We start from the raw sequence: 47,666 nt of genomic DNA, 5'->3' as shown, positions 1-47,666 counted from the left end.
CTGCCGGGCGCTGGTGTCGTACAGGCGAATGGTCACCACTCCAGGGTAGTGGGCGTGGCGTGGTGCCCGGTGCCGCATGGCTCAGAACATCCCGACGACCTTCTCCGGGGTGATCCTGACGATCACACGGTCGGCGTCGTCGGCGGAGGCGGGATTGAACTCCGCGTATTTCTTGCCGGTGTACTTCAGCGACAGTTCGTCGATCAGTTCCTCGGCGCCCTGCACGGCGAACTCCGCGGTGCCGCGGATCTCGGCGTAGACGTACGGCATCTCGGGATCCTGGACGACGACGCTCACCCGGGGGTCGCGGTCGAGGTTCTTCTTCTTGCGGCGGTCGACAGTCGTGGAGAACAGGACCTGGTCGCCGTCCCGCTTCACCCACACCGGGGACAGCTGGGGCCGGCCGTCGGGCTGGATCGTGCCGACCACGATGAAGACGGGACCGTCGAGCACGGACTTGAGCCGGTCGGGCAGGGTGGCGGGCATGGTGGCTCCTTAAGTCGGCGGTGACTCTCCGGGTACCCTCGCACGCTCTCCGCTCACCCGCACCACGAGCGACGGCCGCCGCCCGCCTCAGCCCGTACGGACCACCAGCGCCGTCGCGATCGCCATCAGCCCCTCGTCGCGGCCGGGGAAGCCGAGGCCGTCCGTCGTCGCGCCCGAGACGGAGACGGGCGCGCCGGCCGCCTCGGAGAGGACCTTCTGGGCCTCGTCGCGGCGCTTGCCGATCTTCGGACGGGGGCCGACGACCTGTACGGCGACGTTGCCGACCGTGAAACCCGCCGCGCGGACGATGCGGGCGGCCTCCGCGAGCAGGGTCACCCCGGGGGCGCCGGACCACTCGGGGCGCCCGGTGCCGAAGTGCTGCCCCAGGTCACCGAGGCCGGCGGCGGAGAAGAGCGCGTTGCAGGCGGCGTGCGCGACGACGTCCGCGTCGGAGTGGCCGGCCAGCCCCGGCCCCTCGCCCTCCCACTTCAGGCCCGCGCACCACAGCTCACGGCCCTCCTCGAAGGCGTGGATGTCGGTGCCGATGCCGACTTGGGGAAGCAGGACCGGAGGCTGCGGGGACTGCGGGGGCTGCGGAGACTGCGGGGGCTGCTCAGAAGCCATCGTTCAGCCTCCTGCGGGCCAGGACCGCCTCGGCGAGGACCAGGTCGAGGGGGCGGGTGACCTTGAAGGCCTCCTCGTGACCGGGGACGGTCACGACCGGCAGCCCGAGCTGCTCGACCATGCTCGCGTCGTCCGTCACGTCGTCGGTGACGGTCTCGTGCGCCCGGACCAGGGTCGTGCGGTCGAAGCCCTGCGGCGTCTGGACCGCGCGCAGGCGGGCGCGCTCCGGGGTGGCGACGACCGGTTCGGGGGCTCCTGCCTCGGCGGCGGGCTCGACCTCCTTGACGGTGTCGGCCAGCGGCAGCGCGGGGACGACGGCGGGTGCGCCCGCGCCGACGGCCTCGATGACCGCGTCCACGGTGTCGACCGGGACGAGCGGGCGGGCCGCGTCGTGCACGAGGACGACGCCGTACTCGGGGGGCAGGGCGTCCAGGCCCCGCTTGACCGATTCCTGACGGGTGTCACCGCCGGGGACCACCAGGAAGTCGGTCCTCTCGGGCAGCGCGTGCGCGTCGAGCAGGGACTTGACCTCTTCGGTGCCGTCGGACGGGGCGACGACGATCACGAGGGACACACGGCGGGACGCGGCGAGCGCGCGGACCGCGTGGATGAGCATGGGCGTGCCGTTCAGCGCGCGCAGCGCCTTGGGGGCGCCCGGACCGAGGCGTACGCCCCGGCCGGCGGCGGGAATCACGGCTGCGACGGGGGTCTGCGCAGGTGAGGGGCGCGATTCGTCAGACATCGGTTCCTGTCAGGTTTGTGTGCTCGACCTAGGTGGGTATGGCCTGGAGGAGTGCCGGGCGCGCTGCCTTGACCGGACCCTTCCGTGACCCTGGTCGAGGCCGACTGCCCGGGCCCGGCACATCAAAATATCGGGGGGTCTTTCCTGTCAGGAAGTCGCCCGATCGGCGCGTGGGTACGAACATGCCGCAGCGCCCGGCGACGGGATCCGACAGGGTCAGTGTCGGATCCGTGTCATCGGGCACCGCGGCATTTCACTGTGCGCATTTCACTGTGCAGAGCGTGCTGCGCGAACCGGCGGCGAAAGTTCGCCACCGTGGCGCATCAGGAGGCGAGCACCTCGTCGAGCAGAGCCTCGGCCTTGTCCTCGTTCGTGTTCTCCGCGAGGGCCAGCTCACTCACCAGGATCTGGCGGGCCTTGGCGAGCATGCGCTTCTCACCGGCGGACAGTCCGCGCTCGCGCTCACGACGCCACAGGTCACGCACGACTTCCGCGACCTTGATGACATCACCGGAGGCGAGCTTCTCCAGGTTTGCCTTGTAGCGACGGGACCAGTTGGTGGGCTCCTCGGCGTACGGCGCGCGCAGCACCTCGAAGACCCGGTCCAGCCCGTCCTGACCGACCACATCACGCACGCCCACGAACTCAGCATTGTCCGCTGGCACACGCACCGTAAGGTCACCCTGGGCGACCTTCAGCACCAAGTAGGTCTTGTCCACGCCTTTGATCTGGCGAGTTTCGATGGCCTCGATCAGCGCGGCCCCGTGATGGGGATAGACCACGGTGTCGCCAACCTTGAACGTCATGTGACAGGTACCCCTTCCGTGGCTATCCAGGGTAACACGGATACGGCGTCTTCTGAATGGCGTTTTCGCAGGTCAGGGCATATCTCGGGGCTTGACAACAGCAACAGGAACGTGCTTCGAGGGGCCTGCGCGAGCGGGTATTCGCAGGTCGGAGGGGCTCTTCGGGCGGGGTGAAACACGCGCGTCACACACCCCGAGCACCCTCTCCAGGCGGCTTAACATCCCGATTTGTCCTGTTCCAAGCGTACGACTTCCGCTACTCCGTTCGGTGTGTGCGGGCGGATCCGGAGGGCGATCCGGAGGCGGCCGCGACGGGAATCCGGAATTGATCAACGGCTGCCCGAGGGGTGCCGGGTGATCAATATCGGGGACGGTCGTCGGGCGGCGGTCGAGAGAAGGCTTCAAGACAGCCGTCAAGAGGGCCCGCATTCCTCCACGTAATTTTTGCGCGCGGTTATGTGAATGGCGGACGAGCACCCGGCAAAGTTACGGAAGAGGCGCCTGTGTCCGGAGCGACGAGGCCCGCACGCAGTACCCCAGCCGGAGGCAAGCGGGACGCTTGGGGAGGGTCGGGTGCGGCGGCGCGGGAACGGCTCGGTAACCTAAGGCCGCTGACAGACACTTAGGGTGGCTTTATAAGGGGAGCCGCCCGCGCGTTCAAGGAGTTGCCGCCGCCGTGAGCAGCAGCCTTCGACGCGGCGCCCTCGCCGCCTCCGCCATCGTCTTCTCGATCGCCTCGCTCGCCGCATGCGGCGCCGGCAACGGCTCGCAGACCCTGGAGATCAAGCCGGACAACGCTGCCACCAAGGTCGGCAACATCAAGGTCCAGAACGCGCTGATCATCACGCAGCCCGACCTGCAGTCGACCGGGCCGGCCGTCGTCTCCGCGACCCTCTTCAACCAGGGCGAATCGGACGAGACCCTCCAGTCGGTCGCCATCCCGGGCACCAGCGGCACGGTCAAGCTGACCGCCGCCAAGGGCCAGAGCCTCACCGTCCCGGCGCACGGCTCCCTGGTCATCGGCGGTCGGGGCAACGCCTCCGCGGAGGTGCCCAGCGGCCGTACGGCGGTCCAGGACGGCAACGTCCAGAAGGTCACCTTCACCTTCAGCAAGACCGGCGACGTGAGCCTCAGCGCCTTCGTGGTCCCGGCCACCAGCTACTTCGACAAGTGGGGCCCGAGCACGATCCCGTCCGCCCCGGCGGTCCCCACGGGCGCCCCGGGCCCCTCGGCCTCCACCAGCGGCAAGCCGGAGAAGGGCAAGGGCAAGGGCGGCAAGGCGACCCCGTCGTCCTCCCCTTCGTCCTCCGCCTCGTCCGCCACGGGCACCACGGGCACCACGGGCACCAACGCCACCCCGAGCGACTCGGCGTCCCAGTCGGTCGCCGGTCACTGAGCACCGCGCCACGCGCGAAGGGCGGCACCCCGGCAGGGGTGCCGCCCTTCGTCGTACACGGGGAAGGCCCGTACGGCCATGGGGCCGGGCCGGCGGTCTACGGCTCGAACTTGTAGCCCAGACCGCGGACCGTCACCAGGTAGCGCGGGGCGCCCGGGTCCGGCTCGATCTTGGCGCGCAGGCGCTTGACGTGGACGTCGAGGGTCTTGGTGTCGCCCACGTAGTCGGCGCCCCAGACGCGGTCGATCAGCTGCATGCGCGTCAGGACGCGGCCGGCGTTGCGGAGCAGCATCTCGAGGAGGTCGAACTCCTTGAGCGGAAGGTCGACCTTGGAGCCGGCCACCGTCACCACGTGGCGGTCGACGTCCATCCGGACCGGGCCCGCCTCCAGCGCGGCCGGGGTGACCTCCTCCGGCTCGCCGCGGCGGCGCAGGACGGCACGGATGCGGGCCACCAGCTCGCGGGACGAGAAGGGCTTGGTGACGTAGTCGTCGGCTCCTATTTCGAGGCCCACGACCTTGTCGATCTCGCTGTCCTTGGCGGTCACCATGATCACCGGGACGTTGGAGCGGCCGCGCAGCTGACGGCACACCTCCGTACCGGGCAGACCCGGCAGCATCAGGTCGAGGAGGACGAGGTCGGCGCCGTTGCGCTCGAACTCGTCGAGTCCGTCGGGGCCCGTGGCCGCCACTGCGACCTCGAAGCCCTCCTTGCGGAGCATGTACGACAGGGCGTCGGAGAAGGACTCCTCGTCCTCGACGACGAGCACTCGGGTCACGGAAGGACCTCCGGGGCGGGAAGCGGTTCGTACGGGGATGATTCGGTGGAGCCGCCGGCCTCGTCGTCGAGGTCGGGGTCCGGGTGCTGACCGGCACGGTCGCGGGCCAGGCCCGCCTCCGGCAGTCTCAGGGTGAAGGTGGAGCCCTGGCCTTCGGCGCTCCAGACCGTGACCTCCCCGCCGTGCGAGGCGGCCACGTGCTTGACGATCGCGAGACCCAGACCGGTGCCTCCGGTCGCCCGGGAGCGGGCGGGGTCGACGCGGTAGAAGCGCTCGAAGATGCGGTCCTTGTCCTTGTCGGAGATGCCGATGCCCTGGTCCGTGACGGCGAGTTCGATCATGTCGCCACCGGGTGCGGAGACCCGGCGGGCGGCTATGCCGACGCGGGTGCGGGCCGGGGAGTAGTTCACGGCGTTCTCGACGAGGTTGCCGAGGGCGGCGGCCAGCTGGCCGCGGTTGCCCCAGACGCGCAGGTCGGCGGTGCCTCCCGCGGCCATCGTGATCTGCTTCGTACCGGCCTGGTGGCGGCAGCGGTCGACGGCCTCGGCGACGAGTTCGTCCACGCGGACGGGCTCGGCGTCCTCCAGCGGATCGTCGTTCTGCACGCGGGACAGGTCGATGAGCTCCTGGACCAGGTTGGTCAGCCGGGTCGCCTCGATCTGCATGCGGCCCGCGAAGCGCTGCACGGCCTCGGGGTCGTCGGAGGCGTCCATGACCGCCTCCGAGAGGAGGGACAGCGCGCCGACGGGTGTCTTCAGCTCATGGCTGACGTTCGCCACGAAGTCGCGTCGTACCGCCTCGATCCGGCGGGCCTCGGTCAGGTCCTCGACCAGCAGCAGGACCAGGCGGGAGCCGAGCGGGGCCACGCGGGCGGAGACGGCGAGGGCCTCGCCGCGTCCGGTGCCCCGCCGGGGCAGGTCCAGCTCGACCTGGCGTATCTCGCCGTCGCGTCTCGTGTCCCTCGCCATCTGGAGCATGGGCTCCACGGCGAGCTTGCCGCCGCGCACCAGCCCGAGGGCGTAGGCAGCGGAGCTGGCCTTGACGACGGCGTCGGCCTCGTCGAGGACGACGGCCGAGGAGCGGAGCACGGACAGCACGGTGTCCACGCCGGGCGGAAGTACGGGATCGGTGTGCAAGGAAGTCCTGGTCGGTCGCTTCTGGTCGCGTTCGCTCCAGCGGAACGCCAGCATGGCGATGACGCCGGTGAGCACCCCGGCGATCGCTGCCGCTGCGGCGACCGCCGCGTTCACGTCCATGCATCCAGGTTAAGCAGGGCGTACGACATAGCCACAGCCGTCCAAGGGCGACCTCGAACACTCGTCGCCCAGAGTTCACCTTGGAGCCAGTGCCGGTTCACTTGGGGTGGCAGAAACGGACGCGTGCGGACCGGAACGTGGGAGCGTGGGACCAAGCACACCTATGAGAGGGAACCCTGATGCGGGACGCGTACCACGAGGAACTTGACTCGATCGGCGATGGTCTGGTGGAGATGGCCCGGCTGGTCGGGTCGGCGATCGGGCGCGCCACGACCGCCATGCTGGACGCCGACCTCAAGCTCGCCGAGAGCGTCATCGAGGCGGACCAGAAGGTCGACGAGCTCCAGCACGACCTGGAGGCCCGGGCGATAGCCCTGCTGGCGCGGCAGCAGCCGGTGGCGACCGACCTGCGCATCGTCGTCACGTCGCTCCGCATGTCCGCCGACCTGGAGCGCTCCGGCGACCTCGCCCAGCACGTGGCGAAGCTGGCCCGGCTGCGCTTCCCCGAGCGCGCGGTGCCGCGCGACCTGCACGCCACGATCCTGGAGATGGGCCAGCTCGCGCAGCGCCTGATGGCGAAGGCGGCCGAGGTGATCATCACGAAGGACGTCGACCTCGCGCTCCAGCTGGAGCAGGACGACGACGAGATGGACCTGCTGCACCGCACACTCTTCCAGCACCTGATCGACGAGCGCTGGAAGCACGGCATCGAGACGGCGGTGGACGTCACCCTGCTCGGCCGCTACTACGAGCGCTACGCCGACCACGCCGTGGCCGTCGCCAAGCGCGTGGTCTACCTGGTCACGGGCGAGCACGCGGACGAGCTCCAGCAGGACATCCAGCCGGTGACGGGCGTCGAGGGCGCCTGACCGGCACCGGGGCCGTACGGCAGCGCCGCCGGCCGGCAACGGCGGTACGGCCCCGCTGCGCGGCCCCGCGGTACGGCCCTGGGGCAGGGCCGGGGGCTTGCGGGGGTGGCCGGACGGAGCGCGCGAGCGCCACTGTGCGCCGTTGATGCGCCCTGGGAAGCGGGCATGAAATAAGCGAGGGCATCCCTGCCCCAGCGTCCAGGAGGGTACCCATGGCCGAATCCCCCAGCACCACGCCAGACCCCACACAGGAACGCGAGACCGACCAGCCCGCCGAGACCAGGAGCCTTCCGCTGTTCGGTGCGTGCGGCTGCGGCTCGGGCTGCGGCTGCGGCTGCCAGTCGGGCAACCCCTGCCAGTGCGGCTGACGGACCACCGGAACAGCGCACGAACACCCGGGGCCGGTGTGAAGCGACGTCACACCGGCCCCGTGACACAGGGGTTCGCCCTGCACGCAATACCTACTTCTTCTTGCCCTGGTTCTTGACCGCCTCGATCGCGGCCGCGGCCGCCTCGGGGTCGAGGTAGGTGCCGCCCGGGGTGATCGGCTTGAAGTTCTCGTCCAGCTCGTAGGCCAGCGGGATGCCCGTCGGGATGTTCAGGCCCGCGATGTCGGCGTCGGAGATGCCGTCCAGGTGCTTGACCAGGGCGCGCAGCGAGTTGCCGTGGGCCGCGACCAGGACCGTGCGACCGGCCAGGAGGTCGGGGACGATGCCGTCGTACCAGTAGGGGAGCATCCGGACGACGACGTCCTTCAGGCACTCCGTGTCCGGGCGCAGCTCCGGCGGGATGGAGGCGTAACGGGCGTCGTGCGCCTGGGAGAACTCGGAGTCCTCCGACAGCGGCGGGGGCGGGGTGTCGTACGAGCGGCGCCAGAGCATGAACTGCTCCTCGCCGAACTCGGCCAGCGTGGCCGCCTTGTCCTTGCCCTGGAGGGCGCCGTAGTGGCGCTCGTTCAGGCGCCAGCTGCGGTGGACCGGGATCCAGTGGCGGTCGGCGGCCTCGAGGGCGAGCTGCGCCGTGCGGATCGCCCGCTTCTGGAGGGACGTGTGGACCACGTCGGGGAGAAGGTCGGCGTCCTTCAGGAGCTCGCCACCGCGGACTGCCTCCTTCTCGCCCTTCTCGTTGAGGTTGACGTCCACCCAGCCGGTGAACAGGTTCTTCGCGTTCCACTCGCTCTCGCCGTGGCGGAGGAGGATCAGCTTGTACGGTGCGTCGGCCATGGGAAAGAGCGTAATCCACGGCTTCGGGGCGCCGTCCTGCCCGGCCGGTGGGTGGACGGTTGACGGGGTTTGTTAATCGAGTGGCAACCGGCGGACCGGCTCTGTAATTTGTGCCTACCGCTTGCGCTACTTACATCGCCCTCGCGTCCGGGGCATCGTCCATCCACGGGGGTCTGCTGTCATGTCCGCAACCAGTCTCAGGCGTGCCGCGCGGGAGACCGTCTCCGGGCTCCCCCGTGAGTTCTGGTGGCTGTGGACCAGCACCCTGGTCAACCGGCTCGGCGCCTTCGTGGCCACCTTCATGGCCCTCTACCTCACGCTCGACCGCGGCTACTCCGCCTCGTACGCCGGTCTCGTCGCCTCGCTCCACGGGCTCGGCGGGGTCGTCTCCTCGCTGGGCGGCGGAGTCATGGCCGACCGGCTGGGGCGGCGGCCGACGCTGCTCATCGCCCAGACGGCCACCGCCGCCTCCGTCGCGTTGCTCGGCTTCATGACCGACCCGGTCGCCATCGCGGCCGTCGCCTTCCTCGTCGGCATGGCCTCCAACGCCTCCCGGCCGGCTGTGCAGGCGATGATGGCCGACCTCGTCCGGCCCGCGGACCGGGTGCGGGCGTTCTCGCTGAACTACTGGGCCATCAACCTCGGGTTCGCCGTCTCCTCCACGGCCGCCGGGTTCATCGCCGAGTTCAGCTACCTCGCCGGGTTCCTGATCGAGGCCGGAATGACCCTGGCCTGCGCGCTCGTCGTCTTCCTGAAGGTGCCCGAGTCCCGGCCGCAGGCCACGGACAGCGAGGACGCGGAGGAGGCCGTCAGCCTCGGGACCGTGCTGCGCGACGGGCGGTACATGGCCGTCGTCGGGCTGTCCTTCCTCGTCGCGCTGATCTTCCAGCAGGGGTCCGTGGGACTGCCGGTGGCCATGGGCCGGGCCGGGTTCTCGCCCGCCGACTACGGCCTCGCCATCGCCGTCAACGGCATCCTGATCGTCGCGCTCCAGATCCCGGTCACCCGGTTCATCGAGCACCGCGACCCACGCGCCCTTCTGATCGCCTCCTCGCTCCTCGCCGGGTACGGCTTCGGACTCACCGCGTTCGCCGGGTCGGTCGGCGTCTTCACGGTCACCGTGTGCGTGTGGACCCTCGCCGAGATCGTCAACGCGCCGACCCAGACCGGCCTCGTCGTCCGCCTCTCCCCCATCCACGGGCGCGGCCGCTACCAGGGCGTCTACACCCTGTCCTGGTCCGTCGCCGCGCTGGTCGCCCCGCTGATGTCCGGCGCCGTCATCGACCGCTGGGGCGCACGGTGGCTGTGGGCGATGTGCGCCGCGGTGGGAACGCTCGCGGGCCTGGGGTACGGGGTACTCATGCGGGGTCTGCCGAGGGAGACATCGGCGGAATCCGCCCCGGCGACCGGGGACGCGGGCGCAGCGGGCGTGGCCGTGGAGGACGTGGACGCGGAGACCAAGGGCACGGAGCCCGAGAGCCTGACGGCCGAAGGCGCGACGGCCGAGGTCGGCGCCGCCTGAGCGAACAGGCGAAACAGCCCCCGTCAGGACGCGGGGTCGTGGGAGAGCGCAGGGGCCGGGGGCGCGGTGGCCAAGGGTGCCGCAGTCGAGGTTCGCTCGGTCCGGGCGGGCGGGGAAGCCGTCGCCCGCGCCGCAGGGGCGAGCCCCCTGCCACGCGTGGTGATCTGCGGGCAGGGGGCTCGGTGAGGTGATCGGGGTGATCAGAGGGAGATGCTGACGCCCACGTGGCCGTACTGGCCGAGGACGCTCTGCGCCTCGCCCGTGATGCCGCTGAGCTGGGACAGCACCTCGCTGCTGGTGATGGTGGTGGCGCCGAGGGAGGCACTCGCCTCGGGGCTCAGGCCGCCGGCGACGGTGTCGAGGTCGGCGTCGGAAAGCTCGGCGGTCTGAACCTGGTGAGCGGAGTTCATGGGGAAACTGCCCTTCGCATGGATGGTCCACAGGGGAAAGCGGCACCGCTGGGGACAGACGGTGGGCCGCGGCCGCGGGCGTGCGCCGGCCTTTTCAGGACACCTCGGCGCGGTCCCGACGGTGCCAGCGATCCAACCACGCGCCGCGCCGGGCAGCCAGTCAATCGCCGCTCCCACCTGCCCGGTTGGCCGCTCCGGTCGTCCCATCCGTGGGGGCTCGATCACGCTTCGGGGGCAGTTCCTCCACACCTCCCGCCACACAGGCACACCACAGCTCTTGCCACCGGCGAGGCGATCACGACAACTCCGCACCAAGGGGAACCGAGGGAGAAGAACCAAGCACGCATGCCCGGAAGTTGCGTACGCGCTGTGCAGATTCGGCGCCGGGCCGCGCGGGCGGCGATCGGACGGGACGAGAGCGGAGTGAGAGGTGATGGCCGTCACACTCGGCCGTGTCACATCTCGGCGCGCCCGCCCGTCAGAGGTGTGTACTCATCGACGACCACACAGGAGCAGATCATGGAAGCGCGTCTGAACCTCTTCGGCAACCCGCTCGCCGGCAAGGCGATCAAGCACCTCAACGCGGTGGGCACGGTGGTCGCGGAGTCCGGGCTGCCCGCCGCCACGCAGGAGCTGGTGAAGATCCGGGCCAGCCAGATCAACGGCTGCGGGTTCTGCACCGACATGCACACCAAGGACGCGACCGCCGCCGGTGAGACCGCGCAGCGGCTGCACCTGGTCGCCGTCTGGCGGGAGGCCAAGGTGTTCACCGAGGCCGAGCGGGCCGCCCTGGAGCTGGTGGAGGAGGGCACCCGGATCGCCGACGCGGCCGGTGGTGTCCCGGACGAGGTGTGGGCGAACGCCGCCAAGCACTACGACGAGAACCAGCTCTTCGGCCTGATGACACTGATCGCCCTCATCAACGCCTACAACCGGCTGAACGTCATCGTCCGGATGCCCGCCGGCGACTACCAGCCGGGCCAGTTCACGTAGTCACCCGAGGGTGCCGGAGGGGGGCGGAGGGGCGCCTCGCCCGCGCGGACGCGTCTCACGGATGCATCCGCGCCCCCTTCAGCACCTTGTCCACCCCGCTCCGCGGGCCGTACACCGCGAGCCCGACCAGGTCCAGCTCCGCCGTCGGCACGGCCCGCACCGCCGCCCGGTTGTCGCGGTCGTTGCCCGTCGTGAACAGGTCCGCGGTGAAGACCGCCCTGGGCAGGGCGCGGCTCAGCGCCTTGGTGTGGGCCGCCTTCAACGTCTCCTTCGTCCCCTCGAAGACCAGCACCGGCTGGCGGAACATCGGCAGGTACCCGACCCCGTCAGCGTCCTCGTACGGCTCGCCGATCACCTCGGGAACCTGACTGCCGAGGCCGCTGACCAGGAACGCCGTCACGTTGAGACGCTGCCAGGGCTCCAGGTCCTCGCGCAGCAGCACGGCGATCTTCGTGTCGAAGCGGACAGGGCGGACAGGCTCGCCGGGGAACAGTTCGGTGTTCATGCGGTGAGACTGCCCGGCGGCCGGACCGCGGGTCTTGTACGTTCTTAACGTGGCCGACCAGCAGGAAGTCTCCGCCTGGCGCCCGCGCGTCCCGGGTGTCGTGGAGGTCTTCCACGCCCACTTCACCGAGTACGCCTATCCGATGCACGTCCACGACGCCTGGACGCTGCTCATCGTGGACGACGGGGCCGTGCGGTACGACCTCGACCGGCACGAGCACGGCACGCCGCTCGACACGGTCTCGCTGCTGCCGCCGCACGTGGCGCACAACGGCTCGCCCGCCACCCCGGACGGCTTCCGCAAGCGGGTCGTCTACCTCGACAGCAGCCGGCTGGGCGAGGACCTGATCGGGGCCGCCGTCGACACGCCCGATCTGCGGGATCCACTGCTGCGGCAGCGCGTCGGGCGACTGCACTCCGCCCTTGCCCGGCCCGGCGACGAACTGGAGGCGGAGAGCCGGCTGACCCTCGTCGGGGAGCGGCTGCGGGACCATCTGCGACGGCGCACGGACGTGCCCGTGCACCGCCCGGATCCGGTGCTCGCCCGCCGGCTGCGGGAGTTGCTCGACGGCCGGGTCGTGGACGGGGTCCGGCTGGAGGAGGCCGCGCGGCTGCTGCAGGCCCATCCCGCCCATCTGGTGCGGGCGTTCAGCGGGGCGTACGGCATCGCCCCGCACCAGTACCTCATGTCGCGGCGGGTCGGGCGGGCCCGGCGGCTGCTGCTGGAGGGGCGCGCGCCGGGCGAGGTGGCGGCCGTCACCGGGTTCTTCGACCAGGCCCATCTCACCCGGCACTTCAAGAAGCTGGTCGGGGTCACCCCCGGCCGCTACCGGCTCAGCGCGCGCTGAGCGTCGTACAGACTGCGCGGGCCTACGACGTCCGTCGTGCCGTAGAACTCCAGACGGGCCCTCGGGGCCAGGGGAGGCTTGGGCCATGAGGCCCGCCTGGCCCGCCGTCGGGAAAGGGGTCGTACGAAAGAAGGCGAAGGTCAGTCGGAGCGCTCGATCAGATGCCTGAACGCGTCCAGGTTGCGCGTGGACTCGCCCCGGGACACCCGCCAGGCGTACTCCTTGCGGATCGAGGAGGCGAAGCCCAGCTCCAGGAGGGTGTTGAAGGCGCCGTCGGCCGCTTCCAGGACCTGGCCGAGGAGGCGGTCGATCTCGTCGGGGGTGACCGAGGCGAGGGGGAGGCGGGCGGTGACGTAGACGTCACCGAGGCGGTCGACGGCGTAACTCACGCCGTACAGCCTGAGGTTGCGCTCCAGGAGCCAGCGGTGGACGCCCGCCTCGTTCTCGTCGGGGTGGCGGACGACGAAGGCGTTCAGGGAGAGGGAGTGGCGGCCGACGAGGAAGGAGACCGTCGTGGACAGCTTGCGGGTGCCGGGGAGCTTGACCACGTAGTTCCCGGGCTCGGGGCTCTCCCACTCCAGCTCGGCGTCCTTCAGGACACCTTCCAGGACCTGCGCGGTCTTCTCCGTGCCACCTGCGACGTCACCCATGGGGCGAGCGTACGTGACGGCGGTGCGACTGGGTCGCGGCCGTGTAGACCTCGGCGGTGGCCGCCGCCGACGTGTCCCAGCCGAAGGACCGCGCGTGCCGGGCGGCGGCCCGGCCCATGCTGTCGGTGAGGGCGGGCTCGTCGGCGAACCGGCGCAGCACGCGCGCGTAGTCGGCCGGGTCGTGGCCCTGGACCAGGAAGCCGGTCCCGCCGTCGCGCACGGCCACCGGCAGCCCGCCGACCGAGGCGGCCAGCACCGGCGTACCGGTCGCCTGCGCCTCGATCGCGACCAGCCCGAAGGACTCGCTGTACGACGGCATGACCAGCAGCGACGCGGCCCGGAACCAGTCCGCGAGCTGCTCCTGGCCGACCGGCGGGCGGAACCGTACGACGTCCGCTACGCCGAGCCGGGCCGCGAGCTTCTGCAGCCCCTCCGGCCTGGCGAGCCCGCTGCCGCTCGGCCCGCCGACGATCGGCACGAGGATGCGCGAGCGGAGCTCCGGGCGCTCGTCCAGCAGGACGGCCACGGCGCGCAGCAGCACGTCGGGGGCCTTCAGGGGCTGTATGCGGCCCGCGAAGAGCGGGATCAGGGCGTCCTGCGGCAGGCCCAGGCGCAGCCGGGCGGCGGCCCGGCCGTCGGCCGGGCGGAAGCGGTCGAGGTTCACTCCGGGGTGGACGACGGCGACCTTGGCGGGATCGGCGTCGTAGTGCCGGACCAGCTCGTCGGCCTCCTCCGCCGTGTTGGCGATGAGGCGGTCGGCGGCGGCCACGATCTGGGTCTCGCCGATGACGCGGGCGGCGGGCTCGGGGGTGTCACCGGCGGCCAGGCTGGCGTTCTTGACCTTGGCCATGGTGTGCATGGCGTGCACCAGGGGCACGCCCCAGCGCTGGGCGGCGAGCCAGCCGACGTGGCCGGAGAGCCAGTAGTGGGAGTGGACGAGGTCGTAGTAGCCGGGGCGGTGGCCGGCCCAGGCCTGCATCACGCCGTGCGTGAAGGCGCACAGCTGGGCGGGCAGGTCCTCTTTGTTGAGGCCCTCGTAGGGGCCCGCGTCCACGTGCCGGACGAGGACGCCGGGGGCCAGCTGGACGGTGGGGTCGAGGCCGCCGGAGGTCGCGCGGGTGAAGATCTCGACCTCGATGCCCTGCGCGGCGAGGCGCTGGGCCAGCTCCACGATGTAGACGTTCATGCCGCCGGCGTCGCCGGTGCCGGGCTGGTCGAGCGGGGACGTGTGCACGGAGAGCATGGCGACCCGGCGCGGCCGACGGTGCAGCCGGAGCCGGGGGGCGGTCGCCGGAGAGCGGCGCCCGAGCCTGCTGACGTACTGGCTCACCTGGCGTTCCTCCTGGGCTGCGGGCATGCCTGCCGGAGGGCCTGCCGCGCCCTCCAAGGGGGTGCAACAGCGGGCGGGGTCGCTGTCATTTCCCGATCGGACCGCTTTACCCAATCATGACCTTGCCGCGGTCGACCGTCGGGGTGGGCGCCGGCCACCCGTCGGCGGGTGCCGGCCGGCGGTCCGGGTGGGCGCCCGACCCGCACGCGGCACCCCTTTACTCGTGGCGGAAACCTCTTAGAACAAGGCTCGACCTGCTGCGATACAACCTTTGACAGCGTCTGCACGGGGCATGTACACGCTTCCTCGTGCTCCGTTCCCGTCACCTCACCAGGGCGGCGCGTGCCATCGGCACGTCGGCCGCCGCGGCCGCCCTCTCCGTCGCCGCCGCCCAGTCCGCGCTCGCCTGCGACATCGCCGACTTCACCGCCGCCCCGGCCTGCGACAGCGCGGGCAAGCCCGTCGTCCGGGTCACCGACAAGGACGCCTCCGGCACCCCCGCCACGCTCACCCTGAAGATAGAGCTGAGCATGCCGGGCGGGGAACGGGACCTCGACACCGGCACCATCGGGCACCCGACCGCGCAGGGCGCGAGCGTCGACCTGCATCCCCTGGACTGGCACGCCGGGCAGACCTTCGTGGTCCACGTGAAGGCGGGCGACAGCGTCGACGAGGACCTGAAGCCCCCGGTGGTCGTCCCGGACGACTTCCCCTGCGCGCCCGCCGGCGGCTCCGCCCCCTCGGCCTCCCCGACGCCGTCCGCCCCCGCGTCCTCGGCGGCGCCGTCCGCGCGCCCCTCCTCGGCGGCCTCCGCCGTCCCGGCCCCGGCGCACAGCGGCAGTCCGGCCGCCTCGCCGGCGGCGGGCGGCGCCCCGTCGCCCGCGGGCGGGGGGACCCGCCTCGCCGAGACCGGTGCGTCCAGTGGCACCCCGCTGATCGCCGGTGCGGCGGCCGCGCTGGTCGTGGCGGGCGGCGGCATCGTCCTCGTCCTGCGCCGCAAGGCCGCGCAGCGCTCCCGCTGACCCCCGGCCCCACGCGCCCGGCCGACGGAGTTCGGCCGGGCGCCCGCTTACCCTCGTACACATGGCAGCCCGCGCAGCGACCCCCGTCATCGGCACGGTGACGCGCGGGACGACCAACCCCAACCGGCTGCGCCGCATGGACCGGTGGATCGCCGCCACGCACGGCGCCGAGCTGCGCCGCGCCGCGGACCCGCTCGCGATCGACCTCGGCTACGGCGCCGCGCCCTGGACCGCCGTCGAACTGCTCGGCCGGCTGCGGACCGTCGCGCCACGCGCGCGCGTGGTCGGCGTCGAGATCGAACCGGAGCGGGTGGCGGCGGCCAGGCCGTACGAGCGCGACGGGCTGGTCTTCCGGCACGGCGGCTTCGAGATCCCCGTCGCCGGGCGCCCGCTGCTCGTCCGGGCCGCCAATGTGCTGCGCCAGTACGACGAGGACCAGGTCGCCGCCGTCTGGGAGCGGCTGTGCGCGCGGCTCGCCCCGGCGGGCGCCGGCTCGCGCGGCGGGCTGCTGGTCGAGGGGACGTGCGACGAGATCGGGCGGCGCCACGTGTGGGTGGCGCTCGGCCCGGAGGGGCCGCGCACGGTGACCTTCGCCACCCGGCTGGGCTCGCTGGAGCGGCCGTCCCACCTCGCCGAGCGGCTGCCGAAGGCGCTCATCCACCGCAACGTCCCCGGCGAGCCGGTGCACGCCTTCCTGCGCGACTTCGACCGCGCCTGGGCCGCCGCCGCGCCCTACGCCTCCTACGGCGCCCGCCAGCGCTGGCTGCGCACGGTACGGGACCTGACGGCGGACTGGCCGGTGACAGACTCCCCGGCCCGCTGGCGGCAGGGTGAAGTGACGGTCGCGTGGGGGGCGTTGGCGCCGCGCGGCTGACCCCGGCACCCGGCGGGGCCGCCAGGCACCGGAGGGGAGGGGGGAACGATCTCCGTGCGCCGTTCGTCACATCCGTGGGAGATCGCCATACGGCGGTGGGTGCGGGGGGATTTCTTCCCGTGTCGTTTCCGTGGGTCTGTCATTGCCTCTGTCGTTTTGCGCCGTGACGTGGCACGATCCCCGGGCACCGTAAGTTACTGACGGTAAATCAGGTTGGGGGACGTGTGATGGGCTGGGGCAAGCGCGGCATGCTGATGGCCGCCGTGACCGTGGTCTGCGCGGTGTCCGCGCTGTCGGCACCCGGCACGGCCTTCGCCGCTCCGGCACCCACGCCGAGCGCGACACCCTCCCCCACGCCGTCCTCGACTCCCGTGCCCGACAAGGACCTTGAGAAGGTCCGCGAGCAGCTCGACAAGCTCTACCACGACGCGGCCGTCGCGACCGACGCCTACAACGCCGCCGAGGAGCGCACGAAGAAGCAGTCCGCCGAGATCGTCGCGCTGGCGAAGAGGATCGCCACGGGACAGCAGCGGCTGGAGAAGCTCAGGGACCAGGCGGGCGCGGCGGCCCGCGCCCAGTACCGCACCGGCGGTCTGCCGCCCACCGCGCAGTTCCTGCTCAGCGACGACCCGGGCCAGTTCCTGGACGGCGCGGGTCTGGTGCTCCAGGGCCAGCAGGCGACGAAGAAGCTGATCGGCGAACTGACCGGCACCCAGGACGACTTGCAGGCCTACGCCGTCGACGCCGCCGCGCAGTGGCAGAAGCTGGACGCCGACCGCAAGACCAAGGCCGACGCCAAGAAGAAGATCGAGCAGCAGATCTCCGCCGCCAAGAAGCTGGAGTCCGAGCTGGCGAAGAAGGACCAGGAGCGGCTGGACCAGCTGGAGAACCAGGCCGCGCTGAAGGCCCAGACCGCCTGGCTGGACACCGGCATCCTCAAGGAGATCAACGCCAAGGCCACCGAACAGGGCAGGAAGGCAGTCGCGTTCGCCACCGCCCAGCTCGGCAAGCCGTACGTGTGGGGTGCCGAGGGCCCCGGCTCCTTCGACTGCTCGGGCCTGACCTCCCAGGCCTGGGCGGCGGCCGGCCGGCCCATCCCGCGCACCTCGCAGGAGCAGTGGCAGCAGCTCAAGCACGTCGACATCAAGGACATGCGGCCCGGCGACCTCATCGTCTACTTCACGGACGCCAGCCACGTCGCCATCTACATCGGCGACGGCGCCATCATCCAGGCCCCGCGCCCGGGCCGGAACGTCACGATCGCGGGCGCCGGCTCGATGGCGATCCTGGGCGTCGTACGGCCGGACGCGTAGGCCTCACGGCCGGGCGCACCCCGCACACCACCGCGCCACACCGCCCCGTCGCCCTGCGCACCACCCGCACACCACCCCGCGCGTGACCCACGCCATGTGACCCACCGCACCCCGCCCCCGCCCGAACCCCGGCAGACGTGAGCTTCGTCATTCCGTGCGCCGGGGCACCCTGTCCAACTGCGGTAGGGAACGCGGCATATGACAGCGGTCTGCGCGGGAGCGACGCGTCTCACACCATTCCATCGGGGCGGGCAATGCCGCTATGGTCACCCGTCGATGGCCCGAGTCCCTCGGCGCCGTCGTGCCCTCGGGGGGAGGGAAGGAACCCGACACGATGCCCGTACCCGTACCGCGGCAGAGAGCGATCCCGGCCGTGGAGAGTGGTCAGGCGCAGGAGGCCGCCACTGCAGTCGGCGGCCCCCTCAAGGAAGAGGCCCACCGCGACGCCACGCCCACCGGCGGCACCGGCACCACTCTCACACTGCTGCTGATCGAGGACGATCCGGCCGGCTCACCGCTGGCGCACGAGTTGCAGGACTCGGCCGGCAAGCCGATCCGTGTGCGCACCGCCCGCAACCTCACCGAGGCCGAGCGGCTGCTCACCGACGACGTCCACTGCATCCTGCTGGACCTCGCGCTGTCCTCGCCCGGCCGCGACGACGCCGGCGACGAGCTGGCCGTGCTCAAGCACGTGCTCCGGCTCGCGCCCCGGCACGCCGTGCTCGCGCTGACCGCCTCCGCCGACCCCGAGCGCGGCGCCGAGGCCGTGCGCGTGGGCGCCCAGGACTACCTCTTCCGGGACGAGCTGGACGGCCGGCTGCTGAGCCGCGCCATCCGGTACGCGGTGGAGAGGAAACGTTCCGACACCGCCGAGCGGCGCCTCGCGGAGGGCCGACTGCGCGCACAGGAGAACCGCCGGCTGGAGCGCGGGCTGCTGCCCACGCCCCTGCTGGACGGCTCCGAGCTGCGCTTCGCCTCCCGCTACCGCCCGGGCCGCTCCCGGGCGCTGCTCGGCGGCGACTTCTACGACGCCGTCCGCACGCCCGACGGCACGGTGCACGCCATGATCGGTGACGTCTGCGGCCACGGCCCGGACGAGGCCGCGCTCGGCGTGGAGCTGCGCATCGCCTGGCGCGCCCTGACGCTCGCCGGGCTGTGCGGGGACGAGCTGCTGAGCACGCTGCAGCAGGTGCTGGAGCACGAGCGCGCCGACGAGGAGATCTTCGCGACGCTGTGCACGGTCGACATCGCGCCGGACGGCCGCAGCGCGGGCCTGTGCCTGGCCGGACACCCGGCGCCGCTGCTCGCCCGCCCCGGGCGGGACGCGCGGCTGCTGCCCTACGACAACAACGGCCCCGCGCTCGGGCTGCTGCCCGGCGGACGCTGGCCGCGGATGCAGGTCGAGCTGGGGGCCGAGTGGAGCCTGATGCTCTACACCGACGGGCTGATCGAGGGGCGGGTCGGCGACGGCAAGGAGCGGCTGGGTCAGGACGGCATGGTCTCGATGATCCGGCGGCAGCTGTCCGAGGGGCTGCGGGGCGGAGCACTGCTGCGGGCCGCGGTGGAGGAGGTCCGGCAGCTCAACGGGGGCGAGCTGACGGACGACGTGGCGGTCGTGCTGCTGGACCGGACGACGTGAGCGGTACCTCCCGGCAGGAAGTGCCGTAGGAGGCACCGCCCCGTCCGCGGCTGCCGACCGGTGGGGCGCCGCTGGTCAGCGGCCGCCGTTGTACGGCCCGTACGGACCGTCGCTGCTGCTGCCGCGGCCCCGCTTCCGGAAGCCCTTGCCGCCCCGGCCGCCCGAGACCTGCTGGAGGGCCGGGCGGACGTCCACGAAGAAGACGATCGTGGCGACCAGGCCCGCGAGCTGCAGGAAGAGCCAGGGGACGAAGAGGTTCACCGCGACCGCGAGGCCCAGGATGATCAGCCAGAAGCCCTTGTTGTTCTTGCTCGCGGCGCGGTAGGCGTCCTCGCGGAAGAACGCCGCCATCACGAACGCCACGATGGCGAGCGCCAGCATGGCGGTGAAGATCAGCCACATCACTCCGCCGATTGCCGTTGTCAGCACAGTACCCACCACCCGAGTCGAGTCGTCCGTACAGCCACGGTACCCATACAACGGGCCGGACACCCCGAAGGTGCCCGGCCCGGTGCCGCCTCGTCGCGCGCGCTCACTTCGCGGGCGGCGTGGTCTTCTTCGCCGTGGAGTTCCTGCGCGGCGCCGGGGTCTTCTTGGCGGCCGGCTTCTTCTCGGCGGGCTCGGCCTCGGCGGGCTTCGGCTCCTCCTCCTTGACGGCGACCGGCTCGGGCTTGCCCTCGACGGCGATGGCGAAGTCCTCGATGTCCTCGGCGGCTTCGCCGCGCCAGGTCTTCACGGTCTGCTCGCCGTGCTCGGCGACCTTCTCGTAGGTCTCGCGGGCCTTGACGGCGTACTCGGCGGCGACGCCGACGCCGCGCAGGGCGAGGTCCTGGGCCTGCTCGCCGAGCTTCTTCAGGTCCACGTCGAGGGTGCCGAGGAACTCGTTGACCTTGGTCTGCAGGGTCTCCTGCGCCTCCTTGGCGCGGGCGGCGGCCTTCTCCTGCACGGCCTTGGGGTCGGTGTTGCGCACGGCCTCGATGCGGGCCGGGGCCTCGGCACGCAGCTGCTCGACCAGGGCGGGCACCTTCTTGGCCTGCTGGTAGGCGAGGTCGGCGGTACCGGCGGCGAAGTAGAGCGGAGTCGGGTCGCTGAGGGTCTTGCGCAGGTCGTCGGTGATGGCCATGGTGATCTGGTCCTCCCGGATTCGCGTTCGGCTGAGGGTTGGTGTGGTCCGCGGTGGGGCGGCCGGCGCCCTGGTCCGGTTATCCGGCCGTCCGCCGCGGACCGGCATCGACATCGCTTACGCCGTCCGTGCCGCCGGTGTCGTGGTCGGTGCCCGCCGGGCCGTCCTCGGCCGCGTCGGGCTCGCCGCCCCCGAATCCGTTCTCCTTGCGGAAGGACTCGTAGATCTGGAGCAGCACCTGCTTCTGCCGCTCGTTGAGCGAGGGGTCGGCGAGGATGACGGCGCGCGTCGCGCCTTCCCGGAGGCGTTCCTCCCCGTCCCGCTCCGCGTCGAGGATGCCGGCGCGCACGTACAGCGTCTCGGCGGAGATGCGCAGGGCCTTGGCGACCTGCTGGAGCACCTCCGCGCTGGGCTTGCGCAGCCCGCGCTCGATCTGGCTCAGGTACGGGTTGGACACCCCGGCGGCGTCGGCGAGCTGCCGCAGCGACAGCTGGGCGTTCCGCCGCTGTTCGCGCAGGTACTCACCGAGGTTGCCGACGTTCAGCGATGCCATGCCTCCACCTTGCCCCACCCTTGCTAACAATTGCAAGCACCTTGCTTGCAAAAGTGCTTCCTTGTCAGCGCGCCTGGCCGCTCTTGGGCCCGATGGCTTTGGTCCTGGTCGGAGTTCCGTCCGGGGCGAACGAGTCGTGGAAGGTGAAGGCGTGCGGCGTGGAGCCGTGGCCGTGGAGGTGCTCCAGCCTGGAAACCCCGTTCCGCCAGGTGGGTATCACGCCGTCGGAGACCCACCAGAACACGTGGTTCGGGTGTTCTGTCCTCTCGAACCAGTCGTAACGCCTGTTCAGCGCCTCACGGTGCAGACCGGTGTAGACGGCGTCGAAGGCGGGGCGCAGGCCGGTCCAGAGCGAGAGGGTCGCGGCCAGGGCGGTGGTTTCCGCGGTGCGTCCCTTGCCGTACCAGGTCGGTACGGCGAACTCTCCCCACGCACCCCAGTCCGCCTCGAAGAGCACGCCCCGGTCACCGTCCGCCGCTTCGGCGTGCCCGAGGTGTCCGGGGTGCTGACTGAACGTCCGGTAGACGGCCTCACCGATGTCGTAGAACTCGCGCGTGAGAGGTGCGGGATCGGCGAGAGGTGACTTCAGGACGCCGAATGTGTACAGAGCCAGATGGGGCATGCGTCTCTCCCTGGGGCGAGGATTCGCGGGGCGTGAGGAGCCCCCGTGCGGCCGTGGGTGACCGCCGAAGTCCGGGTGAAGGTAGCTGCCCGAGCGGGCCCTGTCGAAGTTGCGTTTTCCCTGCCCAAGTGGCCTCTTGTGCAGGCCCGTTGCGGGGGCCGGGGCCGGCGGCCCCGCGACCGGCGGGTGACGGTCCGCACGACACCGGCGGGATCGGGGGGATGCGGCACCCCGGCTCGGATCAGTCGGCGACCGCGTCCTCGGGGGCCGTTCGGGCGAGGTCGGCGAGCGTGCCGAGCGCCTGGGCGAGGACGTCGCGCGGGGGCGTGGCGAGGCCGACGCGGACGGCGGCCGGGGCGTGGGCGTCGTCGACGGTGAAGGCGGCCGCGGGCACGACCCCGATGCCGAGCCGGGCCGCGGCGGCGACGAACGTGTCCGCGCGCCAGCCGCCGGGCAGCCGCCACCAGCAGTGGAAGGAGCGGTCGTCGCCGCGCACGTCGAACCCGGCGAGCCGCCGGGCCGCGATCTCCTGCCGCACCACCGCCTCCCGCCGCTTGGCGCTCGCCAACTCCGCGACCGTGCCGTCCTGTTGCCAGCGGTGGGCGGCCTCCAGCGCGAAGCGCATCGGGGTGCAGCCGCTCGCGCGCAGGGCGGCGGAGAGCGCCGGCGTGAGCGCGGCCGGGGCCACGGCGAAGCCCAGGGTCAGACCGGGGGCGAGCCGCTTGGACAGGCTGTCGACGAGGACGGTCCGCTCGGGGGCGTACGCGGCGAGCGGCGGGAGTTCGTCGCGCAGGAACCCCCAGATCGCGTCCTCCACGGCCGGCAGGGCGAGCCGCTCCAGGACCTCGGCCAGCTCCACGACCCGCCGCTCGGGCAGGGTGAGCGAGAGCGGGTTGTGCACGCGCGGCTGGACGTAGACGGCGTGCAGCGGGGCGGCCGCGTGGGCCCGCGCCAGCGCCCGCGGGACCAGCCCGTCCGCGTCCATGGCCAGCGGGACGAGGGTGATGCCGAGCCGGGCCGCCACCGCCTTGATCGCCGGGTACGTCAGCTCCTCGACGCCGAGGCGGCCGCCCGGGGGCACCAGGGCGGCGACGGCGGCCGAGACGGCCTGCCGGCCGTTGCCCGCGAACAGGATCCGGGCGGGGTCGGGGCGCCAGCCGCCGCGGGCGAGGAGGGCGGCGGCGGACTCCCGGACGGCGGGCAGCCCGGCCGCGCCGACCGGCCGCAGCGCGTGCGCGAGGGCGTCCGGGCGCAGCAGCCCGCCGAGCCCCTCGGCGAGCAGGGCGCTCTGCTCGGGTACGACGGGGTGGTTCAGCTCCAGGTCGATCCGGGCGAGCGCAGGTTCCGTGAGCGCGGGGGCGGGGCCGTCGGCCGTCGCGCGCACGAACGTGCCGCGGCCGACCTCGCCCACGGTCAGGCCGCGCCGGGCCAGTTCCCGGTACACGCGCGTGGCGGTGGAACCGGCGATGCCATGCCGCTTGGCGAACGCGCGCTGCGGGGGCAGCCGGTCGCCGGGCCGCAGGGTGCCGGCGCGGATCTCCTCGGCCACGGCGTCGGCGACGCTCCGGTAGTCCTTCATGGCACCCCACCCCACCACATCATTGCACCGAGAGCAATCTTTTGATTGCACCGAGCTATTGAACTGACCTACGCTCGCCGCATGATCGAACCAAGTGGAGTGTTCGGCGTGGTCCTGGTGGCGCTCGGCATGGTCCTCACGCCCGGCCCGAACATGATCTATCTCGTCTCGCGCAGCATCACCCAGGGCCGCCGGGCCGGGATGATCTCCCTCGGCGGGGTCGCCCTCGGCTTCCTGGTGTACCTGCTCGCCGCGAACCTCGGCCTGTCGGTCGTCTTCACCGCCGTACCCGAGCTGTACGTCACGGTGAAGCTGGCCGGCGCCGCCTACCTCGCGTACCTCGCCTGGAACGCCCTGAAGCCGGGCGGCGTGTCGGTCTTCGCCCCGCAGGACGTGCCGCACGACCCGCCGCGCAGGCTCTTCACGATGGGGCTGATGACGAACCTGCTCAACCCGAAGATCGCCATCATGTACGTCTCCCTGATCCCCCAGTTCGTCGACCTGGGCAAGGGCCACGTGCTGCTCCAGGGGCTCCTGCTCGGCTCGGTCCAGATCGTGGTGAGCATCGCGGTCAACCTGGCCATCGTGCTCGCCGCCGGCACGATCGCCGTCTTCCTCTCCCGCCGTCCCTCCTGGCTCAGGGTGCAGCGCCTGCTGATGGGCACCGTGCTCGGCGGGCTCGCCCTCTCGCTGGCCGCCGACACCTCGGGTCCGGCGTAGGGCCTCTCGAAGCCGTCAGGATTCGAGAAGCGCCGGCGGCGCGGACGGCGTTAGGTTGGCCGGCATGGACCTCGCCCCGGCGCACGCCGCCGACAGCCACGACCTGATCCGGGTGCACGGCGCCCGGGAGAACAACCTCAAGGACGTCGACGTCGAGCTGCCCAAACGCCGGCTGACGGTCTTCACCGGGGTCTCCGGCTCGGGCAAGAGCTCGCTGGTGTTCGACACGATCGCCGCCGAGTCGCAGCGGCTGATCAACGAGACGTACCCCGCGTTCGTCCAGGGCTTCATGCCGAACACGGCGCGCCCCGAGGTCGACGTCCTCGACGGGCTGACCACCGTGATCACCGTCGACCAGCAGCGGATGGGTGCCGACCCCCGCTCCACCGTCGGCACCGCCACCGACGCCAACGCCGTGCTGCGCATCCTCTTCAGCCGGCTCGGCACGCCGCACATCGGCTCGCCCAAGGCGTTCTCCTTCAACGTCGCCTCGATCAGCGGCGCCGGCGCGGTCACCGTCGAGCGCGGCGGGCAGCAGGTCAAGGAGCGGCGCAGCTTCAGCATCACCGGCGGCATGTGCCCGCGCTGCGAGGGCCGGGGCACGGTCTCCGACCTGGACCTGACCCAGCTCTACGACGACTCCCTCTCCCTCAACGAGGGCGCGCTGACCATCCCCGGCTACAAGTCCGGCGGCTGGAACTACCGGCTCTACACCGAGTCCGGCCTGGTCGACCCCGACAAGCCGATCCGCCGGTACACCAAGCGCGAACTCCGGGACTTCCTGCACAAGGAACCGACCCGGATGAAGATCGCGGGCATCAACATGACCTACGAGGGTCTGATCCCGCGCATCCAGAAGTCGATGCTCGCCAAGGACAAGGAGGGCATGCAGCCGCACGTCCGGGCCTTCGTGGACCGCGCGGTCACCTTCGCCGTCTGTCCCGAGTGCGCGGGCACCCGGCTCACCGAGGCGGCCCGCTCCTCGAAGATCGCGGGCGTGAGCATCGCCGACGCGTGCGCGATGCAGATCAGCGACCTCGCCGCGTGGGCGCGCGGGCTGGCCGAGCCGTCTGTGGGGCCGCTGCTCGACTCGCTGCGGCACACCCTGGACTCGTTCGTGGAGATCGGCCTCGGCTATCTCTCGCTGGACCGGCCGGCGGGCACGCTGTCGGGCGGCGAGGCGCAGCGCGTGAAGATGATCCGCCACCTGGGCTCCGCCCTGACCGACGTGACGTACGTCTTCGACGAGCCCACCACCGGTCTGCACCCGCACGACATCCAGCGCATGAACGACCTGCTGCTGCGCCTGCGCGACAAGGGCAACACGGTCCTCGTCGTGGAGCACAAGCCGGAGGTCATCGCGATCGCCGACCACGTCGTGGACCTCGGCCCCGGCGCCGGTACGGCGGGCGGCACGGTCTGCTTCAAGGGCACCGTCGAGGCGCTGCGGGGCAGCGGCACCCTCACCGGCCGCCACCTGGACGACCGGGCCGCCGTGAAGGACACCGTGCGCAAGCCGACGGGCGCGCTGGAGATCCGGGGCGCGACGACGCACAACCTCCGGGACGTGGACGTCGACATCCCGCTCGGCGTGCTCTGCGTGGTCACCGGCGTCGCGGGCTCCGGCAAGAGCTCGCTCGTGCACGGCTCGGTACCCGAGGGCCCCGGGAGTGCGGACGTGGTCTCCGTCGACCAGGCCCCGATCCGCGGCTCCCGGCGCAGCAACCCGGCGACGTACACCGGTCTGCTGGAGCCGGTCCGCAAGGCCTTCGCCAAGGCCAACGGCGTGAAGCCGGCCCTGTTCAGCGCCAACTCCGAGGGCGCGTGCCCCACCTGCAACGGCGCCGGGGTCGTCTACACCGACCTCGCGATGATGGCCGGTGTCGCCACCCCGTGCGAGGAGTGCGAGGGCAGGCGGTTCCAGGCGTCCGTGCTGGAGTACACGCTCGGCGGGCGGGACATCGCTGAGGTGCTGGCGATGTCGGTGACCGAGGCGGAGGAGTTCTTCGCCGCGGGCGAGGCGCACATCCCGGCGGCCCACAGGATCCTCCGGCGGCTGACCGACGTCGGCCTCGGCTATCTCACCCTCGGCCAGCCCCTCACCACCCTCTCCGGCGGCGAACGCCAGCGGCTGAAGCTGGCCACGCACATGGCCGACAAGGGCGGCGTCTACGTCCTGGACGAGCCGACGGCGGGTCTGCACCTGGCCGACGTCGAGCATCTCCTGGGCCTGCTCGACCAGTTGGTGGACTCCGGCAAGTCCGTCATCGTGGTCGAGCACCACCAGGCCGTCATGGCCCACGCCGACTGGATCATCGACCTCGGCCCGGGGGCCGGGCACGACGGGGGCCGGGTGGTGTTCGAGGGCACACCGGCGGAACTCGTCGCCGCGCGCTCGACGTTGACCGGGGAGCACCTGGCCGCGTACGTGGGGGCATGACGGAGCGGTTCCGCGCCGTCGGGGTGTCTTCCTGCCGGGTGCGGGTTCGTCGTGGTCGCTCGCGCCCACGCGGCGGAGCCGCATATCGGCACAGCACCCGCGCCCCGTTCGGGGCGCTCCGGTTCAGCCCCTCAACAGCGCGTCGATCTTCGCCCGATGCGCCTTCTCCCAGTCGTCCAGCGTCTCCTCGGCCTCCTTCGCGAGTCTGGCGCGGGCGGCCGGGAGGAGCTCCTCGGCGCGGGCGTGCGGGACCACGACGACGCCCTCCTCGTCCGCCACGACCACATCCCCCGGCTCCACCCGTACGCCGCCGCACCGCACGGGTTCGTTCAGCGGGCGTACGGCCTTCTTCGCGCCCGGGATCGGGATGATCCCCCGGGCGAAGACGGGGAAGCCCAGCTCGCGGACCTCGCCGAGGTCGCGGATCAGGCCGTCGGCGACGAACGCGGCGACGCCGTTGCGCCGGGCGACCGCGCAGACGTTGCCGCCGGCCAGGGCGTGGTCCAGGTCGCCGGACTCGACCACGATCACCGAGCCGGGGGCGGCGCGGTGGATGGCCGCGTGCAGCATGAGGTTGTCGCCGGGCGGGCAGCTGACGGTGAACGCCGGTCCGGCGACGCGCGGCGGGGGACCCCACAGCGGCCGTATCCCGATGTCCATCACCTGCTCCCGGCCCAGCAGATCGGCGAGGGTGGTCGTCGGGACGTCCCGGAGGGCGGCGGAGATCACGGTGTCGGTCATGGCCGCACGCTATCCCCGTCAGAACGGCAGCGGGCGGCCGTGCACGCCGTCGAGGCGGGGGACCGCCCGGGTCATCAGGTGCGCCGCGAACGCCGCCTCCGACCGTTCCTGGCGCCGGTGCGCCCGCGCCACCAGGGACGGCGTCCAGGCCGGTGACCGGGTCGCGGCGGGCCGGCCGGCCTATGCGGGACCGCCGGGACCGCCGGGGCGGGTGGGCCGGGCCAGGGCGGGCGGCAGTCGCGGACCGGCCTGCCGCCGGGGCGACAGGCCCAGGGAGGCGGTGGCGGCGGCGAGCGTCATGCCGTACGAGTCGAGCGCGCGGCGGACGTTGGGGGCGTCGAGGCCGGTGCCGGTGACCAGGCGGTCGAGGTCGACGTAGGCGGAGCGGACGAGTTCGATCCAGCGGTACACCCGCCAGTCCTCCTGCCAGTTCTTCGTGAACCGCGGCGCCAGCCGGTCGTCCCAGCGGCGGAACATGCGGTCGCGGATCTCCGGCCGGGTCGGGGTGAGGTGCATGTGCCGGACCAGCTCGTACAGCGGGTCCCCGACCACGGCCAGCTCCCAGTCGATCAGGGTGAGGGCCGGGCCGTCGTCGCGGCGGACCAGGTTCCAGGGGTTGAGGTCGCCGTGCAGCAGGGCGGAGTCGCGGCCGGTGACCCGGTGCCGGGCGAGGATCTCGCGCAGCCGGGGCGCGTCGGGCAGGCCGAGGAAGCGGGCCGCCTGCTGGGACTCCTTCGGCAGCGCGGCGACCAGCGCCACGAGCTGGCCGCTGAGCCAGTCGTAGAAGCCGGACCGGCGCCCGTCGCAGAACCCGGAGCGGCCGGCCACCGGGTCGACCTCGGTGTAGTCCACCGTCGTCAGCTCGGCCAGCTGGTCGACCAGGCAGTCCGCCTCGTGCGGCCGCAGCCCGTGCACCGGGTGCTCGGGCCGGCGCCCGAGGTCCCGCCCGCCCTCGTACGTGTGCACCGCGAACCGGTCCCCGCGGTAGCGGTGGGCGGGATCGGTGGCGTGACTCTCGCCGAGCGCCAGCACCCGGGGCGCGGCCACCGCCGCCCCCGACCGCTCGATGGCGGCGAGCACGGCGTGCTCACTGAGGAAGCTGGGCTCACGCCGCAGCACGACGGTCACCTCACGCCGCACGACCACGGGAAACCCCGTGCCGGGCACCCGCAGCACGGTGTTGAGATGGGCCGCCCCCTTGAACACCCGCCCGGCGGGCGCGGCGCCCTCCAGCGCGAGCGCGTCGAGCACGGCGGAGTGCGGAAACCCGGGATGCTCGGGCACCCGCCGATCGGGGATCCATCCGACCCCGCCCACACGGCCACCACCGCCGCCCGCCGACACAAAACCCCCCGGACGGACACCACCCGCACCCGCCGACGACGAACCCCCCGGACGGGCACCACCGGCACCCGCCGACGGCGTCTCCGCCCCGCCGGGGCCACCCGCGCCCGGCGACGAAACCGTCACGGGTGGTGCGGGTGGGAGACGCGATGAAACACCCCGGCGGAACAGCACCCGCTCGATCTCGGCCCGCTCCGGCACCCGACCGAGCCGCAGCGCCGCCGCGCCCCGGCGCAGGGCCGTGTGGACGTCCGCCGTCGCCGTCTCCAGGCGGCCCCGGTCGAAGGAGTCCTCCAGGGAACGTGCGGCGCGGATCACGGCGGCGTACAGCGACTGCGCGTACTCGAAGGCGACGTAGTGCCGCAGATCCTTGCCGAGACCGGCGACGGCACCGGGCCGTACCCGGCGCACGGCCGCCTCCCACGCCTCGACGACCTCCCGCCGGCGCTGCTCGGGGTACCGCATCCGCACCAGGTGCACGGCGAGGTCGTACAACGGGTCGCCGTACCCGGCGAGTTCCCAGTCCACACACGTCAACGGCACGGCCCCGGAGGCGGGCACGAGCAGCGTGCCGCCGTGCAGGTCGCCGTGGAGCAGGCCGTACGGGCGCCGGGTCATCGCCGGGACCTGTTCGGCGAACCGCAGCAACGCGTCCTCGGGCACCCCGAGCGCCACGAACAGACCGCCGTGGCGCCGCCAGTTGGGCCGACGGATCTGCTGCTCGGCCTGGTGGGCGAGGGCGCGCAGGAATCCCTGGGAATCGGTGTGGTTGCCGGGACGGCCGGCCGGCAGCCGCGGCAGCGCCGACCCGCGCACCTGCACCACCGCGGCCAGCAGCCCGGCCACGTCCGTCGCCGACGGCAGCACGGGACGGGTGCCCTCCACATGGCTGAGGACGGTGAAGTCCACGCCCTTCAGCAGCACTTCGGGCACCTGCGGCAGTACGGCCCCGACCGCCCGCAGGATCTCCGGCTCACTCGGCCAGGTCCGGATCACCACCGCCGGCGCACCGGCCCGCCGCACCCGTACGGTCACCGGCGTGCCCGGCGCCCGGCCGAGCAGCCGGGCCGCCGGTTCGGTCAGCGGCAGGACGTGGTCGTCGTGGTGGTGGCCGGAACGCGCCGGCGGTGTCGCGAGCGCGCGGAACAGGAGCTCCTGGACGACGGAGTCCGTACCGGCCTCCCCGGCCGCGGCTCGGGGACCAGGCGATGCGTCCACGGGCCGCTCCAGGATCGATCACGCGAAAGGGAGGAGGAAAGGAGGGCGGCGGCCGAGGGCCGGCTCGTACCCGTTCCCTTCGCGCGCGTACGCACAGGTCCGAGCGGTGGCCCGGACGTGAGCGCATGCTAGCCCACCGGACGCCCGCTCCGGAGCAGCGTCAGGACGGGTTCGAGCGACTGTACGACCAGGTCGGCGCCCGCCGCGCGCAGCACTCGTTCCTTGCCGTCGTTACGCGCGTAGCCGAGGAACGCGACGCCCGCCTCGCGCGCGGCGGCCAGGTCGGTGACGGCGTCGCCGATCATCAGCGCGGCCCCGGGCGGGGCGCCCATCGCGGCGAGCGCCCGGTGCAGGCAGTGCGGGTGCGGCTTGAGGTGGTGCAGCTGGTCGGTACGGCCGTACAGGTGAGGGGCGAAGCAGCCGGTGAGGCCGCGGGAGTCCAGGTAGGTGCGGGCCGCGCGGGGCGAGTTGTTGGTGGTGACGGCCAGCCGGGCGCCGACGGCCGTCCAGGTGCGGATCAGCGGATCGGCGTACGCGGTGGGCAGGGCGGAGGCGGCGGCCCGCAGCTCCTCCTGGGTGAGCCGCTCCTCCAGCCCGGCGACGAGGTCGCTGCCCGGACGCCGGCGGCCGACCGCGCGCAGCACCACCTGCGGGTCCAGGGTCTCCCGTTCGGCTTCGGTGAGCAGCCCGTGCAGGCCCTGGCGCTCCAGCCACTCCACCAGGTCGGCGGCCACCAGCGACGCCCGGCGTCCGGCGAACAGCCGGCAGATCGGCCCGTCGAAGTCCCACAGCACGAAGCGGGCCGGTGTGATCAGTTCCCGAAGCTTTTCGATCCCACTTGCGTCAGACGTCGCATCAGAATTCGCATCAGAAGTCACTAGGAGAGTGTCAGGTCCGACGTGATGGTTTCCCAGAGGGCGTCGAACCACTTCTGCGACTGCTCCACGAACGCCGCGTCCCGCTGCCCGGAGCGCCGCTCGAAGGAGAAGAGGAGCGACTCGGAACCCAGGGTGTCCCACATCTGCAGCGTTCCGCTGTCGGTCGGCTCCTCGCGCCGGCTGATCATGTAGTGCGCGAACAGCGCCTCCGCCCCGTTGAGCAGGTACAGCTTCACCGGCGGGGTGAACGGCAGCGCCCGGAAGGTGACCTGGACGTCGATGTCGTGGGTGCCGCGCAGCGCCTGGAGGTTGTACTGCAGCACCTGGCCCTGGGCGTTGCGCATCGCCAGCCAGCGCTGGTGCACGGCGTCGTCCTCCTCGCTCCCGGCGTCGACCGAGACCGGGAAGGCGAGGTTGATGTCCCGGCCGGGCAGCAGGATCCGGGCGTCTATCCGGTCGGGCCGCAGGCGCCCCTCGTGGATCAGCCGCAGCGGCTCGCCGAGCGCCGGGATCAGGCTCTGGGCGGTCAGGCAGACGGCGTCGATGCGCACGTGCGGCGCCGCGAACGCCTCGGTCAGCCGGGGCGCCAGCGCCACCATGGTCGGCTGCGGTCCGTCGCGCGCGCCGTCGCGCGGCTCGGCGACCCGTGGCGGGCTGCCCTTGCTGACGTCGCTGAGCAGCCCGTCCTCCTGGAGCACGCGCAGCGCCTGGCGCACGGCACCCCGCTCGACGCCGAACTCCCCCGCCAGCACGGCCTGCGTGGGCAGCCGCGCACCGGGCCGCAGGGCACCCGTGCGGATGCGTTCGCGCAGGGTGTCGGCGATCTCCTGGGGCGTGCGTCTTCTGCTGCCGTTCACTGCCACATACTCCCGAGTCACGACCAAACGCTACAACTCTGATCCATCCAGGGAGAGTTGCCCAGAAGTTGTGCGCCCATAGCTGCCAAGCACCGGCAACTTGGCCCGAGTTGGCTGCCACCCACGTGCCCGGTGACTATGCGCCGAACCGCAGCTCCGAACTGATCGTCCCCCACAGCGCGTCGAACCACCGCCGGGACTGCTCCACGAACGCCGCGTCCCGCGCCCCGGCGTCCCCCTCGAAGGCGAACAGCATCGAGCGCGTGCCGTCGGCGTCGTACAGCTCCAGATGCTCGTGCTCGATCTCGCGCTCACGGCGCTTGAGCGTGTAGTACGCGAACAGCGCCTCCGCGTCGTTGAGCAGATACAGCTTCACGGGCGGGGTGAACGGCAACGCCCGGAAGGAGACGTGGACGTCGATGCCGTGCGTGGTGAGCAGCGCCAGCAGGTTCTGCCGCAGCACCTGCCCCTGGGCGTTGCGCTGGGCCAGCCAGCGGCGGTGCAGCAGACCCCCGTCGTCAGCGGCCACGGGCGCCGGGAAGGCGAGGTCGATGTCCCGGCTGGGCAGCAGCACCCGGACGTCGATCTTGGCCGGTTTCAGCCGTCCCGCGTGGATCTGCCGCAGGGGCTCGCCGACGGCCAGCGTGAGCGAGACGGAGGTCAGGCAGAGCGCGTCGATCCGCACGTGCGGCGCGGCGAAGGCGGCCGCGATGCGCGGGGTGAGCCCGACCATGGTGGGCTGCGGCGCGGCGGCCGGTCCGGACACGAAAGGCGCAGGCCCGAGCGCGGGGGCCACGGTGGCCGGGCTGCCCTTGGACACGTTGACGAGCAGCTGCTCGGCCTGAAGGATGCGCAGCGCCTCCCGTACGGCCCCGCGCTCGACGCCGAACTCGTCGGCCAGCTTGGCCTGCGTGGGCATGCGCTGACCCGGCCGCAGCACGCCGGACCTGATCCGGCTGCGCAGTTCGTCGGCGATGTCGCGGTGGGACGAGCGGGGCTGCTGTGACCTCGTCCGTCCACTGGCCAGGACGTGCTCCGGGTCCACGGACAAACACTACAACTTCCCGCCAACTTCCGGCAGTTCGGCGACAGCTGGTTATGAGCCGCTTCCGCGCGGAGATAAGTACAGTGAAGTTGGCTGCCAACTTGCACGACCTGGTCGAGCTTCCCCAGTGGTTGGCCGACCGGGCTTCCTTCCGGAGGGGAGCCGGGAGCCCGGGCAGGGGACGGCCACCGAAGCGCACAGTCACAACTGAACACGAGACGGCACAGCCACAACTGAACACCGCACAGCACAGCCACAACTGAACAGCTCGCTACGGATAGCAGTCATGAACAGCCATGAACAGTCAGGGCAGCCGGGAGAAGGGAAGCGTCAGAAGAGGTCCGGGCACCACGGGAGCCCGGGCGAGCGGAACAGGGCGTCGGCCTTCCGGGCGGCGCCCTCTCGTTCTTCCCGCACCCGGCCGAGCGCCGCGAGCCGCCGCAGCGACTCCCCGCCGAGCCACACACTGCCCAACTCGGCCACGCCGAGGGTGAGATCGGCGCTCGCCGACGTGACCGTGCACGAGGCCGTCCCGTCCGCCGAGGCCTCCAGCCGGAACCGCCCGCCGGCCAGACCCGCCGGGTCGGCGACCTCCAGGACCACCGACCCCGCCGCCTCGTACGTCCGCGCCTCCAGGGCCCGTACGACGTCCAGGATCCGCAGCCACAGCCAGTCCGTGTGCTCGGTGAGGCGGGCCGCGCGCGGGTCCGGCAGGAACTGGGGCAGCAGGTCGTCCGGGGCACGCCGGTCACTGGTCACCCGCGCCACCCAGTCGATCGAGCACAGGAAGTGCCACAGGGCGCGCTCGGCGGCCGGGGCGGTGGCGAGCATCCAGTTCACGGACAGGATGTCCCCCGGCTGGTTGCCCGGCCAGTCGTGCTCCGCCGTGCGGTACGACACCAGGCCCTCGACCTCGCCGGAGGCGGAGCGGTACACCGCGTAGTACGGCTCGGTCCAGTCCGGGCCGGAGCGCAGGACGCCGGTCGTCGTGTCCCACCACACCGGGACACGGCTGACCGCGCCGGGCCGGCCGGCCCGGAACCGCTCGTGCAGCGCGGGCCCCAGCGTGCGCACCTCGGCGCCGTCGACCAGATCGATCCGGCCCCCGCCCTCGGGCCCGGCCCAGCGCCGGTCGAGCCCCGCCCGGAGCGCCTCGACGGTCCACTTGACGGACCAGGCCGCCGGGCCGAAGCCGTAGCGGCCGTAGATCGGGTACTCGGCGGCGATCAGCGTGGCGACGACGTCACCGCGCTCCTTCGCCTCCGCGAGATCCCGGCGCAGCATCTGGGTGAGCAGGCCCCGGCGCCGGTGCGTGGGGCTGACGGTGACGCCCGAGACGGCGTTCGCGGGGACGAACGCGCCGCCGACGGCGGTGAGTTCCTGCCGGAAGGAGCAGTACGTCGCCACGCACCGGTCGCCGTCGAAGGCGCCGGTCCGCCGGGCCGACGCCTCGGCGTCCGTGCGGCGGCTGCGCTCGAGCTGGTCCGCGCTCACGACGGGCGGACTGAGGAACCCGGTGCTCACGGCCCGCAGCCAGTTCTCGTACTCGGACTCGCCGACAGCGCGTATCACCAGGTCGCTCATCACCTCACCATAGGCACACGACCCGCCGGGCGTCGCCCCCTTTTCAGCTCAGCAGGTCGTCCACCGTGGCCTCGCCGACCCGGTACCGGCGGGCGATCTCCCCGCTGCACTCGTCGATGGTCTGCTGCAGCCGCTGCCGGCGCCGCGAGACCTCCTGCTCGTAGCGCACCAACCGCCCCATGGCGCTGCTCAGTTCGAGATCGGTCCGGGCCGAGAGATCGCTCAGCTCGACCTCGCCGAGCATCTCTGTGGCCAGCTGCCGGTACTCCTCGTTGTGCGGGGTGCCCAGCGTGACGTGGCGGGCCGAGGAGCGGTACCGGGCCGGGGCGTCCTTGAGGATCTCCGGGAGCCGGTCCACCACCGAGCCGTCCGGGGGTCCCCCCGCTCGAGCGGAGTCGGGAGTGGGGGACGGCGCCGGCACGGAGGCCCGGCCGCGCCGGCACAACTCCGCGCGCAGGATGTCGATCCGCCCCTGGAGCAGCCGCCGCACATAGCTGAGGTCCGCCTCGTCGCGCTGGGCGTCCCGGCGCAGGGTGCGCAGTTCGGGCAGGCTGAGCCGGGCCAGTTCGTGCTCGCGGGGCTCGGCGGGCAGCACGGGGCTCGGTGGACTGTCGGCGCGCTGCGTGGGCGCCCGGTACGTCACCTCCGGCATCCCCTGGCCCCCCTGGACCTCCAGCCGCCCGCTGGTACTAGGTGTGCTCATCGTGGTTCGACCGTCCCCTCGACCGGCGTGTGGTAAGCATCGTGCCACCCCGACCGACCGCTATGTGACCGAGTGCCCCCGAACAGCCCCAGATGGGCGGTAAGGGATCGATAATGGGCCCCCTGTCACCACGCACCGGGCACCCGGCATGATGGTCCGCATGCGAGCGGTGGTACAGCGGGTGGACGGCGCGAGCGTCGTCGTGGACGGCGAGACGGTCGGGGCGATCGAGGGCGAGGGGCTGTGCGTCCTCGTCGGGGTGACCCACGAGGACACCAAGGAGAAGGCGGCCCAGCTGGCCCGCAAGCTCTGGTCGATCCGCATGCTCCAGGACGAGCGGTCGTGCAGCGACGTCGGAGCCCCGCTGCTGGTCGTCAGCCAGTTCACCCTCTACGGCGACGCCCGCAAGGGCCGCCGCCCCACGTGGAACGCGGCGGCCCCGGGCGATGTCGCCGAGCCCCTGGTCGACGAGGTGGTGTCCCAACTGCGGGCCCTCGGCGCGACGGTGGCGACGGGCCGGTTCGGGGCGCGGATGCGGGTGTCCCTGACGAACGACGGCCCGTTCACGGTGCTGCTGGAGATCTAGCGCCCCGAAGGGGCGCGGGGCCGTATCGATGTGCGGCTCCGCCGCGTGGGCGCGACCAGCCCACCACTCACCCGCAGTCGCACGACTACGGCTCGACCACGACCTCCTGCGCAGCCGCTGTCTCTCCGGCCAGAAGCCGAGCATCGACGGGCACGTTCCGCTTGACCAGCGCCAGCGCCACCGGCCCCAGTTCGTGGTGCCGCGCGGACGTCGTCACGAAGCCGATCCTGCGGCCGTCGGGCCCGTCGTCCGCGAGGCGGATCTCGGTTCCCGCGCCGGGCAGATGGACGTCGCTCCCGTCCAGGTGCAGGAAGACCAGCCGGCGCGGCGGCTTGCCCAGGTTCTGCACGCGGGCCACGGTCTCCTGGCCCCGGTAGCAGCCCTTCTGCAGGTGCACGGCCGTGCCGATCCAGCCCAGCTCGTGCGGGATGGTCCGGTGGTCGGTCTCGAAGCCGAGCCGGGGCCGGTGCTGCTCGACGCGGAGCGCCTCGTACGCGAGCAGCCCGGCGGCGGGCCCGTGGGAGGCCGCGAAGGACTCCAGGTCGGCCCTCGGCAGGAACAGGTCCCGCCCGTACGCGGTCTCCCGTACGACGACGTCGTCCGCCACCTCCGCGATGGACCCGGCGGGCAGGTGGACGACCGCGAAGTCGTCCGTCCGGTCGGCGGCCTCGACCCGGTAGAAGAACTTCATCGACTCCAGGTAGGCGAGGAGCGCCTGCTGCGTCCCGGGCTCCACGTGCGCCCACACCGTCGTACCGTCGTCCACCAGGTACAGGGCGTGCTCGATGTGCCCGTGCGCGGAGAGGATCAGCGCCTCGGTGGCCTCGCCGGGCGGCAGCTCGCTGACGTGCTGGGTGAGGAGCAGGTGCAGCCAGCTCAGCCGGTCGTCACCGGTGACCGTGATGACGCCGCGATGGGACAGGTCCACGAAGCCGTTGCCCTCGGCGAGGGCACGCTGCTCGCGGAACAGGTCGCCGTAGTGGGCGGCGACACCTTCGTCCACGCCCTCGGCGGGGACGGCGCCGGGCAGGGACAGCAGAGGGCTCTTCATGCGGCCAGCCTACGACGCGGTACGCGAGCTCTTCAGGGAGCAGTCCTTGCACCGGCCGAAGATCGCGAAGTGCTTCATGTCGGTGTCGAACCCGAACTGCGCCCGCAGCTTGGCGGTGAACTCCGACGCGACCGCCACGTCGGCCTCGATCACGCTCTCGCAGTCCCGGCACACCAGGTGCAGATGGTGATGCCGGTCGGCGAGGTGATAGGTGGGCGCCCCGTGCCCGAGGTGGGCGTGGCTGACCAGGCCCAGCTCCTCCAGCAGCTCCAGCGTCCGGTAGACGGTGGAGATGTTGACCCCCGACGCCGTCTTCTTCACTTCCGTGAGGATGTCGTCGGGGGTCGCGTGCTCAAGGGTGTCCACGGCTTCGAGCACAAGCTGCCGCTGCGGCGTCAGCCGGTAGCCACGCTGCCTGAGGTCACTCTTCCAGTCGGTGCTCACCACACCGACGAGTCTAGAACCACGCCCGTCACACCGGGAGCCGGTCCTCTTCGGCCGCATGGGTGGTTAGCGCGATAATTCGTTATTCGGCATGAATTCCGTGGGTAGCTTCGCGGCGACCCGTCACCCTGAACACGGAGGAATCCATGCACGTCCGCAGAGTCCTGGCCCTCGCGGTCGCCACCCCTGTCCTGCTCGCCACGCTCGGCGTGACCGCGGCGGCCGCCCGCCCCGGGCCCACGGCCGACGACCAGCCCGCCGCCGGGGACATCTGGTCCCGGCCCGACCCCCACCGCAACCACCCCGGGCACGACCCGAAGCAGAAGTCCGCCGACGACGACATGGACGCGGAGGACGGTCTCGTCGGCGGCCTCGCGGGTGGACTGCTGGGACGCGTGTGATCAGGTAGGGCCCTCACACCGCCTTGGTCACTTGAAGAACGCGATGCCGTCGTCCGGCATGTCGTCGGGGAGGGCCTTGGCCCAGCGCTCGACGTCCTCCGGGGTGACGACCTTCTTCAGATGGGCCGACATGTAGGGGCGCAGCTCGACGTCGGGCGTCTGCTTCTCGCCGACCCACATCAGGTCGCTCTTCACATACCCGTAGAGCCGCTTGCCACCGCTGTACGGCTGGGCGGCGGCCGTGCGGGCGACGGCGTCCGTGACCAGGTCGATCTGCGGCTTCTTGGCCGCCATCTCGCCGTACCAGATCTCGATGACGCCGTCGTCGCGGGTCATCGTCACCTCGACCTTGCGGTCGGCGTCGATCCGCCAGAAGCCCGACTCCGACTCCAGCGGGCGGACCTTGTTGCCGTCGTTGTCCAGCACCCAGGTGCGGGAGTGGTACTCGAGGAAGTCCCGTCCGTCGTGGCTGAAGCTGACTTCCTGGCCGAAGTTGCACTTCTCCGAGCCCGGGAAGTCGTGCACGCCCGCGCCGGCCCAGTTGCCGAGCAGGAAGGCGAGCGGGACGAGGTCCTTGTGCAGGTCGGACGGGATCTCGATCATGAGCGGAAAGCTTTCCTAGGTGAGGTTCAGCGCTGGCCCTGGTACAGCTTCTTCACTGCCAGAGCGGCGAAGGCGAGCACGCCGACGCAGACCAGAACCAGCAGGGTTTCGAAGAAGATCTCCACGGGTGCTCCTTGAGCGAGGGTGGGCGTACGACAGAGCCGGGGCTCAGCTTACGCGGCCGGTGCCCGGCCCTCTTGCGGAGGTGCGCCGACCGGGTCCTCAGCTGAGCAGCTGCTGCTGCAGGACCACCGTCTGCTGGAACGGGATCTCCTTCGCACCACCCGCGCGGGACTGCACCACGAGTGCGATGACGTCGCCGGAGGTGATGTAGGCCTGCCGCACCTGCTCGGCACCGTACGGCTTCTTCTCGGCGTACTCCTCCACGAGGCCGTTCTCGTCGGCGGCGGCCGCAGGGTACGACTCGTCCATCGCGTTGACGGCGGCCCCGCGCAGGGCGCGCGTCGGGTCGTCGTAGCCGGTGAACTCGTCCTGCTGGACCTCGCCGGCGATCAGCCCGGTCTCGAACTGGAGCAGGTAGATCCGGGTCCGGGTGCCGTCCGGCATGGTCCAGCCTCGGGCGGCTATGTGCCGCAGGCCGTGGTCGGTGAGCTCGTCCCGGAGAGCGTCCCGGTCGTCCTTGCTCGCGTACTCCGCGAGGAACACGTCCGGTTTCGTCCATCCGTGGTCGCCGGCGAGCACCGGGACGGCCTTGGCGCCCTTCGGCCCGGGCAGCACCAGTTTGCGCAGGTCGGCGTAGTGGATGTTGGCCACGTTGCCGTGGGCGAAAGGGGCCGGGCGGGCGGCGGGCAGCGGCGGGTGGACGATCGTCGGGTACGCCCAGCGGCCGTCCGGGCGCGTGGCGAGGCCGGGGAGGTCGGTGCGCTCCAGGCGGGTCACGCCGTACGCCGTCGACGTGCCGGCCACCGCGAAGACCGCGAGGGCCGCGGTCCAGCGCAGGACGGCCCGCAGGACCCGGCGGTCCTTGCCCGCGGGCGCCGCGGGCGTCGCGGGCGTCGCGGGCTCCGGCTCCGGAAGCGCGGGGGCGACGGGAATCTGCTGCTCGCTCATACGGCCTTCCCCGGGTCCTTGTCCTTGATGCGGTCGAGCTGTCTGCCGACGAAGACGGCGATGGCGTCGGTGTCGAGCGGGCGGGTCCCGGCCGCGTTGACCGTGACGAGCACGTCGCCCACCGAGGCGGAGCAGACCATGCGGTCGATCTTCGCGTCTCCCGTCCTGGGCATCCGGAAGCAGGCCGCCTCCTTGTGGCCCGGGATCTCCGGCCCCCTGGGGAAGACCCCGAGGGCGTCGAAGAACTTGTTCCGGCCGGTGGAGAGTTCGCGTACGGAGTCGCGGTTCGCCATCCGGACCAGTTCGAAGGTGAGCGTGAAGGGCTTGTCGAGGCCCCCGTATTCGTTGTTGAACGGGGCGTAGCTGCGCATCGCCATGCCCCGGATGTGTTCCTTGTCGATCACCTGGTCCAGTGCCCGCCGGGTCGTCGGCGGCAGGCCGTGGATCTCCTGCTTGCGCAGTGCGGTGGCCTCGCGTCCGTCGAGCGCGACATCGGGGCCGAACTCGCCGATGTCCGGCCCCTGGGCGTAGCCGTGGGACCCGCCCCACTCGTACGGCATCAGCAGGCCACGCAGCCCCGAGACGTCCCTGCCCTGCTGGTCGTTCTGGAGGCTCTCGCCCCTCCCGCCCCCCTCGGAGGCCTTGGGGAACGCGAAGACGGGCTTGCCGGGGTCCCGGTCGGCACCGGCGACCGTCACCGCGGTGAACCCGACCCCGCCGACGACGGCGAGGGCCAGCAGCGCGACGGCGACGGTCCGGCCGACGGGCCGCCGCGCGGGGGCCGGTACGGCCGGTGCGGGCGACGCCTCGGGCTCGGCGGATTCGTTGACGGACTCGTTCACAGCTGGGCCACCTGCCGCTCCGCCAGTTCCATGATCTTGTTCTCGGGGATCGGCTGGGTGTCGCTGATCCAGACGTCCATGTAGATGTCACCGCGCGAGGCGAGCGCCTCGGCCGAGTACTCCGGCTGGTAGCCGCTCGCGGCTTTCGGCGTGCGGTGCACGTACACCATGCCGTCGCCGGTGCCGGGCAGCGGCGAGCTGTTGGTGTCCGGCTCCCGCTCGGCCCAGTACCGCTGCTCCTCCACGCGCTTGGCGGCGCCGGGCGCCGACACCTGGTGGTACTGGACTAGCCGTATCTCGACCGTGTACGTGCCGGTCTGCCACGTGGTCTGGGCCGCGCGCCGGAACTCGCTCTGCAGCTCGTCCTTGAAGGCCCCGGTCGGCTTCTTGAAGTCGCTCGCGTAGTCGGCCAGGTCCATCCAGCCGTCGGAGCTCCCGAAATCGGTGGCCCGCGCGCCCTCGGGCCGCTTCAGCAGCAGCTTGCGCAGGTCGCCGTCGGTCTTCACCCGGCGGTCGTCCGCCGCCGACAGGGGCTCGACAGTGCCCTTGGCCTGGGCGACGACGGGCTGCGACAGCGAGGGCAGCTTCGTGGGCGGCCGACCGGCCTGGATGACGTATCCGGTGCAGACCCCCGCGACGACACCGAGCCCGGCGGCCCCCGCGATCAGCGCGGCGGTCCGGCCCCGGCGCCCCGGTCTTTCAGGTGATTCCAAGACGTCTCCCTACAGGATGGGAGCGCGGGTTGCCCACCCGCGCTCCACAGGAGACTCATGGCATGCACACGGAGTTGTAGCTGGGTTTGATTACGATTCAGCGCTTGACGTCGTCGACGAACGCCTTCCAGGCGAGCGCACCGAGGAGGAGGGGGGTACGGGTGGTGTCCTTGCTGTCACGGACGGGGATGACGGAAGGGATCTTGTCGGCGACTTCGACGCAGGCGCCGCCGTCCGGGTTGCTGTAGCTGCTCTTGCGCCAGTCCCCGCCGGTCAGGAAGTCGCCGGAGACCTCGACGCACTGGCCGCCGTCGGAGTTGCTGTGGCTGCTCTTGCGCCAGCGCGCGCGGGTCAGGAGATCGTCGGAGACTTCGACGCACTCGCCACCGTCCGGGTTGCTGTAGCTGCTCTTGCGCCACGTCACGCCGGTCAGGTCGATGACTCGCACGGCATTTCCTCCAACATCCGCATGATGAACTTCCGCGACTCGGCCGGGATCAAGGCCACGTCCCTCATCGCATCGTACGCACGGTGGAGCCGCTCAACAGACGCGTTTTCCTCGACCAGTTCACCGCGGTGGGCATTCTCCGTGTATGCCACTGTCCGCCCGCCCGGCATCCGCAGAAACATCACCGCTGTACTCACCAGACCGTGCAGCCCGACGTGCTGCGGCAGCACCTGGATCGTGACGTGAGGCCGCTCCGACGCCTCCAGCAGGCTCTCCAGTTGCACCCGCCACTCGCTCGGATCCCGCAGTGGCGTCCGCAGCACGGCCTCGCCGAGGAGAGCACGAAACGGCGGGGCGTCAACACCCTCCAACAACTCCCGCCGACTCGTGCGGGCCTCAACCTGCTGGTCCAACTCCTCGCCCTTGGCGCCTCCCAGCGCAAGCAGTTCACGGGCGTACCCGTCTGTCTGGAGAAGCCCGGGCAGGATGCTGACCCCGTAGTGCCACAGGCTCACCGCCTCCGACTCCAGCAGCATGTACCTCCGGTACTGCTCCTTGAACTGCGTCGGATCCGCCACCGCCAACTCCCACAGCGTGACCAGCAGTCCAGGTGTGCCGTAGTACTGGTCCAGCGCCTGGACGACCTCCGGGCCGCCCAGGGTCCGTCCGCTCTCCATCTTGCTGAACAGGGACGCGTCCCAGCCCACCTCCTTCGCGAGGTCCCGCAGGCTCGGGCCACGCTCGCTCCGCAGGCGCCGTAACTCCTCCGCGAAGCGTCCCCGTGGCTCCTGACTCCGTCCCGTGATCACCAGCCGCTGCGGCATCGCGCTCCTGTTGAATTTGTTGAATTTGGCAGTCCCAGCGTGGAAGTTGAGCCTCTCAACAGCCCGGATGCCGTTTCTCTGCGTCATGCTCGTCACGCCGCCCGAACACGCAGCGTAGCGCTCACCTCGCGCTGCGCGCAGGCGTGCGGAGAAAGGAGCCGACCCATGATCGACATCACCCGGCCACCGAGCCCCGTCCCCGGCTGCGCCGCCTGCGCGGAGCTGGCCAACCGACGGGAGGCCGCGCAGGCGACGTACGACCGGAGCGCAGAGGTGGACGCCAACGTCCTGCTGCGCCAGCACCAGCGCAGGGAGCACCGGGCATGACGGGACTGCCGTACGAGGAGTGCAGGCGGTGGCAGGAGGAGGGACGTACGCCCCGGGACCCGGGGTCCGTCCCGCCCGCCTACGCGCTGCCGCCCTTCCATCCGTACTTCGCCGAGCGGGCCCGGGAGCAACGGCGCCGGAGGCGGAGGCGGTCGGTGGACGGTGCCACCGTCAGCGGGGTGCTCACCGTGCTCTGTGTCGCCACGCTGATCGTCACCGTCGTCGTCGCGGCTACGCTTCCCGTATGACCAAGAAGCTCGTGATCAAGGTGACGGCCGGGGCGGACGCGCCCGAGCGCTGTTCGCAGGCGTTCACCGTGGCGGCGGTGGCCGTGGCCAGCGGCGTCGAGGTCTCGCTGTGGCTGACCGGCGAGTCGTCCTGGTTCGCGCTGCCGGGGCGGGCCGCGGAGTTCGAGCTGCCGCACTCCGCGCCGCTGCCGGATCTGATCGACGCGATCCTCGCCGCGGGACGCCTCACGCTGTGCACGCAGTGCGCGGCCCGGCGGGAGATCACCGAGAAGGACGTCATCGAGGGCGTACGGATCGCGGGCGCGCAGGTCTTCGTGCAGGAGGCCCTCGCCGACGGCGCCCAGGCCCTCGTGTACTGACGGCTCACTGCCGGGGGCGCTTCTTGCCGTCCAGCTCGTCCCACCACTCGTCGGACTTCGGGTCCCCGGACGGATCGTCCCACCAACGGTCCTCCGGGCCCCGGCGGTTGGCGATCATCGCCGCGACCGGCGGAATGACCATGGCCACCACGCACATGCCGACGGCCGCCGGCACAGACCAGATCCGGACGACTCCCCAGGCCAGAACGAAAAGCCCGATACAGACGCCCATCATCGCGAAGTAGACGTGCCGCCGCCGCGCGTACATGCCTCCAGGGTAGGTCGCGGGGCTCCGAGCGGCCCCTGTCACAAGTGATCGACAAAGCCCGCCCGGCCCCACCCCGCAGGGTTACCGTGGCGTACGGCCGTACGGCAGCGGACGAACGACACCGACCCTCGGGGAGAACCACCACATGCGCGCCCTGCGAATACTCCTGATCCTCGTCGTGATCCTGGGCGGGCTGTTCGTGATCGTGGACCGGGTCGCCGTGCACTTCGCCGAGGGGAAGGCCGCCGACAAGCTGAAGTCGACGGAGAAGCTGGCCTCGACGCCGGACGTCAGCATCGAGGGGTTCCCGTTCCTCACCCAGCTCGCGGGCGGGTCGCTGGACGACGTCCAGGTCGGGATCAAGGACTACCAGGCGGCCACCGGGACCGACGGCACGACGATCCGGATCGACGACCTGAAGGCCGACATGAAGGGCGTCTCCTTCTCCGGCGACTACAGCTCCGCCACCGCGGACAGCGCCACCGGCACCGCGACCGTCTCCTACGCCGAGCTGCTGAAGACCTCCAAGTCCCAGCCGACCGAGGTCGTACCGGGGGTCCAGGCCCAGGTCGTGGGGCTGTCCGACGGCGGCAACGGCAAGATCAAGGTCGCGATCCACATCACCGGCTCGTTCCTGTCCATCCCGGTCGACCAGACGACGTCCGTGCTCAGCTCCGTGGCCGTCGTGAACAACAAGGTCGAGGTCCACGCCGACTCCCTGCCCGAGCTGGCCGCCATTTCCGCCGCCGACAACCGCGTCCGCGACGTCACCGACTTCAGCCAGGCCATCAACCAGCTGCCCGGCGGCATCAAGCTGGACAAGGTCCAGGCCGCGCCGGACGGCGTGCGGATCAGCGTGAAGGGTTCGGACGTCCGGTTGGCGGGGTAGAGGCACCCGCGGAACACCTGCGGAACACCGCGATGGACAGACTTCGTCCGATTGGCGAGACGGCCACGTCCGCACCGTAGATGCGTCACCCGCTCGAGCGCCCGCAGGCCACCGCCGCCTGCCCCGGGCGCTCTTCCCGTCCCACCATCCGGACGATCGCGTCTCGCCATACGACACACCGGTGACACGCGCGCCCGGACGTCCCTACGATCGGGGCCATGAAGCGACAGGCGGATCTCACGAAGCGGCGGGCAGTGGACCTGTGCCGCGTTGCCGCCATGCTCTGTCGCCCCTTCTGAGTGGAAGTGACCCACTTCCGCATCCCTCAGCCGCCCTGCTGGTAAGGGCACCCGTGCGCCGCCCGGCCCTTTTCGGGAGCGCCCTCTCTACTTCTGCACGCCCCGCCGCGACTGCCCCGGAGGAGAAAGAGCATGAGCCGCAGCGACGTCCTCGTAGACGCCGACTGGGTCCAGGAGAACCTGGACAACCCGAACATCGCCCTCGTGGAGGTGGACGAGGACACGTCCGCCTACGAGAAGAACCACATCAAGAACGCGATCCGCATCGACTGGACCAAGGACCTCCAGGACCCGGTCCGCCGCGACTTCATCGACCAGGCCGGCTTCGAGAAGCTGCTGTCGGAGAAGGGCATCGCCAACGACACGCTGGTGATCCTCTACGGCGGCAACAACAACTGGTTCGCGTCGTACGCCTACTGGTACTTCAAGCTCTACGGCCACGAGAACGTCAAGCTCCTCGACGGCGGCCGCAAGAAGTGGGAGCTGGACGCCCGCGAGCTGGTCGCCGGCGACGAGGTCCCCGAGCGCGCGAAGACCGACTACAAGGCCAAGGCCCAGGACACCTCGATCCGCGCCTTCCGTGACGACGTCGTCGCCGCGATCGGCTCGCAGAACCTGGTCGACGTGCGTTCGCCCGACGAGTTCAGCGGCAAGCTGCTCGCCCCGGCCCACCTGCCGCAGGAGCAGTCGCAGCGCCCGGGCCACGTGCCGAGCGCGCGCAACATCCCGTGGTCGAAGAACGCCAACGACGACGGCACCTTCAAGTCGGACGAGGAGCTCAAGGAGCTCTACGCCGAGGAGAGCGTGGACCTCGCCAAGGACACCATCGCGTACTGCCGCATCGGTGAGCGCTCGGCCCTGACCTGGTTCGTGCTGCACGAGCTGCTCGGCGTGCGGAACGTCAAGAACTACGACGGTTCCTGGACCGAGTACGGCTCCCTCGTCGGCGTGCCGATCGAGCTCGGCGCCAACAAGTAAGACATCCCCTTCTTCTGGAGAGACGACATGTGCGGAGCGAAGGCCGGCGGCCCCGACGCCTCGACGATCAAGCCCGGTGAGACCACGATCCAGGGTCAGGTGACCCGCGACGGCGAGCCGGTGACGGGCTACGTCCGTCTGCTGGACTCGACCGGCGAGTTCACGGCCGAGGTCCCGACCTCGGCGACCGGCCAGTTCCGGTTCTACGCGGCCGAGGGCACGTGGACCGTGCGGGCGCTGGTGCCGGGCGGCTCCGCCGACCGCACGGTCGTGGCCCAGCAGGGTGGGCTGGCCGAGGTCGCCATCGCGGTCTGAGCGAGCCGAGGGCTCGGTGACGGCTGAGTGACGGACAGAAGGGCCGTACCCCAGGGTTGGACGCCACGGGGTACGGCCCTTCGGTCTGCTCGGCCTGCTCAGCCCAGTGCGCGGCCCAGGGCCCACACCACCGGGGCCGCCGCGGACAGCGGGAGCGCGACGCCGGCCGTGAAGTGCACGAAGCGGGACGGGTAGTCGTAGCTGGCGACGCGGTGGCCGATCAGGGCACAGGCCGCTGCCGCCGCGCCCAGGGCGGCGCCCTGCGTGCCGAAGTGGGTCATCCCGCCCACCGCGATGCCCGCGCCGGCCGCCGCCAGCAGGGAGACCACGACCGAGACCGGGGTCGGCAGGGGCAGCGCCCGGGCCAGGACCGCGACAGCCACCGCCGCCGCGCCGACCGACACCGCGTGCGTGTCGGCGCCCAGGTAGCCGGTGGCGAGGACGGTCAGCGACGCCGAGGCGACCGTGGCCATCAGGCCGTACATCCGCTCGTCCGGCGAGGCGTGCGAGCGCAGCTGGAGGACCAGGGACAGCAGGACCCAGACGCCGAGGGGGCCGAGGATCGCGGCGGGCGCGTTGTCCCGGCCCGCGACCAGGACCGCCGCGTCGGCCGTCAGGCCGCCCGCGAAGGCCAGCGCGATGCCCTGCCGGGCGGGCCACATGCCGTTCAGCCGGAACCAGCCCGCCGCCGTCACGGCCTGGAGCACGACCAGCGGGACGACCAGGGCGTACGAAGCGATCGGCGCCGTCACGGCCAGGAGCAGGCCGAGGACGGCGGTCAGCAGCGCCGGCTGCATGCCGGGCTCGATGACCGGCGAACGGCCCTCCAGGCGCGCCCGCTGGGCGTCCGTGAGCCGGGCGTTCCCGCCGAGCGTGGCCGGACCGTACTCCGGCTCCCCCTCCGCTTCCGCCTCCGGCTCGGGCACGGGCGCGGGCGCGGCCTTCGGCTCCGGCACCGGCTGCGGCTGCGGCTGCGGCTGCGGCTGCGGCTGCGCGTACGGCCCGGAGTACGCGGGCTGCTGCTGATAGTGCTGGGGCTGGGGCTGCTGGTACTGCTGCTGGCCCTCGTATGGCTGCGCCGGCGGGTACGTGTGCGCGTGCGTCTGCGTGTCCCACGTCTGGCCCTGCCACTGCTGGGTCGACTGGGGGTCGTAGCCCGCCTGCTGCCCGTACTGCCCGTACTGGTCGTAGGCCTGCCACTGCTGCTGTTCCTGCTGCTGTGGTTGCTGTTGTTGCTGGTGGTACGGGTCATAGGGCCCGTACCCCTCATGCGGCTGGTCGCTCATCGCGCCTCATCCTCCTGCGAACGGCGGGAGCACCTCGACCGTGCCGCCCTCGGCCAGCCGTACCGTCTCATGCGCGCGGGTCCCGACGGGGTCACCGTCTATGAGGAAGGAGCATCGCTGGAGCACACGCGTCAGCTCACCGGGGTGTCGCGCGCGCACGGCTGCCAGCGCGTCGGCCAGCGTGTCCGCGTCGCACGGCTCCTCGGCGACGCCGGACGCGGCCTTGGCGGCGGCCCAGTAGCGCACCGTGACCTTGGGCATCTCGTTCCTCAATCGACGGCAAGAGAAGGACGGGAAAAGACTAAAGACAGGGATACAGATGGTGTCAGGCTAGCCCGCCGCGCCGACAGCCCAGTCCGCGATCCGGGCCAGCAGCGCGTCGTCGGCCGCGTGCTCGGCGTGGCCCATGCCGTGCTCCACCCAGAGTTCCCCGTGGTCAGCGGCCGCCTCGGCGAGCATCCGGGGGTGGTCGAGGGGGAAATAGCCGTCCTGGTCGCCGTGGACGACGAGCAGGGGTGTGGGGGCGATGAGCGGGACCGACTCGGCCGGGGAGAGCGGGACCGGGTCCCAGTCGCGGTGGTGGATGCGGGTGCGCAGGCCGTACCGGCCGACCAGGCGGCCCTCGGGGCGGGTCACCAGCCAGTGCAGCCGGCGCATGGGGGCGGTGCCGCGGTAGTACCAGCGGGCGGGGGCGCTGACCGACACGACCGCGTCGACCGTGCGCGGGTACAGGGCCGCGTGGCGCAGGACGACCGAGCCGCCCATGGAGAAGCCGACGGTCGCCACGCGCGCGTGCCCGAGGGAGCGGGCCCGGTCGACGGCGGCGGCGAGGTCGAGCACCTCCTTGTCGCCGACCGTGGAGCGGCCGCCGGAGCGTCCGTGGCCGCGGAAGGAGAAGGTGAGGACGGCGCCGTAACGCGCGAGGACGCCCGCCACCCTTCGTACGTGCGGCCGGTCCACGTCCCCGGTGAACCCGTGGGCGATCACGAACACGAGGTCACGGGCGGGCGTACCCGAGGTGT

The 47,666-nt window shown here is 71.9% G+C and carries 56 protein-coding genes (1 of these 56 only partly in view); 21 read left to right on the top strand and 35 right to left on the bottom strand.

Annotated elements, in window-relative coordinates:
• Positions 1-81: 81 nt before the first annotated feature.
• The 4 genes from BIV23_RS12160 to BIV23_RS12145 form a co-directional block, all read right to left on the bottom strand.
• A complete protein-coding gene (locus BIV23_RS12160; protein WP_071380807.1) occupies positions 82-486 on the bottom strand; it encodes a PPOX class F420-dependent oxidoreductase in 405 nt (134 codons plus the stop codon).
• An 87-nt stretch (positions 487-573) separates the two neighbouring features.
• Positions 574-1,110, bottom strand: a complete 537-nt coding sequence (gene ispF / locus BIV23_RS12155; protein ID WP_071380806.1) for a 2-C-methyl-D-erythritol 2,4-cyclodiphosphate synthase — start codon at positions 1,108-1,110, stop codon at positions 574-576.
• On the bottom strand, positions 1,100-1,852 hold the full coding sequence (ispD, locus tag BIV23_RS12150) for a 2-C-methyl-D-erythritol 4-phosphate cytidylyltransferase (protein ID WP_071380805.1): 753 nt from the start codon (positions 1,850-1,852) through the stop codon (positions 1,100-1,102). The genes ispF and ispD overlap by 11 nt, the downstream gene beginning before the upstream one ends.
• A gap of 323 nt (positions 1,853-2,175) precedes the next feature.
• Positions 2,176-2,658 carry a CarD family transcriptional regulator gene (locus BIV23_RS12145; RefSeq protein WP_003953493.1) on the bottom strand — a complete coding sequence of 161 codons (483 nt, stop codon included), beginning with the start codon at positions 2,656-2,658 and terminating at the stop codon, positions 2,176-2,178.
• 676 nt (positions 2,659-3,334) lie between these two features.
• On the opposite strand from BIV23_RS12145, the gene BIV23_RS12140 reads away from it, so the two are divergent.
• Positions 3,335-4,054 carry a copper chaperone PCu(A)C domain-containing protein gene (locus tag BIV23_RS12140; RefSeq protein ID WP_071380804.1) on the top strand — a complete coding sequence of 240 codons (720 nt, stop codon included), beginning with the start codon at positions 3,335-3,337 and terminating at the stop codon, positions 4,052-4,054.
• Between the two features lie 97 nt (positions 4,055-4,151).
• On the opposite strand, the gene phoP is transcribed toward BIV23_RS12140, so the two are convergent.
• Positions 4,152-4,823, bottom strand: a complete 672-nt coding sequence (gene phoP / locus BIV23_RS12135) for a two-component system response regulator PhoP (RefSeq protein WP_466437636.1) — start codon at positions 4,821-4,823, stop codon at positions 4,152-4,154.
• 5 nt (positions 4,824-4,828) lie between these two features.
• A complete protein-coding gene (gene phoR, locus BIV23_RS12130) occupies positions 4,829-6,088 on the bottom strand; it encodes a two-component system sensor histidine kinase PhoR (RefSeq protein WP_071380803.1) in 1,260 nt (419 codons plus the stop codon).
• Positions 6,089-6,267: 179 nt separating this feature from the next.
• Between phoR and phoU the strand changes: the two genes are divergently transcribed.
• Entirely contained in the window at positions 6,268-6,957 is a 690-nt protein-coding gene (gene phoU / locus BIV23_RS12125) for a phosphate signaling complex protein PhoU (protein WP_071380802.1), read from the top strand.
• Between the two features lie 212 nt (positions 6,958-7,169).
• Positions 7,170-7,325 carry a hypothetical protein gene (locus BIV23_RS50270; RefSeq protein ID WP_177239864.1) on the top strand — a complete coding sequence of 52 codons (156 nt, stop codon included), beginning with the start codon at positions 7,170-7,172 and terminating at the stop codon, positions 7,323-7,325.
• Between the two features lie 93 nt (positions 7,326-7,418).
• Here the strand turns inward: BIV23_RS50270 and BIV23_RS12120 are convergent, their stop codons facing one another.
• Positions 7,419-8,180 (bottom strand): phosphoglyceromutase, encoded by a 762-nt coding sequence (locus tag BIV23_RS12120; protein WP_071377689.1) that lies wholly within the window; start codon positions 8,178-8,180, stop codon positions 7,419-7,421.
• Positions 8,181-8,361: 181 nt separating this feature from the next.
• Between BIV23_RS12120 and BIV23_RS12115 the strand changes: the two genes are divergently transcribed.
• Positions 8,362-9,702 carry an MDR family MFS transporter gene (locus tag BIV23_RS12115; protein ID WP_071380801.1) on the top strand — a complete coding sequence of 447 codons (1,341 nt, stop codon included), beginning with the start codon at positions 8,362-8,364 and terminating at the stop codon, positions 9,700-9,702.
• Between the two features lie 200 nt (positions 9,703-9,902).
• On the opposite strand, the gene BIV23_RS12110 is transcribed toward BIV23_RS12115, so the two are convergent.
• Positions 9,903-10,112 (bottom strand): hypothetical protein, encoded by a 210-nt coding sequence (locus tag BIV23_RS12110; RefSeq protein WP_071380800.1) that lies wholly within the window; start codon positions 10,110-10,112, stop codon positions 9,903-9,905.
• 519 nt (positions 10,113-10,631) lie between these two features.
• Between BIV23_RS12110 and BIV23_RS12105 the strand changes: the two genes are divergently transcribed.
• Positions 10,632-11,105, top strand: a complete 474-nt coding sequence (locus BIV23_RS12105; RefSeq protein ID WP_071380799.1) for a carboxymuconolactone decarboxylase family protein — start codon at positions 10,632-10,634, stop codon at positions 11,103-11,105.
• Positions 11,106-11,160: 55 nt separating this feature from the next.
• On the opposite strand, the gene BIV23_RS12100 is transcribed toward BIV23_RS12105, so the two are convergent.
• On the bottom strand, positions 11,161-11,610 hold the full coding sequence (locus BIV23_RS12100; protein WP_071380798.1) for a DUF2000 domain-containing protein: 450 nt from the start codon (positions 11,608-11,610) through the stop codon (positions 11,161-11,163).
• 49 nt (positions 11,611-11,659) lie between these two features.
• On the opposite strand from BIV23_RS12100, the gene BIV23_RS12095 reads away from it, so the two are divergent.
• Entirely contained in the window at positions 11,660-12,457 is a 798-nt protein-coding gene (locus tag BIV23_RS12095) for a helix-turn-helix transcriptional regulator (protein WP_071380797.1), read from the top strand.
• A gap of 140 nt (positions 12,458-12,597) precedes the next feature.
• Here BIV23_RS12095 and BIV23_RS12090 read toward each other — a convergent pair whose 3' ends face one another.
• Both BIV23_RS12090 and mshA read right to left on the bottom strand, forming a co-directional pair.
• Positions 12,598-13,107, bottom strand: coding sequence for a type III secretion system chaperone family protein (locus BIV23_RS12090; RefSeq protein ID WP_071380796.1), 510 nt, complete (start codon positions 13,105-13,107; stop codon positions 12,598-12,600).
• Positions 13,100-14,437, bottom strand: a complete 1,338-nt coding sequence (gene mshA, locus BIV23_RS12085; RefSeq protein ID WP_071380795.1) for a D-inositol-3-phosphate glycosyltransferase — start codon at positions 14,435-14,437, stop codon at positions 13,100-13,102. Before mshA ends, BIV23_RS12090 begins: the two co-directional genes overlap by 8 nt.
• 308 nt (positions 14,438-14,745) lie before the next feature.
• Here mshA and BIV23_RS12080 point away from each other — a divergent pair, with 308 nt between their 5' ends.
• From BIV23_RS12080 to BIV23_RS12065, 4 genes are all read left to right on the top strand, one after another.
• Positions 14,746-15,459, top strand: coding sequence for an LAETG motif-containing sortase-dependent surface protein (locus tag BIV23_RS12080; protein ID WP_071380794.1), 714 nt, complete (start codon positions 14,746-14,748; stop codon positions 15,457-15,459).
• 61 nt (positions 15,460-15,520) lie between these two features.
• Positions 15,521-16,333: a class I SAM-dependent methyltransferase gene (locus BIV23_RS12075; RefSeq protein WP_177239862.1), complete on the top strand. Its 813-nt coding sequence runs from the start codon at positions 15,521-15,523 to the stop codon at positions 16,331-16,333.
• A gap of 227 nt (positions 16,334-16,560) precedes the next feature.
• Complete coding sequence (locus BIV23_RS12070) at positions 16,561-17,646, top strand: C40 family peptidase (protein ID WP_071380793.1); 1,086 nt, start codon at positions 16,561-16,563, stop codon at positions 17,644-17,646.
• A 334-nt stretch (positions 17,647-17,980) separates the two neighbouring features.
• Entirely contained in the window at positions 17,981-19,285 is a 1,305-nt protein-coding gene (locus tag BIV23_RS12065; RefSeq protein ID WP_071380792.1) for a PP2C family protein-serine/threonine phosphatase, read from the top strand.
• Positions 19,286-19,360: 75 nt separating this feature from the next.
• On the opposite strand, the gene BIV23_RS12060 is transcribed toward BIV23_RS12065, so the two are convergent.
• The 5 genes from BIV23_RS12060 to BIV23_RS12040 form a co-directional block, all read right to left on the bottom strand.
• The gene (locus BIV23_RS12060; RefSeq protein WP_071380791.1) at positions 19,361-19,687 is read right to left on the bottom strand and encodes a DUF2516 family protein; all 327 of its coding nucleotides are present in this window, start codon (positions 19,685-19,687) and stop codon (positions 19,361-19,363) included.
• A gap of 130 nt (positions 19,688-19,817) precedes the next feature.
• A complete protein-coding gene (locus BIV23_RS12055) occupies positions 19,818-20,408 on the bottom strand; it encodes a hypothetical protein (RefSeq protein WP_071380790.1) in 591 nt (196 codons plus the stop codon).
• A 79-nt stretch (positions 20,409-20,487) separates the two neighbouring features.
• Entirely contained in the window at positions 20,488-20,961 is a 474-nt protein-coding gene (locus tag BIV23_RS12050) for a helix-turn-helix domain-containing protein (RefSeq protein ID WP_071380789.1), read from the bottom strand.
• A 64-nt stretch (positions 20,962-21,025) separates the two neighbouring features.
• Complete coding sequence (locus BIV23_RS12045; RefSeq protein ID WP_071380788.1) at positions 21,026-21,583, bottom strand: DUF3291 domain-containing protein; 558 nt, start codon at positions 21,581-21,583, stop codon at positions 21,026-21,028.
• Positions 21,584-21,824: 241 nt separating this feature from the next.
• Positions 21,825-23,162 carry an aminotransferase-like domain-containing protein gene (locus BIV23_RS12040; protein WP_071380787.1) on the bottom strand — a complete coding sequence of 446 codons (1,338 nt, stop codon included), beginning with the start codon at positions 23,160-23,162 and terminating at the stop codon, positions 21,825-21,827.
• Between the two features lie 81 nt (positions 23,163-23,243).
• Here BIV23_RS12040 and BIV23_RS12035 point away from each other — a divergent pair, with 81 nt between their 5' ends.
• Positions 23,244-23,882 carry a LysE family translocator gene (locus BIV23_RS12035; RefSeq protein WP_071380786.1) on the top strand — a complete coding sequence of 213 codons (639 nt, stop codon included), beginning with the start codon at positions 23,244-23,246 and terminating at the stop codon, positions 23,880-23,882.
• A 64-nt stretch (positions 23,883-23,946) separates the two neighbouring features.
• Positions 23,947-26,322 (top strand): ATP-binding cassette domain-containing protein, encoded by a 2,376-nt coding sequence (locus BIV23_RS12030; protein WP_071380820.1) that lies wholly within the window; start codon positions 23,947-23,949, stop codon positions 26,320-26,322.
• 123 nt (positions 26,323-26,445) lie between these two features.
• On the opposite strand, the gene BIV23_RS12025 is transcribed toward BIV23_RS12030, so the two are convergent.
• From BIV23_RS12025 to BIV23_RS11995, 7 genes are all read right to left on the bottom strand, one after another.
• Positions 26,446-27,063 carry an RraA family protein gene (locus BIV23_RS12025; RefSeq protein WP_071380785.1) on the bottom strand — a complete coding sequence of 206 codons (618 nt, stop codon included), beginning with the start codon at positions 27,061-27,063 and terminating at the stop codon, positions 26,446-26,448.
• 180 nt (positions 27,064-27,243) lie between these two features.
• Positions 27,244-29,625 (bottom strand): aminoglycoside phosphotransferase family protein, encoded by a 2,382-nt coding sequence (locus BIV23_RS12020; protein ID WP_245790500.1) that lies wholly within the window; start codon positions 29,623-29,625, stop codon positions 27,244-27,246.
• Between the two features lie 128 nt (positions 29,626-29,753).
• Positions 29,754-30,419 (bottom strand): HAD family hydrolase, encoded by a 666-nt coding sequence (locus BIV23_RS12015; RefSeq protein WP_245790499.1) that lies wholly within the window; start codon positions 30,417-30,419, stop codon positions 29,754-29,756.
• A gap of 83 nt (positions 30,420-30,502) precedes the next feature.
• On the bottom strand, positions 30,503-31,387 hold the full coding sequence (locus tag BIV23_RS12010; protein WP_177239859.1) for a FadR/GntR family transcriptional regulator: 885 nt from the start codon (positions 31,385-31,387) through the stop codon (positions 30,503-30,505).
• 109 nt (positions 31,388-31,496) lie between these two features.
• Positions 31,497-32,411, bottom strand: coding sequence for a winged helix-turn-helix domain-containing protein (locus BIV23_RS12005; protein WP_071380783.1), 915 nt, complete (start codon positions 32,409-32,411; stop codon positions 31,497-31,499).
• A gap of 324 nt (positions 32,412-32,735) precedes the next feature.
• Positions 32,736-33,989, bottom strand: a complete 1,254-nt coding sequence (locus BIV23_RS12000) for a GNAT family N-acetyltransferase (protein ID WP_071380782.1) — start codon at positions 33,987-33,989, stop codon at positions 32,736-32,738.
• Positions 33,990-34,032: 43 nt separating this feature from the next.
• Positions 34,033-34,692 carry an RsiG family protein gene (locus BIV23_RS11995; protein WP_071380781.1) on the bottom strand — a complete coding sequence of 220 codons (660 nt, stop codon included), beginning with the start codon at positions 34,690-34,692 and terminating at the stop codon, positions 34,033-34,035.
• Positions 34,693-34,852: 160 nt separating this feature from the next.
• On the opposite strand from BIV23_RS11995, the gene dtd reads away from it, so the two are divergent.
• Entirely contained in the window at positions 34,853-35,278 is a 426-nt protein-coding gene (gene dtd / locus BIV23_RS11990; RefSeq protein WP_071380780.1) for a D-aminoacyl-tRNA deacylase, read from the top strand.
• 85 nt (positions 35,279-35,363) lie between these two features.
• On the opposite strand, the gene ygfZ is transcribed toward dtd, so the two are convergent.
• Positions 35,364-36,329 (bottom strand): CAF17-like 4Fe-4S cluster assembly/insertion protein YgfZ, encoded by a 966-nt coding sequence (gene ygfZ, locus BIV23_RS11985; RefSeq protein ID WP_071380779.1) that lies wholly within the window; start codon positions 36,327-36,329, stop codon positions 35,364-35,366.
• A 9-nt stretch (positions 36,330-36,338) separates the two neighbouring features.
• Entirely contained in the window at positions 36,339-36,776 is a 438-nt protein-coding gene (locus BIV23_RS11980) for a Fur family transcriptional regulator (protein ID WP_071380778.1), read from the bottom strand.
• A gap of 143 nt (positions 36,777-36,919) precedes the next feature.
• Between BIV23_RS11980 and BIV23_RS11975 the strand changes: the two genes are divergently transcribed.
• Entirely contained in the window at positions 36,920-37,174 is a 255-nt protein-coding gene (locus tag BIV23_RS11975; protein WP_071380777.1) for a hypothetical protein, read from the top strand.
• Positions 37,175-37,201: 27 nt separating this feature from the next.
• On the opposite strand, the gene BIV23_RS11970 is transcribed toward BIV23_RS11975, so the two are convergent.
• From BIV23_RS11970 to BIV23_RS11945, 6 genes are all read right to left on the bottom strand, one after another.
• Positions 37,202-37,777, bottom strand: a complete 576-nt coding sequence (locus BIV23_RS11970; protein ID WP_071380776.1) for a heme-binding beta-barrel domain-containing protein — start codon at positions 37,775-37,777, stop codon at positions 37,202-37,204.
• A gap of 222 nt (positions 37,778-37,999) precedes the next feature.
• Entirely contained in the window at positions 38,000-38,848 is an 849-nt protein-coding gene (locus BIV23_RS11965) for a hypothetical protein (protein WP_071380775.1), read from the bottom strand.
• Complete coding sequence (locus tag BIV23_RS11960) at positions 38,845-39,690, bottom strand: hypothetical protein (protein WP_071380774.1); 846 nt, start codon at positions 39,688-39,690, stop codon at positions 38,845-38,847. Before BIV23_RS11960 ends, BIV23_RS11965 begins: the two co-directional genes overlap by 4 nt.
• Positions 39,687-40,403, bottom strand: a complete 717-nt coding sequence (locus BIV23_RS11955; RefSeq protein WP_245790498.1) for a hypothetical protein — start codon at positions 40,401-40,403, stop codon at positions 39,687-39,689. The genes BIV23_RS11960 and BIV23_RS11955 overlap by 4 nt, the downstream gene beginning before the upstream one ends.
• 97 nt (positions 40,404-40,500) lie before the next feature.
• The gene (locus BIV23_RS11950; protein WP_071380773.1) at positions 40,501-40,851 is read right to left on the bottom strand and encodes a DUF397 domain-containing protein; all 351 of its coding nucleotides are present in this window, start codon (positions 40,849-40,851) and stop codon (positions 40,501-40,503) included.
• Positions 40,833-41,675: a helix-turn-helix domain-containing protein gene (locus BIV23_RS11945; protein WP_071380772.1), complete on the bottom strand. Its 843-nt coding sequence runs from the start codon at positions 41,673-41,675 to the stop codon at positions 40,833-40,835. The genes BIV23_RS11950 and BIV23_RS11945 overlap by 19 nt, the downstream gene beginning before the upstream one ends.
• Before the next feature lie 165 nt (positions 41,676-41,840).
• Here BIV23_RS11945 and BIV23_RS50260 point away from each other — a divergent pair, with 165 nt between their 5' ends.
• Genes BIV23_RS50260 through BIV23_RS11930 form a run of 3 tightly spaced genes read left to right on the top strand, consistent with a single transcriptional unit; the run spans position 41,841 to position 42,609 of the window.
• On the top strand, positions 41,841-42,002 hold the full coding sequence (locus BIV23_RS50260) for a hypothetical protein (protein WP_177239857.1): 162 nt from the start codon (positions 41,841-41,843) through the stop codon (positions 42,000-42,002).
• Positions 41,999-42,250: a hypothetical protein gene (locus tag BIV23_RS11935; RefSeq protein ID WP_071380770.1), complete on the top strand. Its 252-nt coding sequence runs from the start codon at positions 41,999-42,001 to the stop codon at positions 42,248-42,250. Before BIV23_RS50260 ends, BIV23_RS11935 begins: the two co-directional genes overlap by 4 nt.
• Positions 42,247-42,609, top strand: coding sequence for a DsrE family protein (locus BIV23_RS11930; protein ID WP_071380769.1), 363 nt, complete (start codon positions 42,247-42,249; stop codon positions 42,607-42,609). Before BIV23_RS11935 ends, BIV23_RS11930 begins: the two co-directional genes overlap by 4 nt.
• Before the next feature lie 4 nt (positions 42,610-42,613).
• Here the strand turns inward: BIV23_RS11930 and BIV23_RS11925 are convergent, their stop codons facing one another.
• Positions 42,614-42,919: a DUF3099 domain-containing protein gene (locus tag BIV23_RS11925; RefSeq protein ID WP_079173100.1), complete on the bottom strand. Its 306-nt coding sequence runs from the start codon at positions 42,917-42,919 to the stop codon at positions 42,614-42,616.
• 103 nt (positions 42,920-43,022) lie between these two features.
• Between BIV23_RS11925 and BIV23_RS11920 the strand changes: the two genes are divergently transcribed.
• From BIV23_RS11920 to BIV23_RS11910, 4 genes are all read left to right on the top strand, one after another.
• Positions 43,023-43,766 (top strand): LmeA family phospholipid-binding protein, encoded by a 744-nt coding sequence (locus tag BIV23_RS11920; RefSeq protein WP_071380768.1) that lies wholly within the window; start codon positions 43,023-43,025, stop codon positions 43,764-43,766.
• A 218-nt stretch (positions 43,767-43,984) separates the two neighbouring features.
• Entirely contained in the window at positions 43,985-44,065 is an 81-nt protein-coding gene (locus BIV23_RS53915; protein WP_350751515.1) for an Ms5788A family Cys-rich leader peptide, read from the top strand.
• Positions 44,066-44,197: 132 nt separating this feature from the next.
• Complete coding sequence (locus BIV23_RS11915) at positions 44,198-45,043, top strand: sulfurtransferase (protein WP_071380767.1); 846 nt, start codon at positions 44,198-44,200, stop codon at positions 45,041-45,043.
• A gap of 27 nt (positions 45,044-45,070) precedes the next feature.
• Positions 45,071-45,358 (top strand): DUF1416 domain-containing protein, encoded by a 288-nt coding sequence (locus tag BIV23_RS11910; protein ID WP_006139129.1) that lies wholly within the window; start codon positions 45,071-45,073, stop codon positions 45,356-45,358.
• Between the two features lie 98 nt (positions 45,359-45,456).
• Here the strand turns inward: BIV23_RS11910 and BIV23_RS11905 are convergent, their stop codons facing one another.
• From BIV23_RS11905 to BIV23_RS11895, 3 genes are all read right to left on the bottom strand, one after another.
• On the bottom strand, positions 45,457-46,644 hold the full coding sequence (locus BIV23_RS11905) for a hypothetical protein (RefSeq protein ID WP_071380766.1): 1,188 nt from the start codon (positions 46,642-46,644) through the stop codon (positions 45,457-45,459).
• 6 nt (positions 46,645-46,650) lie between these two features.
• Positions 46,651-46,905, bottom strand: coding sequence for a MoaD/ThiS family protein (locus tag BIV23_RS11900; protein WP_071380765.1), 255 nt, complete (start codon positions 46,903-46,905; stop codon positions 46,651-46,653).
• 69 nt (positions 46,906-46,974) lie between these two features.
• Positions 46,975-47,666, bottom strand: partial view of an alpha/beta hydrolase gene (locus BIV23_RS11895; protein WP_079173099.1) — the 3' portion only. 169 nt of this gene lie beyond the right edge of the window; the window shows 692 of its 861 coding nt (coding positions 170-861); the start codon falls outside the window, past its right edge; its stop codon occupies positions 46,975-46,977.

The sequence above is a fragment of the Streptomyces monashensis genome, from assembly GCF_001866665.1.
Classification (GTDB): Bacteria; Actinomycetota; Actinomycetes; order Streptomycetales; family Streptomycetaceae; genus Streptomyces; species Streptomyces monashensis.
This window is presented reverse-complemented; position numbering and strand designations above follow the sequence as displayed.

Bases quoted from the DNA above. Each gene is read 5' to 3' on its own strand.
- BIV23_RS12100 (WP_071380798.1), bottom strand. From the start codon at position 11,610: ATGAACACCGAACTGTTCCCCGGCGAGCCTGTCCGCCCTGTCCGCTTC.
- BIV23_RS12160 (WP_071380807.1), bottom strand. From the start codon at position 486: ATGCCCGCCACCCTGCCCGACCGGCTCAAGTCCGTGCTCGACGGTCCC.
- BIV23_RS12040 (WP_071380787.1), bottom strand. From the start codon at position 23,162: ATGAAGGACTACCGGAGCGTCGCCGACGCCGTGGCCGAGGAGATCCGC.
- BIV23_RS11900 (WP_071380765.1), bottom strand. From the start codon at position 46,905: ATGCCCAAGGTCACGGTGCGCTACTGGGCCGCCGCCAAGGCCGCGTCC.
- BIV23_RS12070 (WP_071380793.1), top strand. From the start codon at position 16,561: ATGGGCTGGGGCAAGCGCGGCATGCTGATGGCCGCCGTGACCGTGGTC.
- BIV23_RS11920 (WP_071380768.1), top strand. From the start codon at position 43,023: ATGCGCGCCCTGCGAATACTCCTGATCCTCGTCGTGATCCTGGGCGGG.
- BIV23_RS12090 (WP_071380796.1), bottom strand. From the start codon at position 13,107: ATGGGTGACGTCGCAGGTGGCACGGAGAAGACCGCGCAGGTCCTGGAA.
- BIV23_RS12000 (WP_071380782.1), bottom strand. From the start codon at position 33,989: ATGAGCGACCTGGTGATACGCGCTGTCGGCGAGTCCGAGTACGAGAAC.
- BIV23_RS11915 (WP_071380767.1), top strand. From the start codon at position 44,198: ATGAGCCGCAGCGACGTCCTCGTAGACGCCGACTGGGTCCAGGAGAAC.
- ispF (WP_071380806.1), bottom strand. From the start codon at position 1,110: ATGGCTTCTGAGCAGCCCCCGCAGTCTCCGCAGCCCCCGCAGTCCCCG.
- BIV23_RS12055 (WP_071380790.1), bottom strand. From the start codon at position 20,408: ATGGCCATCACCGACGACCTGCGCAAGACCCTCAGCGACCCGACTCCG.
- BIV23_RS12035 (WP_071380786.1), top strand. From the start codon at position 23,244: ATGATCGAACCAAGTGGAGTGTTCGGCGTGGTCCTGGTGGCGCTCGGC.
- BIV23_RS12075 (WP_177239862.1), top strand. From the start codon at position 15,521: ATGGCAGCCCGCGCAGCGACCCCCGTCATCGGCACGGTGACGCGCGGG.
- BIV23_RS12030 (WP_071380820.1), top strand. From the start codon at position 23,947: ATGGACCTCGCCCCGGCGCACGCCGCCGACAGCCACGACCTGATCCGG.
- BIV23_RS12045 (WP_071380788.1), bottom strand. From the start codon at position 21,583: ATGCCCCATCTGGCTCTGTACACATTCGGCGTCCTGAAGTCACCTCTC.
- ygfZ (WP_071380779.1), bottom strand. From the start codon at position 36,329: ATGAAGAGCCCTCTGCTGTCCCTGCCCGGCGCCGTCCCCGCCGAGGGC.
- phoU (WP_071380802.1), top strand. From the start codon at position 6,268: ATGCGGGACGCGTACCACGAGGAACTTGACTCGATCGGCGATGGTCTG.
- BIV23_RS11930 (WP_071380769.1), top strand. From the start codon at position 42,247: ATGACCAAGAAGCTCGTGATCAAGGTGACGGCCGGGGCGGACGCGCCC.
- BIV23_RS12115 (WP_071380801.1), top strand. From the start codon at position 8,362: ATGTCCGCAACCAGTCTCAGGCGTGCCGCGCGGGAGACCGTCTCCGGG.
- BIV23_RS11995 (WP_071380781.1), bottom strand. From the start codon at position 34,692: ATGAGCACACCTAGTACCAGCGGGCGGCTGGAGGTCCAGGGGGGCCAG.
- BIV23_RS11905 (WP_071380766.1), bottom strand. From the start codon at position 46,644: ATGAGCGACCAGCCGCATGAGGGGTACGGGCCCTATGACCCGTACCAC.
- BIV23_RS12050 (WP_071380789.1), bottom strand. From the start codon at position 20,961: ATGGCATCGCTGAACGTCGGCAACCTCGGTGAGTACCTGCGCGAACAG.
- BIV23_RS11945 (WP_071380772.1), bottom strand. From the start codon at position 41,675: ATGCCGCAGCGGCTGGTGATCACGGGACGGAGTCAGGAGCCACGGGGA.
- BIV23_RS12060 (WP_071380791.1), bottom strand. From the start codon at position 19,687: ATGTGGCTGATCTTCACCGCCATGCTGGCGCTCGCCATCGTGGCGTTC.
- ispD (WP_071380805.1), bottom strand. From the start codon at position 1,852: ATGTCTGACGAATCGCGCCCCTCACCTGCGCAGACCCCCGTCGCAGCC.
- BIV23_RS12025 (WP_071380785.1), bottom strand. From the start codon at position 27,063: ATGACCGACACCGTGATCTCCGCCGCCCTCCGGGACGTCCCGACGACC.
- BIV23_RS53915 (WP_350751515.1), top strand. From the start codon at position 43,985: ATGAAGCGACAGGCGGATCTCACGAAGCGGCGGGCAGTGGACCTGTGC.
- BIV23_RS50260 (WP_177239857.1), top strand. From the start codon at position 41,841: ATGATCGACATCACCCGGCCACCGAGCCCCGTCCCCGGCTGCGCCGCC.
- BIV23_RS11965 (WP_071380775.1), bottom strand. From the start codon at position 38,848: ATGAGCGAGCAGCAGATTCCCGTCGCCCCCGCGCTTCCGGAGCCGGAG.
- dtd (WP_071380780.1), top strand. From the start codon at position 34,853: ATGCGAGCGGTGGTACAGCGGGTGGACGGCGCGAGCGTCGTCGTGGAC.
- BIV23_RS12110 (WP_071380800.1), bottom strand. From the start codon at position 10,112: ATGAACTCCGCTCACCAGGTTCAGACCGCCGAGCTTTCCGACGCCGAC.
- BIV23_RS12145 (WP_003953493.1), bottom strand. From the start codon at position 2,658: ATGACGTTCAAGGTTGGCGACACCGTGGTCTATCCCCATCACGGGGCC.
- BIV23_RS50270 (WP_177239864.1), top strand. From the start codon at position 7,170: ATGGCCGAATCCCCCAGCACCACGCCAGACCCCACACAGGAACGCGAG.
- BIV23_RS12105 (WP_071380799.1), top strand. From the start codon at position 10,632: ATGGAAGCGCGTCTGAACCTCTTCGGCAACCCGCTCGCCGGCAAGGCG.
- phoR (WP_071380803.1), bottom strand. From the start codon at position 6,088: ATGGACGTGAACGCGGCGGTCGCCGCAGCGGCAGCGATCGCCGGGGTG.
- BIV23_RS11935 (WP_071380770.1), top strand. From the start codon at position 41,999: ATGACGGGACTGCCGTACGAGGAGTGCAGGCGGTGGCAGGAGGAGGGA.
- BIV23_RS11975 (WP_071380777.1), top strand. From the start codon at position 36,920: ATGCACGTCCGCAGAGTCCTGGCCCTCGCGGTCGCCACCCCTGTCCTG.
- BIV23_RS11970 (WP_071380776.1), bottom strand. From the start codon at position 37,777: ATGATCGAGATCCCGTCCGACCTGCACAAGGACCTCGTCCCGCTCGCC.
- BIV23_RS12120 (WP_071377689.1), bottom strand. From the start codon at position 8,180: ATGGCCGACGCACCGTACAAGCTGATCCTCCTCCGCCACGGCGAGAGC.
- BIV23_RS11910 (WP_006139129.1), top strand. From the start codon at position 45,071: ATGTGCGGAGCGAAGGCCGGCGGCCCCGACGCCTCGACGATCAAGCCC.
- BIV23_RS12065 (WP_071380792.1), top strand. From the start codon at position 17,981: ATGCCCGTACCCGTACCGCGGCAGAGAGCGATCCCGGCCGTGGAGAGT.